General features: G+C 71.9%; 42 protein-coding genes and 1 tRNA gene. 23 read left to right on the forward strand and 20 right to left on the reverse strand.

From position 1 onward, the window contains the following. Window positions 1-201: 201 nt before the first annotated feature. A complete protein-coding gene (locus QCD68_RS08460; RefSeq protein WP_301222695.1) occupies window positions 202-984 on the forward strand; it encodes an ABC transporter ATP-binding protein in 783 nt (260 codons plus the stop codon). Window positions 985-1,123: 139 nt separating this feature from the next. Continuing rightward, on the forward strand, window positions 1,124-1,372 hold the full coding sequence (locus QCD68_RS08465; protein ID WP_071275272.1) for a type B 50S ribosomal protein L31: 249 nt from the start codon (window positions 1,124-1,126) through the stop codon (window positions 1,370-1,372). Window positions 1,373-1,442: 70 nt separating this feature from the next. Here QCD68_RS08465 and QCD68_RS08470 read toward each other — a convergent pair whose 3' ends face one another. From QCD68_RS08470 to treS, 13 genes are all read right to left on the reverse strand, one after another. Further along, window positions 1,443-2,264: an HAD family hydrolase gene (locus tag QCD68_RS08470; RefSeq protein ID WP_301222696.1), complete on the reverse strand. Its 822-nt coding sequence runs from the start codon at window positions 2,262-2,264 to the stop codon at window positions 1,443-1,445. After that, complete coding sequence (locus QCD68_RS08475) at window positions 2,261-4,966, reverse strand: phosphoribosyltransferase domain-containing protein (RefSeq protein WP_301222697.1); 2,706 nt, start codon at window positions 4,964-4,966, stop codon at window positions 2,261-2,263. The genes QCD68_RS08470 and QCD68_RS08475 overlap by 4 nt, the downstream gene beginning before the upstream one ends. Next, window positions 4,963-6,129 (reverse strand): HpcH/HpaI aldolase/citrate lyase family protein, encoded by a 1,167-nt coding sequence (locus tag QCD68_RS08480; protein ID WP_221849507.1) that lies wholly within the window; start codon window positions 6,127-6,129, stop codon window positions 4,963-4,965. Before QCD68_RS08480 ends, QCD68_RS08475 begins: the two co-directional genes overlap by 4 nt. 3 nt (window positions 6,130-6,132) lie before the next feature. Beyond that, window positions 6,133-7,044: a hypothetical protein gene (locus tag QCD68_RS08485; protein WP_301222698.1), complete on the reverse strand. Its 912-nt coding sequence runs from the start codon at window positions 7,042-7,044 to the stop codon at window positions 6,133-6,135. Beyond that, window positions 7,041-7,601, reverse strand: a complete 561-nt coding sequence (locus tag QCD68_RS08490) for a TerD family protein (RefSeq protein WP_111073514.1) — start codon at window positions 7,599-7,601, stop codon at window positions 7,041-7,043. Before QCD68_RS08490 ends, QCD68_RS08485 begins: the two co-directional genes overlap by 4 nt. Next, complete coding sequence (locus QCD68_RS08495; RefSeq protein ID WP_111073513.1) at window positions 7,598-8,170, reverse strand: hypothetical protein; 573 nt, start codon at window positions 8,168-8,170, stop codon at window positions 7,598-7,600. The genes QCD68_RS08490 and QCD68_RS08495 overlap by 4 nt, the downstream gene beginning before the upstream one ends. 18 nt (window positions 8,171-8,188) lie before the next feature. Continuing rightward, window positions 8,189-9,409 carry a toxic anion resistance protein gene (locus QCD68_RS08500; protein ID WP_111073512.1) on the reverse strand — a complete coding sequence of 407 codons (1,221 nt, stop codon included), beginning with the start codon at window positions 9,407-9,409 and terminating at the stop codon, window positions 8,189-8,191. A 96-nt stretch (window positions 9,410-9,505) separates the two neighbouring features. Next, a complete protein-coding gene (locus QCD68_RS08505; protein ID WP_111073511.1) occupies window positions 9,506-10,084 on the reverse strand; it encodes a TerD family protein in 579 nt (192 codons plus the stop codon). Between the two features lie 79 nt (window positions 10,085-10,163). Further along, a complete protein-coding gene (locus QCD68_RS08510; protein ID WP_301222699.1) occupies window positions 10,164-10,745 on the reverse strand; it encodes a TerD family protein in 582 nt (193 codons plus the stop codon). 28 nt (window positions 10,746-10,773) lie between these two features. Then, entirely contained in the window at window positions 10,774-11,361 is a 588-nt protein-coding gene (locus QCD68_RS08515; RefSeq protein ID WP_111073509.1) for a TerD family protein, read from the reverse strand. 43 nt (window positions 11,362-11,404) lie between these two features. After that, complete coding sequence (locus QCD68_RS08520; RefSeq protein ID WP_301222700.1) at window positions 11,405-12,535, reverse strand: DUF475 domain-containing protein; 1,131 nt, start codon at window positions 12,533-12,535, stop codon at window positions 11,405-11,407. A gap of 95 nt (window positions 12,536-12,630) precedes the next feature. Continuing rightward, a complete protein-coding gene (locus tag QCD68_RS08525) occupies window positions 12,631-13,389 on the reverse strand; it encodes a 3'-5' exonuclease (protein ID WP_441005174.1) in 759 nt (252 codons plus the stop codon). 9 nt (window positions 13,390-13,398) lie between these two features. Beyond that, a complete protein-coding gene (treS, locus tag QCD68_RS08530) occupies window positions 13,399-15,153 on the reverse strand; it encodes a maltose alpha-D-glucosyltransferase (protein ID WP_221849514.1) in 1,755 nt (584 codons plus the stop codon). Window positions 15,154-15,272: 119 nt separating this feature from the next. On the opposite strand from treS, the gene QCD68_RS08535 reads away from it, so the two are divergent. Both QCD68_RS08535 and QCD68_RS08540 read left to right on the forward strand, forming a co-directional pair. After that, window positions 15,273-16,223 (forward strand): alpha/beta fold hydrolase, encoded by a 951-nt coding sequence (locus QCD68_RS08535; RefSeq protein ID WP_301222701.1) that lies wholly within the window; start codon window positions 15,273-15,275, stop codon window positions 16,221-16,223. After that, window positions 16,220-17,308 (forward strand): glycosyltransferase family 4 protein, encoded by a 1,089-nt coding sequence (locus QCD68_RS08540; RefSeq protein WP_301222702.1) that lies wholly within the window; start codon window positions 16,220-16,222, stop codon window positions 17,306-17,308. Before QCD68_RS08535 ends, QCD68_RS08540 begins: the two co-directional genes overlap by 4 nt. A gap of 67 nt (window positions 17,309-17,375) precedes the next feature. On the opposite strand, the gene QCD68_RS08545 is transcribed toward QCD68_RS08540, so the two are convergent. Further along, a complete protein-coding gene (locus QCD68_RS08545) occupies window positions 17,376-18,122 on the reverse strand; it encodes a hypothetical protein (RefSeq protein WP_146248047.1) in 747 nt (248 codons plus the stop codon). Window positions 18,123-18,261: 139 nt separating this feature from the next. On the opposite strand from QCD68_RS08545, the gene QCD68_RS08550 reads away from it, so the two are divergent. Next, window positions 18,262-18,477, forward strand: a complete 216-nt coding sequence (locus QCD68_RS08550) for a hypothetical protein (RefSeq protein WP_111073502.1) — start codon at window positions 18,262-18,264, stop codon at window positions 18,475-18,477. A gap of 6 nt (window positions 18,478-18,483) precedes the next feature. On the opposite strand, the gene QCD68_RS08555 is transcribed toward QCD68_RS08550, so the two are convergent. Further along, window positions 18,484-19,122, reverse strand: a complete 639-nt coding sequence (locus QCD68_RS08555; protein WP_111073501.1) for a histidine phosphatase family protein — start codon at window positions 19,120-19,122, stop codon at window positions 18,484-18,486. After that, the gene (locus QCD68_RS08560) at window positions 19,119-20,024 is read right to left on the reverse strand and encodes an NAD-dependent protein deacetylase (protein ID WP_301222703.1); all 906 of its coding nucleotides are present in this window, start codon (window positions 20,022-20,024) and stop codon (window positions 19,119-19,121) included. Before QCD68_RS08560 ends, QCD68_RS08555 begins: the two co-directional genes overlap by 4 nt. A 96-nt stretch (window positions 20,025-20,120) precedes the next feature. Between QCD68_RS08560 and QCD68_RS08565 the strand changes: the two genes are divergently transcribed. After that, window positions 20,121-20,936: a TrmH family RNA methyltransferase gene (locus QCD68_RS08565; RefSeq protein ID WP_111073500.1), complete on the forward strand. Its 816-nt coding sequence runs from the start codon at window positions 20,121-20,123 to the stop codon at window positions 20,934-20,936. Window positions 20,937-20,976: 40 nt separating this feature from the next. Continuing rightward, complete coding sequence (locus QCD68_RS08570) at window positions 20,977-21,339, forward strand: hypothetical protein (protein ID WP_111073499.1); 363 nt, start codon at window positions 20,977-20,979, stop codon at window positions 21,337-21,339. A gap of 86 nt (window positions 21,340-21,425) precedes the next feature. Here QCD68_RS08570 and QCD68_RS08575 read toward each other — a convergent pair whose 3' ends face one another. Continuing rightward, complete coding sequence (locus QCD68_RS08575) at window positions 21,426-21,926, reverse strand: GNAT family N-acetyltransferase (RefSeq protein WP_301222704.1); 501 nt, start codon at window positions 21,924-21,926, stop codon at window positions 21,426-21,428. Between the two features lie 59 nt (window positions 21,927-21,985). On the opposite strand from QCD68_RS08575, the gene QCD68_RS08580 reads away from it, so the two are divergent. The 4 genes from QCD68_RS08580 to QCD68_RS08595 all read left to right on the forward strand — a co-directional run bounded on the left by QCD68_RS08580 (window position 21,986) and on the right by QCD68_RS08595 (window position 25,091). Continuing rightward, entirely contained in the window at window positions 21,986-22,573 is a 588-nt protein-coding gene (locus QCD68_RS08580; RefSeq protein ID WP_301222705.1) for a DUF1349 domain-containing protein, read from the forward strand. A 78-nt stretch (window positions 22,574-22,651) separates the two neighbouring features. Then, the gene (locus QCD68_RS08585; RefSeq protein WP_301222706.1) at window positions 22,652-23,881 is read left to right on the forward strand and encodes an MFS transporter; all 1,230 of its coding nucleotides are present in this window, start codon (window positions 22,652-22,654) and stop codon (window positions 23,879-23,881) included. Between the two features lie 70 nt (window positions 23,882-23,951). Further along, window positions 23,952-24,449, forward strand: a complete 498-nt coding sequence (locus QCD68_RS08590; protein ID WP_301222707.1) for a GNAT family N-acetyltransferase — start codon at window positions 23,952-23,954, stop codon at window positions 24,447-24,449. Between the two features lie 60 nt (window positions 24,450-24,509). Further along, window positions 24,510-25,091 (forward strand): GNAT family N-acetyltransferase, encoded by a 582-nt coding sequence (locus QCD68_RS08595; protein ID WP_301222708.1) that lies wholly within the window; start codon window positions 24,510-24,512, stop codon window positions 25,089-25,091. Here the strand turns inward: QCD68_RS08595 and QCD68_RS08600 are convergent. Next, window positions 25,052-25,471, reverse strand: a complete 420-nt coding sequence (locus tag QCD68_RS08600; RefSeq protein ID WP_301222709.1) for a bleomycin resistance protein — start codon at window positions 25,469-25,471, stop codon at window positions 25,052-25,054. The two genes, QCD68_RS08595 and QCD68_RS08600, sit on opposite strands and share 40 nt — an antisense overlap. A gap of 68 nt (window positions 25,472-25,539) precedes the next feature. Between QCD68_RS08600 and QCD68_RS08605 the strand changes: the two genes are divergently transcribed. Then, window positions 25,540-26,094: a phosphoribosyltransferase family protein gene (locus tag QCD68_RS08605; RefSeq protein WP_301222710.1), complete on the forward strand. Its 555-nt coding sequence runs from the start codon at window positions 25,540-25,542 to the stop codon at window positions 26,092-26,094. A 115-nt stretch (window positions 26,095-26,209) separates the two neighbouring features. After that, on the forward strand, window positions 26,210-27,466 hold the full coding sequence (locus tag QCD68_RS08610) for a D-alanyl-D-alanine carboxypeptidase family protein (protein ID WP_301222711.1): 1,257 nt from the start codon (window positions 26,210-26,212) through the stop codon (window positions 27,464-27,466). A gap of 13 nt (window positions 27,467-27,479) precedes the next feature. Here QCD68_RS08610 and QCD68_RS08615 read toward each other — a convergent pair whose 3' ends face one another. Beyond that, window positions 27,480-28,265 carry an SGNH/GDSL hydrolase family protein gene (locus QCD68_RS08615; RefSeq protein WP_301222712.1) on the reverse strand — a complete coding sequence of 262 codons (786 nt, stop codon included), beginning with the start codon at window positions 28,263-28,265 and terminating at the stop codon, window positions 27,480-27,482. A gap of 24 nt (window positions 28,266-28,289) precedes the next feature. Between QCD68_RS08615 and QCD68_RS08620 the strand changes: the two genes are divergently transcribed. The 7 genes from QCD68_RS08620 (at window position 28,290) to QCD68_RS08650 (ending at window position 36,333) form a co-directional block, all read left to right on the forward strand. Continuing rightward, on the forward strand, window positions 28,290-29,456 hold the full coding sequence (locus tag QCD68_RS08620; RefSeq protein ID WP_301222713.1) for an acyl-CoA dehydrogenase family protein: 1,167 nt from the start codon (window positions 28,290-28,292) through the stop codon (window positions 29,454-29,456). Window positions 29,457-29,515: 59 nt separating this feature from the next. Beyond that, complete coding sequence (dinB, locus tag QCD68_RS08625; protein WP_290157854.1) at window positions 29,516-30,760, forward strand: DNA polymerase IV; 1,245 nt, start codon at window positions 29,516-29,518, stop codon at window positions 30,758-30,760. A gap of 140 nt (window positions 30,761-30,900) precedes the next feature. Continuing rightward, window positions 30,901-32,694 (forward strand): DEAD/DEAH box helicase, encoded by a 1,794-nt coding sequence (locus QCD68_RS08630; RefSeq protein WP_111073701.1) that lies wholly within the window; start codon window positions 30,901-30,903, stop codon window positions 32,692-32,694. A 31-nt stretch (window positions 32,695-32,725) separates the two neighbouring features. Beyond that, the gene (locus QCD68_RS08635; protein WP_290157852.1) at window positions 32,726-32,929 is read left to right on the forward strand and encodes a hypothetical protein; all 204 of its coding nucleotides are present in this window, start codon (window positions 32,726-32,728) and stop codon (window positions 32,927-32,929) included. Between the two features lie 156 nt (window positions 32,930-33,085). Beyond that, window positions 33,086-34,414, forward strand: coding sequence for an NAD(P)/FAD-dependent oxidoreductase (locus QCD68_RS08640; RefSeq protein WP_301222714.1), 1,329 nt, complete (start codon window positions 33,086-33,088; stop codon window positions 34,412-34,414). A 183-nt stretch (window positions 34,415-34,597) separates the two neighbouring features. Further along, a complete protein-coding gene (locus tag QCD68_RS08645) occupies window positions 34,598-35,737 on the forward strand; it encodes a zinc-dependent alcohol dehydrogenase (protein ID WP_301222715.1) in 1,140 nt (379 codons plus the stop codon). Further along, window positions 35,734-36,333: a hypothetical protein gene (locus QCD68_RS08650; protein ID WP_301222716.1), complete on the forward strand. Its 600-nt coding sequence runs from the start codon at window positions 35,734-35,736 to the stop codon at window positions 36,331-36,333. The genes QCD68_RS08645 and QCD68_RS08650 overlap by 4 nt, the downstream gene beginning before the upstream one ends. A gap of 442 nt (window positions 36,334-36,775) precedes the next feature. On the opposite strand, the gene QCD68_RS08655 is transcribed toward QCD68_RS08650, so the two are convergent. After that, window positions 36,776-36,861, reverse strand: a tRNA-Leu gene (locus tag QCD68_RS08655). A 165-nt stretch (window positions 36,862-37,026) separates the two neighbouring features. Between QCD68_RS08655 and QCD68_RS08660 the strand changes: the two genes are divergently transcribed. The 3 genes from QCD68_RS08660 (at window position 37,027) to mshC (ending at window position 40,482) form a co-directional block, all read left to right on the forward strand. Next, entirely contained in the window at window positions 37,027-38,325 is a 1,299-nt protein-coding gene (locus QCD68_RS08660) for a M20/M25/M40 family metallo-hydrolase (RefSeq protein WP_301222717.1), read from the forward strand. A 64-nt stretch (window positions 38,326-38,389) separates the two neighbouring features. Beyond that, window positions 38,390-39,217 carry an undecaprenyl-diphosphate phosphatase gene (locus QCD68_RS08665; protein ID WP_204607821.1) on the forward strand — a complete coding sequence of 276 codons (828 nt, stop codon included), beginning with the start codon at window positions 38,390-38,392 and terminating at the stop codon, window positions 39,215-39,217. Beyond that, a complete protein-coding gene (mshC, locus tag QCD68_RS08670; RefSeq protein ID WP_301222718.1) occupies window positions 39,214-40,482 on the forward strand; it encodes a cysteine--1-D-myo-inosityl 2-amino-2-deoxy-alpha-D-glucopyranoside ligase in 1,269 nt (422 codons plus the stop codon). The genes QCD68_RS08665 and mshC overlap by 4 nt, the downstream gene beginning before the upstream one ends. Window positions 40,483-40,607: the final 125 nt, after the last annotated feature.

A 40,607-nucleotide genomic window follows, 5' to 3' on the forward strand; every position in this document is an offset into this window, starting at 1 on the left:
CGCGTGCACCATCGCCCCCGCTGCCGCGCCGGGTACCAGGCGCGCCCGGCCGGAGTTGATCGTCAGGGCCGCCGCGGGGACGCCGTCGCGGTGGGGCCCCGCCCCCCCCCCCCCCCCCCCGGGCCTCCTGTCCGTCACCCGTCGTCCACCGCACGCGCGGCGCTGACGGGGGAGCGGACCGCGCTCGCGTAGGCTGGCGACATGCCCTCGGTCGTGCGCTTGTCAGACGTCTCCGTGGTCCGTGACGGGTCCACCATCCTCGACGGGATCTCGTGGGAGGTGCAGGACGACGAGCGCTGGGTGGTGCTCGGCGCGAACGGTGCCGGCAAGACCACGCTGCTGCAGGTCGCCGGGGCGCAGACGTTCCCGACCTCCGGTGAGGTCGAGGTCCTCGGGACCGAACTCGGCGGCGCCGACCTGTTCGAGCTCCGCCCCCGGATCGGCTTCGCGTCGACCGCCCTCGCGCGTCGGATCCCGATGACCGAGAAGGTCATCGACGTCGTCCTCACCGCCGCGTACTCGGTCACCGGCCGCTGGAACGAGGAGTACGAGGAACTCGACGTCCGCCGTGCCCAGCGGGTGCTCGAGGAGTGGGGCCTCGGCGCCTTCACCGAGCGCAGCTTCGGCGAGCTCAGCGACGGCGAGCAGAAGCGGGTCCAGATCGCCCGCGCGGTGATGACCGACCCCGAGGTGCTGTTCCTCGACGAGCCTGCCGCGTCGCTCGACCTCGGTGCCCGCGAGAGCCTGGTTCGCACCCTCGGCGGCTACGCGCAGAGCTCGGACTCGCCGGCGATCGTCATCGTCACCCACCACGTCGAGGAGATCCCCGCGGGCTTCACACACGCGCTCGTCCTCGCCGACGGCCACGTGCAGTCCGCCGGCCCGATCTCGGAGGTCCTGACCGCCGAGACGCTCTCCGCCGCGTTCGGCGTCGAGCTCACGGTGTCCCAGGACGCCGGCCGCTGGACCGCGCGCGCCGTCTGATCGGCCGCGGCTGCGCTCCGACGGGCCGCGACACAGCTCCGGACGCTCCCGATCCGGGCCGTCGTCTGGTAACGTGGTCCGCTGGCGTAGGCCACACGACTTCCCATCTTCCGTCATCGCGATCCACCGAGGAATCCCCATGAAGACCGAAACCCACCCCGAGTACCGCGCCATCGTCTTCCGTGACCTGGCTTCCGGTGAGACGTTCCTGACGCGTTCGACCGCGAACAGCGACAAGACCATCGAGCTCGACGGTGCGACCTACCCGGTCATCGACGTCGAGATCTCGTCCGCTTCGCACCCGTTCTACACGGGCAAGCAGCGCATCCTCGACTCGGCCGGCCGCGTCGAGAAGTTCAACCAGCGCTTCAAGGGCTTCAGCAAGTAAGCAGCTCTGCTCCTCCGGGAGTTCGAACGGGCGGTCCTCCTGCGGGAGGGCCGCCCGTTCTGTGTTGCGGTCAGGCCCGGGACGGCACCCCGGCGGCAGCGGCGGCGGCGAGCTGCACGAGCTCTTCGCCCGCCAGGACGCCCTGCGCCTGCGTCACGACGAGGTTCGGCGCCGTCCACCCGACGGCGTGCAGCTCACCGTGCGCCGGGCGGATCGCCACGTCCGCCCAGGCCAGCATCTCCCGGTCGAGCAGTGAGTCCCCGGCGGCGATCGTCCGGGTGGCACCGACCCGCTCGGCGACGGCGGCAAGTGCTCGTTCCTTCCGGATCGGCACCGGCACGGCGTAGAGCTTCCGTCCCTGCACGGACACCCGCCAGCCGAGCTCGGCGAGTTCGGCGGCGAACGCCTCCACGGCACTGTCCGGCAGCTCGGACCGCTCGACGATGGCGTAGACGAAGAGGTCCTCGGCACGGCGGGTGCGGAGGACCGAGCCCTCGGGCAGCGCGCTGGCCAGGCGGTGCTCGACCTCGGGCAGGGGAGCCGACGTTGCCGCCATCTCGTCGCGGAGGGTGGCGGTCCAGGACTCGTCCGGCTCGCCGTCGTGCAGCACGACCGCGCCGTTCGTCGTCACGGCCCATCCGGTCGTCGGCAGCGGCAGCCGGATGCGCTGGAACTGGGCGACCGTGCGGGTGGTCACCGGGACCACGACGGACGTCTCGGCCAGGGCCTCCAGGGCACGCTCCGCACGACGGGTCATGAACGACAGCGGCAGACCCTGGTACACCTCGGTGACGACGAGCGAGGGTGCGGCCTCGTCCGGACCCTCGAGCATGAGCGCGGCGGCGGAGTAGACGACGGTGCGGTCGAGGTCGAACCCGACGAGGGCGCTCATGCGTCCGCGCCGGTCGTCGCAGCGGTGTCGCCGGTATCCGCGGCCGGGTCGGTGCCCGTGTCCGACACCCGGCTGCCGAGCGGGTGGATGAGCCCGACGCAGCTGTAGGACAGGTCGGGTCGGGTCACGACGGGCACACCACGCTCGCGCGCCAGAGCGACCACGTGCGCGATGTCGACGTCCTCCGGGTCCCGGACCAGCACCTGCCACGGGACACGGCGCAGCAGGACACGGGTGGTCTCGCCGACGCCCGGCTTCACCAGGTGCAGGTCGGTGATGCCGTACTCGGCGCCGATGGCCTCGACGGTCCGCATGCCGCGCCAGTCGACCGCACGTGACGCCGGACCACCGTCGGACGCGAGGGCCGCGTCGACCCGGGGCCGGACGGCGGCGAACCGCTCGGCGATGGTGGCGACGAACGAGCGTGAGTGGTCGCGGGCACCGAGCTCGCGGTACTGCTTCGCCCCGTGCAGCGTGCCCTCCGGTGTCCACGCCCGGTTGAACACCGTGCGGGACACGAGCCCGGACACGGTGGAGTTGAGGCAGGCCGACGGCACGAGGTAGTCGTCACGGGTGCCGTGCAACGGGGTGCAGCCGGCCGGGTCGGCGAGGACCGCGAGTTCGTCGCCGAAGCGCACCCCGTCCGAGGCCGCGAACCGGTCGAGTGCGTCCGTCAGCTCGCGCGTGATGGCCCCCTTGCCGGTCCACCCGTCGACGAAGACGACCTGGGACGCGTCGTGGTGTGCCGCGAGCCAGCGGAGTGCGGTCTCGTCGATGCCCACGCCGCGGACGATGCTCGCCGTGTAGTGCTGCAGGCGGACACCGCGCTGCTGCTCGGCCCACCGACGCATCAGGATCCCGACGGGCGTCCCGGCACGGGCGAGGGAGACGAGCACCGCGTTCGGCCGGTCGCGGAGGACCAGGTCCGTGACGATCCCGACCGCCTCGGCGATCCGGTCCGCCGAGCGTCCGAGGGCGTCCCGGTACAGCTCCTCGTAGGACTCCGACGGCACGTACTCGACGGGCAGCGACTCGGCGTAGTTCGCGCCCTCGAGCTGGATGGCACGCTCGCGGTCGGCGGTGTCGGCCTCCAGGGCGGCATCGGCCAGGTCCTGCAGCAGCCAGGTCACCTCGTCCGGCTCGTACGACCCGAAGGACGGACCCGTCAGCGGGCGCGGGGCGGACTCCGGAGCTCCGGCGGGTTCGAGTGCGCTGTCCACGAGGACCACGCGCGACGTGACGGCGGCGAGCACGTCGAGCAGACCGTCGGGCCCCTCGAGGGCGGCCTGCGTGGTGCCCGGCTCGGGGACGACGACGACCGCATCGAAGCCGTGCACGTTGTACGCGTACCGCTCACCCGGGCCGTCCACCGTGACGTCGTGGGAGCGGTGCCGGATGCCGGAGCGGATCGGCCACGCCGGGTCGTCGAAGACGGCGACGGGCGAGCGGGTGCTCGTCGACGAGCGGACGTCCGCGGTGCTCCGGCGGCGGAGTGCGTCCGCGATCGCGAGCGGTGTCGCTATGTGCTCCTCGGCGCCGAGCACCAGGACGCGGTCCGGCACGACGCCGGCCTCGCTCGTCAGCACCCGGGCGAGGTCGGCGGCGATGCCCTCGACGTCGGTCCGCGGGGTGCGGACGCGCGCAGCCGGGGTACCGGTGCGGTCGACGGCGGTCGGCCGTGCGGTGACCACTGTGACCGCCCCGGGACGGGAGGCACGGGGCGGGGCCGGCACGGGCCTCCCGTCCGACGTCGGCTCGCGGCCCGGTGCCAGGTCCGCGGGCGCCGTGGTGAGCGGCGCGGCGACCGCGGCGACGAGTTCGGCTGCGGTGTCGGTGAGGCCGTCGGGCAGCGCGACGCGACCGCGTCCGAGGGCGACGACCGCGACGGGCGCGCCGAGTTCGGTGGCCAGGGCCTCGGTCGCGGCGACGTCCTCGTCGGAGCGGAGGTCGACGAGGGCGGCGACGACCCACTGCCGCTGCGGTGCGACGGCGTGCAGGGCGCGGATCGTGGCGCGGGCCGTGGCCCCGGTGCTCAGTTCGTCGTCGACCAGGACGACCGTGCCGTCGGCCGGCAGCCAGTCGTCCTCGGTCGGCAGCAGGCGGTGCGCAGTCGCGTGCGAGTGCGCCTCGTCGAAGCCGGCGGCCGGCGTCGCCCCGGGCGGGTCGTGGCGTGTCGAGTGCAGGTACCCGGCGCCGAGAGCCTCGGCGACGGTCGCGCCGAGGGCGGTCGCGGTCTCGGCGAACCCGAGGACGAGCACGTCCGGCAGGGTCGGCCGGACCGCGGCGAGGTCGGTGCGGAGCGTGGTGGCGGCCCGGTGCAGGGCGTCGGAGACGTTGCCCGAGTCGGTCGCCGTGTCGGCCTGCTGCTGCAGGTCGAGGACCGCCCGGAGGCGCGTGGCGGCCTCGGCGTCGAGGCGCGCTCCGCCATCGAGGACGTCCGCGACCCGGGCACCCAGCGCCTCGCCGGCGAGAAGCGCGACGGCGGGCACGGTCGGCACGTGCTTCGCGAGGACGGTGGACACGAGCAGGTGCGCGCGGCGGGGGTTCCGGCGGAGTGCGAGCCGGACGAGCGACGCCAGCGGGACACCTGGAGCGGTGGACCCGTCGCCGGCGGTGGACTCGTCCGTCAGCACCACGCCGAGCTCGTCGGGCGTCGGCAGGACGGACCCCGACGGGCCTGCGGTGGGGGTGGTCGTGGTCACGGCTGGCTCCGCTCGAGCAGGTCGACGTAGGTCACGTCCGGGGTGGCCACACCGAACGCCCGGGCCCGGAGCATGGTTCGCTCCGCCCAGGCGTGGTGCGGTTTCATCTCGTTCATCTTGTTGCCGTACCGGGAGGCGGCGACCCCACCCGTCGCGTTGGCGAGCACGTCGGACGCGTCCGAGAACTCCTCGTCGCTCACGACCGACATCGCGTGCACGAGCGGCACGTGGCGCGGGTGGATGACCGTCTTGCCGGTGAGGCCGTTCGCGCGGTCGAGGGTGACCTCGCGGAGCAGCCCGTCGAAGCCCTCCAGGAGCAGCTGCCGGCGGAGCTGGAGGTCCCCGGCCTCCTGGAACGGCGTGGTGCGCAGCTGCGTGCGGAACACCCGGTCGGAGTCCGGGTAGTGCTCCCACACCGGCCCGGCGACGACGAAGCCGTCCCGGGCGCGGCCGAGGACGTTCACGACGTCGCCGATCACGGACGCGAGCACCTGCACGTCGTACACGGTGAGGTGCGAGGGACGCCGGAGACCGTAGACGCTCGACAGGTCGGTCGCCCCGATCCGGACCGCCAGGACGTCGTCCCGCCGCTCCAGCAGCAGGTCGTGGACGTCGGCGAGGGCCTCGGTGCGTGACTCGCGGTGCATGATCGCGGGGGACTCGAGGATCGGCATCACGAGCAGCCGGGCGCCGGCGGCACGGCCTGCGTTCGCGGCGTCGAGCACCTCGAACCACTGCGCCCCGGCACCGTCCGGGTTCTCGAACTTCGGCAGGACGATGCCGGCCAGGACGTCGAGGGCGCGACTGCCGAAGCGGTCGAGCAGCCGGGCGAAGTGCTCGGGCGTCCGGACGCGCAGGAACAGCTGCGGCAGCGTCGCCGGGTCGAGTTCCTCGGTCAGGGTGCGGAGCGCGGTCTCGACGTTCGCCTCGGCCGTGGGGAGGTCGTCGTCGGCGACGGAGTCCTCCAGGCACAGCACGATCGAGCCGGCGCCGAGTTCGGTCTGGCGGCGGACGTCCCGCACCAGGTCCGGCCGGATGCCCGGTGTGTACAGGGTGGCACCGAGGGCCACCGCGCGGAGGTCCTGCGGGCTGTCCCGCGTCACGTCCTCGGGCGGTCGGAGGAACAGGGGTTCCTGATCGGCGATGTTGGCGAAGTGGCGCACGGATCAGACTCCGACGGTCGGGGCGGACAGGACGAACCCGAACGCGGCGAACACGTCGCCGTCGTGGGTCGCCCTGGGGAACGGCTCGGCGCGGAGCTCGAGTTCGCCGTCGATGACGGAGAGCGCCAGGATCGTGGTGGTGTCGGCGTCGCCGGCGTCGACCGCCAGGGTGGTGCCGTCGTGCAGCCCGATGACGAGCCGGTCCGACCCGCGCCCCATCACGAGCGCCCGGCGGAGCTGCCGGACGTGCCGCAGGGCCACCAGGACGTCGGGACCGTCGTAGCCGACCAGGGGCCGGTTGCCGCGGGTCGTCGCGGAGCGCCCGGCGGTCGCACCGTCAGCGGTCGCCGCGCCGACCACGTGGTCGACGGACTCCCACGCGGCACTGGTCGAGCCGGTCACCCGCAGGGCGCCGACGGCGGAGCGGCGGCGGTCGATGCGGACGACCGGGTCCTCGGGGCCGAGGACGCGGACGTCGCGCGGATCGGGTGCCGGGAAGGGGCGGATCCGGGAGGCCCGTTCCGCCAGCCGACGTGCGATGCGGTCGGGACGTGGCTGGGTGGACGCGGTGGACCCGGGACCGGCTGGGCGGGCTGCCCCGCTCGGGGGCGTCGCGGCGGATCGGGGCGGTGACGTCTGCTGGGCCGGCTGCGCTCGCGGTGCCGGCTGTGCCGGCTGTGCCGGCGCGCGGCCGAAGGACAGGCTCAGTCCACCACCGGAACTCGACGGTGCCGACGCGGCCGGGGCCGACGCTGTGGGCGCCGATGCCGCGGGCGGCGCAACGGGGGCAGCGGAGCGGTCGATCGAGAGACCGGACGAGGCGGTGGTGCCGGACGAGGCGGCGGTCGGGCGGGCCTCCTGGCCGGGCGAGGTCGGACGGACGCGACGGCGGAGGAACGGGTGCCCCGTCGTCATCGTGCGCGGCCGATGCCGTGGTCGGCGCGCAGGCCGGTCAGACCCGTGGTGTAGCCCTGACCCACGGCACGGAACTTCCACTCCGAGCGGTGGCGGTACAGCTCACCGAGGATCACCGCATCGATCAGGTGGTTCCGCTCCGACGGCAGCGGGAACGCGACGAGCTCGCGGCCGTCCGGCGCACAGACGCGGACCGACATCGAGCGGACCGAGCCGAGGTCCTTCGGGGACCGCGGGTCGGGGTCCAGGTAGACCGCGAAGACGATCTTGTCGACGGCGTCCGGGATGGATGCGAAGTCGACGTCGATCTCCTCCTGGTCGGACTCGTCCAGGTACCGGACCGACGCGTCGGCGCTCTCGAGCTGGTTGAAGAAGACGAGGTCCTCGTCGGAGAGCACGTGGCCGTCCGGACCGCAGACGATCGCCATCGGGACGAGTTCGGCCGAGGGCCCGCGGCTGGCGATCTGGTCCCAGTGGATGCCGACGACCACCGCGGTGAGACCGGGGTTCTCGGCGGTCAGCGCGGCGTTCGCCCCGGGGACGAGCTGCCCGGTCACGAGTCGGCTCCGCGCAGGCGCAGGCCCTCGTCGCCGTCGCCCAGGCGGTCCCGGAGGAAGCGGCCGTGCGAGGAGAGTTCGGCGATGGCGCCGCTCCTGATCTGTTCGTGCATGTCCTCCACCGTCTCCGCGACGACGTCGAGTTGGCCGGCGAGGGTCGCCGTGGCGGCGCTCTCCGGGGTCCGGTCCGCTGCGGGCAGCGACCGGTAGGTCCGGACGGGCGTGGGCAGGTAGTCGTTCACGATGGCCTGGAAGAGGTACCGCTGCTCGGTGGAGGCGCCGCGTGCGACCACGGTGCCCGCCGCTTCGCGGAGGAGGTCCTCGACGTGGCGGACCCGCGACGACACCACGGTCGGCAGGTCGGCTCCGGCCGCCCGGACGATGGTCCGCAGGTCGTCGAGCCCGGCCGCGGCCGCGGCGTCGTCGGCCGCGCCACCGGAGCCGCGGACGTCGATGCGCGCCGCGGCAGCGGCTGCGGCCGACGCCGGGGTCTCGGCGTCCGGGTCGGGGACCCGGCGTTCCTGACCCTCGTCGTCGCGGCCGAACAGCGCGCGCAGGCGATCACGCACGGCAGTCGACCGCAGACGTCATCGCGTGACCGATCGGGGGTCGTCGTCGGTCTGACGAGCACGCTCGAGGTACGGCTTCGCCCGCTGGATGCCGGACTCGAGCGCCGAGACGGTCGAGGACATGTTCTGCGCCGCCTGCGAGCGGAAGGAGTCGATGGCGTCCATCGTCTGGAACACGTTGTCGAAGGCCTTCTGCAGGGTCTCGACGCTGACGCCGGAGTTCGTCGCCTGCTCGTGGATCCGCGTGGTCTGGTCGCGCAGCATCTCGCTGGTCTGCAGGATCATCGCGTTCGTGGTGCTGTTCACGGCGTCGATCTGGTCGAGCACCATCTTCTGGTTCGCCAGGGCCTGCGCCACGACGACGGCCGTGCGGAGGGCCGCGATCGTCGTCGTCCGGGCACGCTCGACGCCCTTGATGAGCTCGGTGTTGTTCTTCCGGACCAGGTCCATCGCCAGGTAGCCCTGCACCGACACGGCGAGCTGGGTCAGGATGTCCTGGTGCCGCTGGCGCACCGGGAAGAGCACGTCGGACTCGAGCTTCTGCGCCTCGTCCACCCGGCCGCCGTTCCGCAGGCTCTCGATCTTCGTGACCGTCGCCGCGTCGAGCGCCTTGGCGAAGACCGCGTACTCGCTGAGCTGCTGCATGGTCTCCCACAGCTGGACCTTCTCGTCCGCCAGCGTGGCGTTGTCCTTGCGGAGCTCGTCCTGCCCGGCCATCAGCGACTTGATGATCTTGTCGAGCTGGGTCTGCGCGGACTCGTAGCGCTGGAAGTACTTCGCCAGCTTGTTGCCGCCGGGGATCATGCCGAGGATCTTCCGACCGGTGCTGAGGTCGGCCTGGTTCGGCGTGAGGTCCTCGACGGTGGAGCGCAGGTCGCCGAGGGTCGTCGCGACCTTCACCTGCGCGTCGTCACCGGAGCGCTTGGCGCCGGCGACGGACGACTGCGACCGCTCGAGCATCCGCGACGAGAACCCGCCCGACCGCGCGATCTCCGACCCGGCGATGGCGTTGATGCCGTCCACCTTCTCGGTGAACGCGGGCGAGCGAGGGTCGAGGTTCGCGACCTCTTCGACGAACTCCCGAGCCTGGGCCGCGATCTGCGACTGACGGTCGGCGTCCACCGGCACCATGCCCGGAGCGTCGTCCGGGGTGACGACCTCGGCGGCGTCAGCGGCACGCAGGACGAGGGCGTCCTGCGACGGGTCGGTGGGCTCCGGCGGAGCGAGCGGTCCGGGCATCGGTGGTCTCCTGTGACGAGGTGGAACTGCTGAGTGCTGCTGGTGCTGGTGCTGGTGCTGGTGCTGCTGGTGATGCGGTGGCGGTGGCGCCGCCGGTCAGCTGAGGTTGACGCCGAAGTCCGTGGCGACACCCGCGAGACCGGACTGGTAGCCCTGACCCACAGCGCGGAACTTCCACTCGGCCCCGCTGCGGTAGATCTCCGAGAAGATCATCGCGGTCTCCGGGGCGGCGTCCTCGGAGAGGTCGAACCGGACGATCTCGGCGCCGTCCTGGTCGAGCACACGCGAGTACGCGCTGCGGACCTGGCCGAAGTTCTGGCGGCGTGCCTCGCCCTGGTCGATCGAGACGACCACGACGACGCGGTCGACGTCGGCCGGAAGGCTCTGCAGGTCGATGGCGATCTGCTCGTCGTCACCGTCGCCCTGGCCGGTGCGGTTGTCGCCCTTGTGCTCGACGGAGCCGTCGATGCTCTTGGGCTGGTTGTAGAAGATGAAGTCGGCGTCCGAGCGGACCTTGCCGTCGGGGCCGACGAGCAGCGCCGAGGCGTCGAGGTCGAAGGCCTCGCCGGCCGTGGTGCGCGGGTCCCAGCCGAGGCCGACGGTGGCCACGGTGAGCCCTGGGCTCGTCTTCGTGAGGGAGAGGTTGCCGCCCTTGCTGAGGGAGAGTCCGGCCATGATCGGGTCCTTTCGGTTGTGGGGGAGCGTCGTCGGTGACGCTGTGCGCGTCGCGTGCCTCGGGTGTGTCGGGCGATCGTCAGTCGAGGACGACGCCGTAGTCGGTCGCCACGCCGCGGAGGCCGGTCGCGTAGCCCTGGCCGACGGCGCGGAACTTCCACTCGCCGTCGTAGCGGTAGATCTCGGCGAAGATCATGCCGGTCTCCGATGCCGCGTCCTCGGTGAGGTCGAAGCGGACGACCTCGTTGCCGGTCTCGTCGTTGACGACCCGGCAGAACGCGCCACGGACCTGCCCGAAGTTCTGGTGACGGGCATCGGCCTGGTCGATCGTGACGACGATGACGACACGCGAGACGTCGGCGGAGACGATGTCGAGTTCGATGAGGATCTGCTCGTCGTCGCCGTCACCCTCGCCGGTGCGGTTGTCACCCTGATGGACGACCGAGCCGTCCACCGACTGCAGCTGGTTGTAGAAGATGAAGTCGTCGTTGGAACGGACCTTGCCGTTCGCGCCGACCAGCAGCGCCGAGGCGTCGAGGTCGAACTGCTCGCCCGCCGTCGTGCGCGGGTCCCAGCCGAGGCCGATCATGGCCCGGCGGAGCCCCGGATCGGTCTTGGTCAGGGAGAGGTTGTTGCCCTTCGAGAGCGAGAGGGTCGCCATCGATCGTCCTTCCGTCTGTGGGGTCGGCTCAGAGCGCGGCGGCTGCGGGGCCGACGAGGTCCTGGACCGTCCGGCCGTCGGCACGTTCGCCGATCGCCGTGAAGGTCCATCCTGCTCCGGTGCGGGACACCTTCGCCATGACCATCGCGGTGTGCTGGCCGGAGTCGGTCAGCTGGTAGCGGGCGACCTCGGGCGCACCCGCGGTGGAGTCGTCGACCACGCGGCAGAACGCGTTCTGCACGTTGTCGAACGTCTGGCGGCTGTAGCTGCTGATCACGAAGACGATCTGCTGCACGGCACCGTGCACCGCGCTGAGGTCGATGCGGATGACCTCGTCGTCGCCGTCGCCCTCACCGGTGAGGTTGTCGCCGGTGTGCTGCGCGGAGCCGTCCTTGCTGCGGAGCTGGTTGAACCAGACGTAGTCGACGGGCTGGCCGTCGGCGCCGAAGAAGATCGCGGAGGCGTCGAGGTCGACGTCCGCGGACTTCTTGCCGCCGAACAGGCCGCGCTTCGTCGCCACGGCGTCCCACCCGAGACCGAGACGGACGCGCGACAGTGCGCTGCCGTCGGTCTTGGTGAGCGAGAGCGCCTGGCCCTTCTGGAGGCTGAGACCCATTGCGGTGAACCCTTCGTCGGTGGTGCAGTCCTGGTCGCGACCGTCAGGAGGCGACGGCTGCGTGGTCGTCTGCCGGCTCGTGCTCGCCGGCCTTGCGCTTGTTGCGGACCACCGAGGAGATGAAGGCGGCGAGGATGAACACGACGCCGATGAGGCCGGTGACGACCTCGTTCACCTCGGTGGTGATCGTGACGAGCAGGATCGCCGCGAGTGCACCGATCGCCCAGTGCGCACCGTGGTCGAGGTACTCGAACTCGTCCAGCGTGCCCTGTCGGACCAGGAAGACGGTGAGAGAACGCACGAAGAGGGCGCCGATGAGGCCCAGACCGAGGGCGATGATGATCGGGTCGGCCGTGATCGCGAAGGCGCCGATTACCCCGTCGAACGAGAACGACGCGTCGATGACCTCGAGGTAGAGGAACAGCAGGAACGCGGCCTTGCCGGCGACGTTGCCGACGCGGCGCTTGTTGCTGATGCGGTTCGCCTCGGCGACCATCTCGCCCGTGCTCTCGAACGAGTTGCCGTCGTCCTCAGGGTCGTCGACGTCGAACAGCCCGCCGAGGCCGGTGACCAGGAAGTACGTGACGAGTCCGGCGATGCCCGCGATGAGGACCGTCGACTGGTGGTCGCCGGCGGTGGTCCCCGCGACGGCCAGCAGCGCGAGGGCGACGATGACGTTGACCATCGGGAGCTTGCCGATGAAGAGCAGCGGGCGTTCGAGCCAGCGCAGCCAGAGGATGTCGCGCTCCTCGAACATGAAGTCCAGGAAGATCATCAGCAGGAACATGCCACCGAAGGCAGCGATCTGCGGGTGCGCCTCGTGGAGCAGGTACGCGTAGGTACCGGGCTCGTCGATCGGGCCCTTCTCGAGGGCGAGCTGCACGGCCTCGACCGGGTTCAGCGACGCCGTGACGCCGACGATGAGCAGCGGGAAGAGCACGCGCATGCCGAAGACCGCGATGACGATGCCCACGGTGAGGAACATCTTCTGCCAGAACGGGTTCATCCGCTCGAGGATGCGGGCGTTGACGACCGCGTTGTCGAAACTGAGGCTGATCTCGAGCACGCCGAGGATCGCGGTGATGATGACCGCGCTCCATCCGCCGTAGACCAGCGCGATGGCCAGTGCGAGCACGGTGATGGCCAGGGACCACCCGAAGGTCTTCAGGAACACGTGCGCGGATCTCCCCTTGAGCGTGCGGTGCAGACGGTGTCTGCAGTGCGGTCGTCGAGGGGACGGCGCTGTCCGGCCCTCCCCCTCTCGGAATGCTACATGCTCGGGGCCGAGTGCCGACGGGGCCAGGTGCCGTCGGCGGTGAACGACGGATCGCGCTTGCTCCGCATGTACTCCTGGAAGGACGCGGCCTGTTCGGAGCACCACGCGACCTGCTTGCGGTGCAGCTCCTCGGCGCTGATGTCGAGCTCGTCCGGGTACTTGGCGGCGATGGCCTGGGCGACCCGACCGGCGGCGATCGCGTCGGCACCCGCGTCGTGCGCGTCGTCGAGCTGCACGCCGTACAGCTGCGAGGCGACCTCGAGCGTCCGCTTGCCCTTCCGGTACGTGTCGAGTGCCTTGTCCATCACGAGCGGGTCGACCACGTTGCCGATCACGGGGGAGGCGATGCCGTGCCGCTTGGCCTCCCGGTCGAGCAGCGTCAGGTCGTAGGGGGCGTTGTAGATCACCAGCGGGATCCCGCGGGCGAACACGGCCTCCACCGCGGCGACGATCTCGGCCACGACCTCACCGGCGGGTCGGCCTTCGGCCCGGGCGCGTTCGGTCGTGATGCCGTGCACCGCCGCGGCCTGCTCCGGGATCTCGATGCCCGGGTCGGCGAGCCACGCACCCTCGACGATCGAGCGGCCGGTCATGTCGATGAGGCCCACGTGCGCACTGACGATGCGCGCGGTCTCGACGTCGATGCCGGTCGTCTCGAGGTCGAACACCCCGAGTGCGTGCCACCACGGTCGGGTGGTCAGGTCCTGCGGGGGCCGGGTCGCCGTGTCGAGCTCGGCAGCGGGGGAGGTCACGCGGTCAGGCTAGCCAACGGCACCGACAGCCCCGCGAGGCGCGCTCGCGTTCTCGGCACCCTGACCGACGTGCAGCCAGTAGAACGCCTGCGTGCCGAGCGTCAGCGTGACGGTGCCGTCCGCGTCGAAGGACGGGAAGGAGCCGCCGCCGAACAGGTCGACGAGGGGGCGGCCGGCGAACTCGGGCGCGGTGATCGTCACGGACGTCGGGTTGTGGGCGAACGAGAACACGCAGAGCACGTCCTCGGCGCTCGGGCCGAACTGCTGGTCCGAGCCGGAACCCGCCCAGGACCGGACGAACGCCAGCACGCTGTCGTTCGAGGTCTGCTGCACCGCGATCGACCCCATCCCGAACACCGGGTGGGCCTTCCGCACGTGGATCACGTTGCGGATCCAGTGCAACAGGGAGCGGGACTGCGCCAGCTGGGCCTCGACGTTCACCTGGGCGTAGTTGAACACCAGGGACTGCACGACCGGCAGGAACAGCTTGCCCGGGTCGGCGGAGGAGAACCCGGCGTTCCGGTCCGGGGTCCACTGCATCGGCGTGCGCGAGGAGTCGCGGTCCGGCAACCAGATGTTGTCGCCCATCCCGATCTCGTCGCCGTAGTAGAGGAACGGTGAGCCGGGCAGCGAGAAGAGCAGCGCGTGCACGAGTTCGAGCTCGGCGCGGGAGTTGTCGAGCAGCGGCGCGAGACGACGACGGATGCCGATGTTCGAGCGCATCCGCGGGTCGTAGCCGTACCAGCCGTACATCGCCTGCCGGTACTCCTCGCTGACCATCTCGAGCGTGAGCTCGTCGTGGTTGCGGAGGAACACACCCCACGCGGCCGTCTCGGGGACGTCGAGCGTCTCGGACAGGATCGCCTGCAGCTCCTTGGCGTGCTGGGCACGGAGCGAGTAGAAGATGCGCGGCATCACCGGGAAGTCGAAGGCCATGTGGCACTCGGGTTCCTCGTCGGTGCCGAGGAACGCGGCCGTCTCGCGGGGCCACTGGTTCGCCTCGGCGATGAGCACCCGCCCCGGGTACTCGTCGTCCACCATCGCGCGGAGCTTCTTGATCCACTCGTGGGTCTCCGGCTCGCCCTCGCCGTTGCCCTCCTCCGACTGGAACAGGTACGGGATCGCGTCGAGCCGCAGCCCGTCGACACCGAGGTCCAGCCAGTGCCGGACGACGTCGTACACCGCCTCGACGACGGCGGGGTTCTCGTAGTTGAGGTCCGGCTGGTGCGAGAAGAACCGGTGGAAGAAGAACTGCCGACGGACCGGGTCGAAGGTCCAGTTCGACTCCTCGGTGTCGACGAAGATGACGCGGATGTTGGAGTACTCCTCGTCGGTGTCCCGCCAGACGTAGAAGTCGCCGTAGGGGCCGTCCGGGTCCTCGCGCGACTGCTGGAACCACTCGTGCTGGTCGCTCGTGTGGTTGATCACCATGTCGATGACGATGCGCATGTTCCGCTCGTGCGCCTTCGTGACGAGTTCGCGGAACTCGTCGAGGGTGCCGAACTCGGGCAGGATCGCCTTGTAGTCCGAGATGTCGTAGCCGCCGTCGCGCAGCGGGGAGCGGAAGAACGGCGGCAGCCAGAGCGCGTCGACGCCGAGCCACTGCAGGTAGTCCAGGCGGCTGATCAGGCCCTGCAGGTCGCCGGTGCCGTCCCCGTTCGAGTCCACGAACGAGCGGATCATGCACTCGTAGAACACCGAACGCTTGTACCAGAGCGGGTCGAGGGTCAGTCCGGGCTGCTGGATCGGGGCTGTGAAGGACACCGTGCTCCTCGAAGGTCGTCGACGGTCCTCCAGAGCAGGAGGGTCGCCCCGGACACGCTAGCCGCGGGACCTCCGACGCGCACACCGTGGAGCCGGAGAGGTTCCCTAGACTGGCGCGGATGCAACCGCCCGTGCTGTCCCCGTACCAGTCGCTGATGGCGGCCACCCCCGTCGTGCACCGCACGGTCCAGGTCCAGGACCGCACCACGCACTTCTGGGAGTACGGCCCCGCCGAAGCCGAAGCCGAAGCCGAAGCCGAAGCCGAAGCCGAAGCCGGAACCGCCCCGGCGACCGTGCTGGCGGTGCACGGGTTCCGCGGCGACCACCACGGGCTCGAGTCGATCGCAGCACACCTGGTCGCCGGCCACCCGACCGGCGTGCGGGTGGTCGTGCCCGACCTGCCCGGCTTCGGCGTCTCCGACCCGCTGCCGACGTCCGACCTGGACGGCTACGTGCACTGGCTCGAGGGCTTCCGCGACGCGCTCGGCCTCGACCGGGACACCGTGGTCCTCGGTCACTCCTTCGGGTCCATCGTCGTGTCGGCTGCGGTCGCCGCCGGCCTCGACACCCGCCTGCTCGTCCTGGTGAACCCGATCGCCGCGCCCGCACTGCAGGGTCCGCGAGCGATCGGCACCGGCGTCGCCATCGCCTACTACCGCCTCGGCGCCTGGTTGCCGAGGCGGCTCGGGCTCGGTCTGCTGCGGAACCGCGTGATCGTCCGCGCGATGAGCATCGCGATGCTCAAGTCGCGTCGGCCGTCGCTCCGGCGGTGGGTGCACGACCAGCACGACCGGTACTTCTCGGCCTTCGCGAACCGCACCAGCGTCCTGGAGGCGTTCCGGACCTCCGTCACGCACGACGTCGCGCAGTTCGCCGACCGGATCGCGGTGCCGACCCTCCTGGTCGCGGCCGAGCACGACGACATCACGGCCGTCCCGGAGCAGCGTGCCCTGGCGGAGCGGCTGGCCGACGCGGAACTCGTCGTCGTCCCGGGCGTCGGCCACCTGGTGCACTACGAAACGCCGGCCGCGGCTGCGAGCGCGGTCCTCCGACGGATGCAGACGTCGTGACCCGCCTCCGGATCGGCATCGACTGCCGCTACGTCCGCATCGGCCGGCACGACGGCATCAGCCGGTTCACGGCGGGCGTCGCCGCCCACCTGCCCGACCGGCACGACCACGTGCTGCTCGTCTCCGATGAACGACAGCTCGAGTCCCTGCCCGCCGGGATGCCGTGGGAGCTCGTCCCGGCGCCGACCGACGCGGGGGAGCCCCTCGTGGCCCGCCACGTCAACCGCCTGGGCCTGGACGCCGTGTTCTCGCCGATGCAGACGATGGGTTCCCGTGGGCGGCGGTACGCCCTCGTGCTCACGCTGCACGACCTCATCTACTACCGGAACCGCACGCCCCCGCGTGAGTTCTCGTGGCCGCTGCGTCTCGGGTGGCGGGCGTTCCACCTGGCCTGGTGGCCGCAGCGGTTCCTGCTCAACGGTGCCGACGGCGTGGTCACGGTCTCCGAGACGACCGCCGGGCTGATCGCCGAGCACCGTCTGACGGACCGTCCCGTCACGGTGGCGTACAACGCCGCCGACCCGGCCGAGCCCCGCGACACCGATGCACCTCGGCAGAAGTCGCTCGTCTACATGGGCTCGTTCATGCCGTACAAGAACGTCGAGACGCTGGCGGCCGCGCTGCCCCTGCTCGGCCCGGACTGGACGCTGCACTGCATGTCGCGCGTGTCCGACGCCGATCGGGCACGTCTCAGCGGGCTGGCCCCGGCCGGCGCGGTCGTCTTCCACGACGGCGCGAGCGACGAGGAGTACCGCGCGGTGCTCCGGTCGGCGACGGCCCTGGCGACCGCCTCGTACGACGAGGGCTTCGGCATCCCGCTGGTGGAGTCGATGGGCGTCGGCACACCGGTCGTCGTCAGCGACATCCCGATCTTCCGAGAGATCGGAGGCGAGGTCGCCGAGTACTTCGACCCGTCGTCACCGTCCGCCGTCGCGGCTGCGGTCCGCCGACTGGAGGCCCGGTGGGAAGCCGCCTCGCAGGCGTCGGTCGCGCAGGCGGCCCGGTTCCGGTGGCAGGACTCCGCCGAGCAGGTCGTGCGTGCGGTCGAACGTGCGGTCGCCGACCGGGAGGCTCGTCACCGCTGAGCGTGGCCGCGAGCGTCCGACGTCAGCTCCCGCGACGTCAGCTCCCGCGACGTCAGCTCCCGCGACGTCAGGGGTGGACCGTCTGCACCTGGACGCCCGGGAAGACCTCGTCACCCACCTGCTCGGCAGCGGCGGCGACCGCGGCGAACCCGACGCCGAGACCCGCTGACCGCACCGTCACCCGCTGGGCGGCGGGCTCGTCGGACCGTCCGTCCGACCGGGCCTCGAACGTGCAGGCGACCCCGAGCACACCCCCGATCGCGCTGAGCCGCTCGGCCAACCGCAGTCGCCGCTGACTGGACTCCTCGGAGTCGGAGACCCCGACCTGCCGGGTCCCGAAGTCCACCTCGGCCCAGATCCGGACGCCCGAGCCCGAGCTGTCGGCGGCTGCGCTGCTGACGGCGGAGACGAGGGCCCGACGGTCCTCCGCACCGAGTTCCGGGTCGGCGCGGACGAGGGCGGTCACGTCGTAGCCTGCGAACGAGGTCTTCTCGGTCCGGGCCCGTTCGACCGCGCTGACGCCCGGCAGGGCCGACGCCGCCGCCACGAACCGGGCACGGTCGCCCTCCGGCTGCGGGAACACCCCGCCCACGCCGCGCTGGACCCCGGACAGGATGACGCCGAGGACGACGACGAGCACCACGGCGACCACGACGACGCCGAGGACGACCGCCGTGCCGGCGCGGACCCGTTCGGGCCGGGACAGGGCACGCATCGAGGCGGTGTCCGGACCGAACGCGGCGTCGAGGTCGTCGTCGTCATCCCACGGATCACGGCCGCGGGGACCGTCGGTGTGTCGTCCACCAGCGCTCACAGCGTCACCTCGCAGCGGCCGGACCGTTGCTCGGACCGCACCGTCCACCGGAGCGTAGTCCGCGCCCTGGTCGGGCGCTCTCGGTCACGCTACGGTGGAGACGGACGGGGGCACGGGCCTCCCGTCGGACGGGGGAGCCATGCTCATCACACTCATCGCCGTCGGTGTCGTCATCGTGGCGGTCGCCGTCGGCATGGCGGTAGCCGACCGCCGCCGAGCACGTCTGCTGCGCGACCTGCCGGACGCCGGGGTGCAGCACGGCACCGGGGCGTCGGACCACGACCTGCGGGTCGCCGAGGCGCAGGCCGCGCGGACCGCGGGCGGGACCGGATACACCGGCGGCTCCGGGATCTGAGCCGGGTCAGCCGCGGCGTTCGAGCGGGTTCTGGTACTCGAACGCGTACCGGCCCGGCGCGTCCGAGACGTCCTCGATCGGGTCGTCGGAACGGACCAGCTCGGCACGGAAGCGTTCCGGGTCCCACCGGAACGAGTGCACTGAACCGTTCCTGATGGGGACGGTTGAGCGTTCGATCGTGCCCGGCGCCGCGGCGTCGACCACGGTCCGGATGACCGCGCCGTGGGTCGCGACGACCACGGCACCGGCGTCGAAGCGGACGGCGATCTCGGCGAGCGTCTCGGTCACCCGGTCGAGCAGGGCTGCCCGTGACTCGCGGCCCGGCACCGCGTCGTGCGGCCAACGGGCCTCGATCTCGGGGTGCGTGAGCCCCTCGGCGTCGCCGTAGGAGCGTTCCCGGAGCCCGTCGTACGTCGACGGCTCGGCGAGCCCGAGGTGCGTGGCGATGATCGTGCCGGTCTCGGACGCGCGGGACAGGGGCGACGAGACGACGGCGTCGAAGCGACGGCGGGCGAGCAGCACGGCGGTCTCGGCGGCCTGTCGTCGACCGGTGTCGTTGAGCGGCACGTCCGTCGACCCCTGGATGCGTCGTTGCCGGTTCCAGTCGGTCTCGCCGTGGCGGACCAGGTAGAGGAGCGTCGTCACCCGTCGATCATCGCAGACGAGGTGAGCCGCGCCGCGAGTTCGACCAGCGTCTCCGTCGTGCCCGCGTCGATCTTCACCGCGGCCCGGCGGTCGCTGCGGGTCGCACCACGGTTCACGATGACGACCGGGTGCTTCCGCCGGGTGGCGTGGTCGAGCAGGCGGACGCCGGAGTTCACCGTCAGCGATGAGCCGACCACGAGCAGGGCGTCGGCGTCGGCCACGATCGACACGGCCTCGCGGAACTTCTCGGCGGGGACGAACTCGCCGAAGAACACCACGTCCGGCTTCAGCACGCCGCCGCACACCGTGCAGTCCGGCACCCGGAAGCGCTCGACGTCGGTGATCTCGACGTCGCCGTCGGGCTGCAGCTGCACGGAGCCGGGCTCGTCGATCCACGGGTTCTCGCGGTCCAGGACGGCAGCCAGGTCGGCGCGGGAGAACACCTGCCCGCAGGTCAGGCACACGGCACGGTCCATCGAGCCGTGGATCTCGACCACCCGACGGGAGCCGGCACGCAGGTGCAGGCCGTCGACGTTCTGGGTGACGATCCCGCTGACGACCCCCGCGGACTCGAGCGCGGCGAGCGCCCGGTGTCCGTCGTTCGGCCGCGCGGCGGCGAAGGTCCGCCAGCCGAGGTGCGAGCCGGCCCAGTAGCGCTGGCGTTTGGCGGGGTCGGCCAGGAACTCCTGGAACGTCATCGGCTTCCGGACGACGCGGCCCTCGCCGCGGTAGTCGGGGATGCCGGAGTCGGTGCTGACGCCGGCGCCGGTCAGGACGGCGATCCGCTTGCCGCGGAGGACCGCGACCGCCCGGTCGACGTCGGTGACGGTCTCGTCGGTCGCCGCCCCGTCGGTCCCCGCATCGGGCGCACCGCTGGTCGTTGTGCCGTCGCTCGTCGCCATCGTGTCCACGGTACCCTCAACCGCCGAGCGTCCCCGGTCCTTCCCCGGGCCGACGTCCGCGACCCGACCACGATCCTCCCGACCGGAACGAGCACCGTGCACCCCGTCCGCATCGACTCCCTCGACGACCCGCGCCTGGACGACTTCGCCCGGCTCACCGACGTGGCGCTCCGCCGCGTGACGGAGCCCGAGGGCGGCCTGTACATCGCCGAGTCGAACACCGTCATCGAGCGTGCCGTCCGTGCCGGGCACGTGCCGCGGAGCGTGCTGGTGCAGGAGAAGTGGCTGGACAGCGTGCTCCCGCTGGTCGATGAGCACGACGGCCCGGTCTTCGTCGGGTCGGACGCGCTGCTCGAGCAGCTCACCGGGTTCCGGATGCACCGCGGCGCGATCGCGGCCATGCACCGACCCGAGTTGCCCACCGTCGCCGACGTCGTGCGCGACGCCCGGCTCGTCGTCGTCCTCGAGGACATCGTCGACCACACGAACGTCGGTGCCGTCTTCCGCAGCGTCGCCGGCCTCGGTGCGGACGCCGTCCTGGTGAGCCCGCGCTGCGCCGACCCGCTCTACCGACGGAGCGTCCGCGTGAGCATGGGGACCGTGCTGCAGGTGCCGTGGACGCGCATCGGGGAGTGGCCGGCCGCGGGGGAGGACCTCCGTGCGCAGGGCTTCCACGTCGCCGCGATGGCGCTCACCGACCGCTCCGTCGACCTGGAGGAGTTCGTCGCCGACGTGCCCGAACGGGTCGCCCTGGTGATGGGCACCGAGGGGCAGGGCCTGACCCCGGCCGCGGTCGCTGCTGCCGACACCACCGTCCGGATCCCGATGCACCACGGCGTCGACTCGCTCAACGTGGCCGCGGCGAGCGCCGTCGGGCTCTGGGCGGTCGCGCACGCGCAGCGGGCACGCTGAGCTGCTGCCCGGTCGACCGCGCCTGAAATAGGCTGGTCGGATGCTCTCCCGACGCGACGCCGCCGTCCGACTCGACATCACGCTCGAGATGGCGACCCACCACGGGATCCCCACGCGCCTCAGCGAGGCCGAGCTCACGGCGATCGAGCAGGACCCGCCCGCGTGGCTGGTGCAGTCCCGCGCGAACCGGACGGGTGCGAAGAAGGTCTGGGTGCGCCTGGACTGTGTGGTGTGTGGGTACTCGGAAGAGGCTCGGCCGAAGAAGTGGTGGCCGGACTGGGACCACCTGATGTGCGATTACCACGCGCCGTACCAGGCACCCGAGCCGACGGCGGGCTTCGTGCGGCACGAGGTCGAGGGTGTCGGCAGCCGGTTCGTGGCGCTCGTGGACGAGAAGGCGTAGACCGCGGGCTGATCGTTCGGCAACGGCGCCGATCCCTGACGGACCGGCGGCCGAGTGCGCCGGCGGCCGAGTGCGCCAGCGACGCGTCAGGTCAGGGTGGCGGCCATCTGCACGCGCCGTCCGTGGCGGTCGAGGCCGAGGCGCTGCTCGGTCTCGACGAGCGAGCGGTGGAAGGCCGTGACGGGCTCCTCCTCGACGAAGCCGGCGGATCGGTAGAAGGGGGCGTTCCACGGGACGTCTGCGTACGTCCGGAGGGTGAGGCGTTCGTACCCGAGCAGCCGGGCGCGGTCCGCCGAGGCCGTGACGAGTCTCCGACCCAACCCCCGGCGGGCGTGTTCCGGACGTACCGAGAGCTGTTCGAGGTGGCACAGGCCGTCCACCTCGACGACGTGCGCGAACCCGACGACGACCCCGTCGTCGAGCGTGACGACGAGCACGAAGCCGGGCTGCGCCAGACGCTCGGTACCGCGCGCGGCGGGCGGCCAGGACCCGGGGTGGAGCCGTTCCACGAGCAGCCGGTCGGCGTCGTCCTCGATGGCCTCGATCGTGGCGGCGTCGGTCGGACGGGCGGAGCGGATCGACGGCACACGTCGATCGTACGGAGCCCGAGCCCGGTCGTCCTCGCCGAGGCCGTACATTCAGTGGCATGAGCGACATCGACTGGAACGCGGGCACCTGGACGACCGCCCCCGCACACGTGCAGGTGTCCGACGACGGGATGCGTGTCACAGCGGTCGAGGAGAGCGACGCCTGGCGGATCACCTCGTACGGCTTCGTGCACGACACCGAGCACGCCCTCCTCGCGCCGTTCGCCCAGGACACCGCGATGGAGGTGTCGTTCCACCTGGACTTCTCCGCCCAGTTCGACCAGGCCGGCATCTTCGTCAAGGTCGACGACAGCACCTGGACCAAGGCCGGCGTCGAACGCAGCGACGACCAGGACAGCCTCGGCGCCGTCGTCACCCGCGGTGTCTCCGACTGGTCGCTCGCGCCCGTGCCGGACTGGCACGGACGCCTGGTCACGATCCGCGCCAGCCGCTCCGGCGATGCCCTGACCGTCCGGGCCCGGGTCGACGACGAGCCGTGGCGTCTGGTCCGCGTGGCACCCCTGGACCCCGACGCCGAGGTCGATGCCGGGCCGATGTGCTGCGCGCCGTCACGCGACGACCTGACCGTGCACTTCACCGCCTGGCGGACCGGTCTGGCCGACGCCAGCCTGCACCCGGAGGACTGACCTCGTGCCGCTGCGCTGACGGCCGAACCGGTCGAGGGAGCGGTCCGGCCTGTCTCCGGTACTCGGTACCGTGACCGCGTGCATCTGAGCTGGGGTCGGGCGGTACCGTCGCGATGGCGCGCGCTGCCGCCTGCGGTCTGGCTGCTCGTCGCTGCCCGGACCGTGAACCGCCTCGGGGCCTTCACGCTGCCCTTCCTCGCCGTCGTGTTGGTCGACGACTTCTCCGTCCAGGTGCAGACTGCCGGAGCGATCGTCGCCCTCTTCGGGGTGGCGACGATCCCCTCGCGACTGATCGGTGGCTTCCTCAGCGACCGGATCGGCCACCGCTCCACCATCGCGTGGGGCCTCACCCTCACCGCGGTGTTCCAACTCCTGCTCGCGGCGGCACCCGGCGTCGTGACCGCTGCGGCCGCAGCGGTGCTCATCGGCCTGTCGTTCGAGATCTACGAACCGCCGTCCCAGGCACTCGTCGCCGACGTCGTCGAGGGCGACCGCGACCAGGTCGCCGCCTACGGGTTGTACTCGGCAGCACTCGCCGTCGCCGGGGTGCTCGCCGGCGTCCTCGCGGCGACCGTCGGTGGTGTCGACCTCCGACTGCTGTTCGTGGTCGACGCGGTGACCTGCCTGGTGTGCGCGACCCTCGTCCTCGTCGGGTTGCAGCCGCGTCGCGGGGGACAGGAGCCGGAGGATCGTGCGTCGACCCCGGCTGCGGTGGTGCGGAGTCCGTGGCGGGACCCGATGCTCGTCGGGATGCTCGTCACCGGCACGGGCTTCGCCGTGCTGTACCTGCAGCTCGACGTCGCACTTCCCCTCACACTGCGTGCCGACGGGATCCGGCCGTCGCTGGTCGGCGTGCTCTTCGCCGTCTCGGCCCTCGTCATCGTCCTCGGGCAGCCGCTGGTGGTGCGGGGGCCGCTCACCCGGTGGAGCCACTTCGCGGCGCTGGCGATCGGTTTCCTGCTGCTCGGCGCCGGTTTCGTCCTCAACGGTGTCGCCGCCGACCTGCCCGGCCTGATCGCTGCGACGGTCGTGTGGAGCCTCGGTGACCTGGTGCTCCTCGGGCACGCCACCGCACTCGTCGCGGCGATCGCTCCCGCGACGTCGCGCGCTCGGTACATGTCGGTCTTCGGCATCAGCTGGGGCATCGCCGCCGCGGTCGGGCCACTCGTCGGCACCCAGCTGATCGCACACCTGCACGTCAATGGCACCTGGTGGGTCCTCGGCCTGCTCTGCGTCCCGCTCGCCGCGGCGCAACCCGTCCTCGCGGCGGCTGCGCGGCGATCCGGTCGGGTCTTCGCGCGTTCCTGACCGACGACCGCGATCGCGACGGGCTGCCCGGTCATGGGCATCGAGGGGCCGCAGTTGCTACGGTCTCGAGATGGCACGACTCGACGGCGACGCAGGACCCGTGACACGGCCCGCCACGGTCGAGGACGCCGAGAGCATCGCCCGTGTGCACGCGACCTCATGGCGCGAGACGTACGGTCGGCTGGTCGAGGATCCGGACACGAACCCCTGGTTCGACGTCGACCGACGAGTCGGCATGTGGCGGACGTACCTGGAAGACCGGGTCTTCTCCACCACCGTGGCCGAGGATCCGACCGGAGTGATCGGGTTCGCGGCCGCCCAACGCGCAGTCGAGCCCGACGCGGTCCGCCCAGAGGAACTCGCCATGCTCTACGTGCTCGAACGGGCGCAGGGAACGGGAGCCGGTCAAGCGCTCCTCGACGGGGTGCTCGGCGGACGTCCTGCGTCGCTGTGGGTGGCGGCGGACAATCCTCGAGCCCATGCGTTCTACCGCCGGAACAGGTTCACCACCGACGGCGCCACCTCGAGCTTCGGGCCACTCGGCGCCACCGTGCGACTCGTCCGGTGAGCTGACGGTCCCGGAGATCAGGGCCGCAGACGCGCACCGGCTGTGCCAGTCTGCTGAGCGATGACCATCACGAACGCACCCTGGCACCACCCGCAGCCGGACCAGTCCGACGTGCACCTCGACGTCGTGCCGGAGGCAGTGCTGCACGCCCTCGCGGCCGGTGAGACCGACTCCACGACTCGCCGGACCATGTCGCCCTACCTCACCGGGCCGGAGTGCGCGTCGCTGTGGCGCAGGAGGAGTGAGCAGATCCGCGAGCGCCCGGGCGACGCACCTTGGGTCACACGGTTGATCGTCGACCCTGCAGTCGCCCTTCCGGTCGGCCTCGCCGGCTTCCACGGCCCGCCGGATGCGGACTGCATGGTCGAGGTCGGGTACCGCGTGGATCCGGCCCATCGCCGCAGGGGGTATGCGAGACGGGCACTCGAGACGCTCCTGGCGGTCGCGCAGGACCACCCCGACGTGCGGACGGTGCGGGCCACCATCAGCCCGGACAACGCCGCCTCACTCGCCGTGATCGCCGCGTACGGGTTCGTCGAGAACGGCGAGCAGTGGGACGAGGAAGACGGCCTGGAGATCGTCTTCGAGGTCTCGGTCGACGGTCAGCGCCGCCCCACGGAGGACTGGAACCGCACCAGGTAGCCGTCCGGGTCCTGCACGAGGAACTGCTCGACCCCGGCCTCCTCGCCGCCGACCGGGTACCACTTCGTCTCCGGCTCCATGAAGAGCGGCCAGTCGGCGTCCCGCAGCACTGCGACGAGCGCTCCGCTGTCGGGCACGCTGACCTGGAAGTTCACGCCACGGCCCAGGGGAGCGTCGAGCGGACCCGTCACCCAGTTGCGGCCGACCCCGGCCTGCTCGAGCATCAGGTGCGCCGAGCCGAGCACGACGTAGGCGAAGCGTTCCTCGGGCCTGGCGTAGCTGATGGTGAAGCCGCAGAGACCGCACCAGAACGCCAGGCTGCGGTCGAGGTCGGCGACGAGGAGCTCCGGGACGAGTGCGGGTTCGAGGGCGTCGGTCACGGCACCATCGTGGCATCGAGCGAGGCAGCACCCGTGTGTCCCGAGCGTCGGGGCCCTAGCGTCGGGGTGTGCCCACCCACGACGCCGTCGACCGCGGCCACGACCTGGTCCTCGAGCACTTCCGCTGGATCGACGGTGCAGCCGACACCTGGACCATGCTCCGCTCGGCCGACGCGCTGGCCGGGGTCGTCGCGGGGCTCGCCGCACTGGTCGAGGACGCTCGCCCGGACGTCGTGGTCGGCATCGAGTCCCGCGGTTTCGTGCTCGCGCCGGCCGTCGCCCTGACGCTCGGAGTGGGCTTCGCCCCGGTCCGGAAGGACGGCGCGCTGTTCCCCGGACCGCTGGTCGAGCGGACGACGGACCGCGACTACCGCGGGAACCGACGGACCCTGTCGGCGCGCCGAGACCTGTTCGCTGCCGGGCAACGGGTCGTCCTGGTCGACGACTGGATCGAGACCGGCAGCCAGGCGCTCGCGGTCGCGGACCTGGTCGCCGATGCAGGAGCGGACCTCGTCGGCGTCGCGGTGGTCGTCGACGAAGCGGGCCCCGGAGCGCGCGCAGCACTCCCGATGCTGCGGAGCCTCGTCCGGTCGTCCGAGCTCGACGCGGGTCGCCGCAGCTGACCCCGTCGGCGCTCCTCCGGCGCCGGACGGCAGTGCCGGGAGGCCCGCCCCGGCCCCGCGACGAGCCGCACCGGTCCCAGGGGCCCAGCCCGCGCCTCCAGTACGATCCGGTCTCGTGCCGAACGTCGTCCGCCGCCCCCGCTCCGCGATCCGGAGGCCCGTGACGGCTGCCGTCATCGCGGTGCTCCTGCTCGTCGTCGCGTTCCTGGTGGCCGCCGCGGTCGTGCCGTTCGCCCCGGCGACGGCCAGCACCGCGACGTACCGTCCGCCGACCGCGAGTGCCGCCGACGTCCGGTTCCCCGACTACGGCGCGACCGCAGTCGAGGCGGACGGGTTCCCGGAGAGCCTGACGACGAGCGGCGACCGGAAGGCCCGTTCGATCGCGAGCATCTCGAAGGTCGTGACGGCCCTGGTGGTGCTCGAGGAGAAGCCGCTGCAGCCGGGGGAGCAGGGGCCGGACGTGCGGTTCACGCCCCAGATGGAGGCGCTCTACCGCCAGTACGCGGCGCAGAACGGCGAGGTCGCACCGCTGCCGACGGACCTGCGCCTGTCGGAGTACCGGGCGTTCCAGGTGATGCTGATGAAGTCGGCGAACAACTACGCCGGCTCCCTGGCGCTCTGGGCCTTCGGTTCGATGGACGGCTACCGCAAGGCCGCGGCGACCTGGCTCGACGCCCACGGCCTCGACGACACCACGATCATGGAGCCGACGGGTCTCGACCCCCGGAACACGAGCACGGCGACGGACCTGGTCGACCTCGGCAAGCTCGCCCTGGCGGACCCGCTGGTGAAGCAGGTCGTCGGGACGGCGAAGGCGACGGTGCCGGGCGTCGGCGACATCGAGAACTCGAACAAGCTGCTCGGCATGGACGGTGTCGAGGGCATCAAGACCGGCACCCTCGACGAGGCCGGCGCCTGCCTGCTCTTCGCGGCGACCTACCAGCGTGGTGGCCGCACGGTGACCGTGATCGGGGCGATGCTCGGCGGGGTCGACCACGACTCGTTGGACGCTGACGTCCGGAAGCTGCTGCACTCGGTGGCGGACGACTTCCACACCATCACGCTGACGAACGCCGGGCAGACCTTCGGCACGTACCAGGCGCCCTGGCAGGAGGAGGTCGACGCGACCGCCAGCCGAGCGGCGTCGCTGCTGGTCTGGGGGCCCACGGACGTGACGGCGAAGACGTCGCTCGAGCCGCTGACGTTCGGTTCGGCGGGGGAGCGCGTCGGATCGGTGCGGTTCACGGTGTCGCACCACGACCCGGTGACGGTGCCGCTGCGCCTCGACCGGTCCATCGAGGACCCGGGCGTGTGGTGGCGGTGGTCGAACCCGTTCCGCGGCGTGGAGCTCGACCGGGCGCTCGTCGGCTGAGACGGCCGGGCGCTCAGCCCCGCGGCGCGACCGGCTGCAGCGACGTCCGCTTCGCCGTGATGCCGTCGCCCGACGACGTCCCCCGGACGCGCCGGACGACCCACGGCACGAGGTACTCCTTGGCCCAGCCGAGGTCCTCGACCCGCGCCTCCCGCCAGGGGCGCGCGGCGAGCGGCTCCGGGACCGCCGCGCCGAGTTCGTGGGCGACGCCGAGGGTGTCGAGCACGGCGGCCGCGACCGTGGCGTGCCCGAGCGGGGAGTGGTGCAGCCGGTCGGCGGCCCACATCCGCGGGTCCCGGAGCACCCGGAGCGCCCAGAGGTTCGTGACGAGCGCCCCGTGCTTCAGCGCGATGGCCTGCAGGTGCTCGTTGTAGATCGCCGTCTTGCCGCGCACCATGCCGAGCACCGGCGTCATGCCGACGTCCGGTCCGGTGAACAGCACCACGGTCGCGCCGTCCCGCCGGAGGGTCTCGATCATCCGGTCGTACCGTTCGGCCAGGGCGTCCGGGTCGGAGCCCGGCCGGATGATGTCGTTGCCGCCCGCGGACACCGTGATCAGGTCCGGGCCCAGGGCGACGGCGGCTTCGGCCTGCTCGTCGATGATCTGCCCGAGCAGCCGGCCGCGGACGGCGAGGTTGGCGTAGCCGAAGTCCTCGTCCGTACGGTCCGCCAGGGTCTCGGCGACCCGGTCGGCCCACCCGCGGTGACCCCCGACCGACTGGGGGTCCGGATCACCGATCCCCTCGGTGAACGAGTCACCGATCGCGACGTACCGGGTCCAGGGATGCTCGTCTGACACGACACGCGACCGTACTCTCGTCCCATGACCGAGTCCACTCCCGGCAAGCGACGTCCCTGGACCGTGCCGGACGACCTCCTGGCACGCATCGCCGCGCGCGCTCCCGGCTACGACGCCGACAACGCCTTCCTCGCCGAGGACCTCGACAAGCTCCGGCAGGCCGGGTACCTCCGCATCGGGGTGCCGATCCGGGACGGAGGCTCGGGGCTGGGTCTCCGCGAGACCGCTGCGGTCCAGCGGACCCTCGCCACCGCGGCACCGGCGACGGCGCTCGGGCTGGGGATGCACCAGGTGTGGGTGCAGGCGGCCCGCAGCGTGTCCGCCCGGGGTGGGACGTTCCTCCAGACCGTGACCGACGCGGCGGCGGCGGACCGGCTGCTCGCCTTCGGGGTCAGCGAGCCGGGGAACGACGCGGTGCTCTTCGACTCGCTCACCACCGCCGAGCCGGACGGTGCCGGCGGGTACCGGTTCACCGGCACGAAGGTGTCGACCTCGCTCGCACCCGCGTGGGACCTGCTGAGCGTCTTCGGGAAGGACACCTCCGGGCCGGAGCCGCGACTCGTGCACGGGTTCGCGGTCCGCAGCGACGGCGGGGTGCGCCACCTGGACGACTGGGACACCCTCGGCATGCGGGCGACGCAGAGTCGGACGACGATCCTGGACCGGCTGCACGTGCCGGCGGAGCGGATCGTCCGCGTGCTGCCGGTCGGCCCGGTGGCGGACCCGCTCGTGTTCGGGATCTTCGCGGCCTTCGAGCTGCTCGTGGCGTCGGTGTACGTGGGGATCGCATCGCGGGCGCTGACCCTGGCCGTCGAGCGCGTCTCCGGCCGCGTCGCGATGGACGGGACGCCCCGCTCGGCCGACCCGGACGTCCGGCGGGCGGTCGCCGCGATGCGGAGTGCGACCGACGCGATCGCACTGCAGGTCGACGCGCTGGCCCGGGACGTCGACGAACTCGTCGACCACGACCGGTGGTTCCCGCTGCTCGTCGGCACGAAGACCCGCGCGGTGGACACGGCGCAGCACGTCGTGGACGAGGCGCTGCGGATCGTCGGCGGCTCGGCATTCCGCGCGTCGGACGAACTGGCGCGTCTCTCGCGGGACGTCCGGGCCGGGCAGTACCACCCGTCGACGCGGGACTCGGCGATGCGGACCATCGCGGCGGCGGAGTTCGGACCGCTGCCGCGCTGACCCGGGCTCGGTGTGGCCTGGCCGGCACCGGTGTCGCTGGTCCGTGCGAGCATGACCCGGTGAGCAAGCAGGACGGACGGAACCGACTCGTCACCGACGCGCCCGTCGACGACGCCACGGCGACGGTCCTGCACGTCGACATGGACGCCTTCTTCGCCTCCGTGGAACTGCTCGACCGCCCGGACCTCGTCGGCCTGCCGGTGATCGTCGGGCACGACTCCGACCGCTCGGTCGTCACCGCCGCCACGTACGAGGCCCGCAAGTACGGCATCAACTCCGCGATGCCGATGGCCGTCGCGAAACGCCGCTGCCCCGCCGCCGTCATCGTCGAGCCGCACTTCGAGAAGTACAGCGCCCGTTCGGCCCAGGTCATGCGGATCTTCGACCGGTTCACCCCGCGGGTCGAACGACTCGGCATCGACGAGGCGTTCCTCGACGTCGCCGGCGCCCTCCGGCTGTACGGCACGCCGTGGCAGATCGGCACCGAGATCCGCCGGACCGTGTTCGCCGAGACCGGTCTGCACTGCTCGGTCGGCGCCGCATCGACGAAGTTCGTCGCGAAGCTCGCCTCCAGCCGCGCCAAGCCCGACGGCCTGCTCGTCGTCCCGCACGCGTACACCATCGAGTTCCTGCACCCGCAGCCCGTCTCGGCGCTCTGGGGCGTCGGCGGCAAGACGCAGGAGACCCTCGAACGCCGGGGCATCCACACCATCCGCGACCTCGCCACCACACCGCTGCCCTCGCTCGTCGCCCTGCTCGGCCCCGCCGGCGGCCAGCGGCTCCACGACCTGGCCTGGGGCCGAGACCCGCGCACGGTCGAGGCCGGGGTCGGCGAGAAGTCGATCGGGCACGAGGTGACATTCGGCCGCGACCTCACCGAACGCGACGACGTCGCCCGCGAACTGCTGCGCCTGGCCGAGAAAGTGGCCGTCCGACTGCGCCGAGCCGAGGTGCAGGCCCGCACCGTGGCGCTCAAGGTCCGCTACACCGACTTCAGCACGCTGACCCGGTCCCGCACCCTCGCCGAACCCAGCGACGTCGCCAAGCGCCTCCACCGCGAAGCCGTCGAGCTCTACGACGTCCTGCACCGACCGGGCAACCGCATCCGACTGATCGGTGTCCGCGGGGAGAACCTCGTGCCCGCGGCAGCGAGCAACGCCCTCTGGGACGACGACGCGCCGTGGCGGGAGACCGAGACCACCGTCGACGCGGTCACCGCGCGCTTCGGCGCCGGCGTGCTGCGCCCGGCATCGCTCGTCCGCGCGACGCCCGAGCAGCGTGCCCCGCACGCCCGGCAGGACTGAGCGTGCCGGTACACTCGGGTGGAGTGAGCGCAGCGGAGAACATCGAGCACCAGGAACCCGCCGAACTCCCGATCGACGGGCTGTCCGACGCACCGGGCGGAGCGGCCCGTGACGGATCGGCACCGACCGAACCGGCGGCCATCGCCGAGGTCGCGGGCAACGCGGCCGCCGAGCACCTGTCCCCGGCGTTCCCGGAACGAGCCGCCTGGGGCACCGCCTCGAAGCTCCGCGCCTGGCAGGTCGAAGCACTGACGAAGTACTTCGAGAAGGAACCGCGCGACTTCCTCGCCGCGGCCACCCCTGGCGCCGGCAAGACCACGTTCGCGCTGCGCCTGGCGACCGAGCTCCTCGCCCGCGGCACCGTCGACCGGCTGGTCGTCGTCGCCCCGACCGAGCACCTCAAGCGGCAGTGGGCCGACGCCGCCGACCGCGTGAACATCCGGCTCGACCCGATGTTCAAGAACGGTGACGGCATGTTCGGCCGGCACTACCAGGGCGTCGCGATCACGTACGCCCAGGTCGGCATGAACCCCGAGGTGCACGAGCGCATCACCGCCGGGGGCAAGACCCTGGTCGTCCTCGACGAGGTGCACCACGGCGGCGACGCCCTGACCTGGGGTGAGGGCATCCGGCTGGCGTTCTCGAAGGCCACCCGGCGGCTCTCGCTCTCCGGCACCCCGTTCCGCTCCGACACCGCACCGATCCCGTTCGTGCAGTACGCCCCGGACGAGCAGGGCATCCGCACCTCGATCTCCGACTACAACTACGGCTACGGCCGGGCGCTGAAGGACGGCGTCGTCCGGCCCGTGCTGTTCATGGCCTACGCCGGACAGATGCGCTGGAAGACCCGGATGGGCGACGAGATGTCGGCCTCCCTCGGCGACCCCGTCACGAAGGACATCACCGCGCAGGCCTGGCGTACCGCACTGTCGCCCGAGGGCGAGTGGATGCCCGCCGTGCTGTCGGCGGCCGACAAGCGCCTCACCGAGGTCCGCCGTGGTGTGCCCGACGCCGGCGGCCTGGTGATCGCGACCGACACCACCACCGCCCGGGCGTACGCGCGCATCCTGCAGCGGATCACGGGGGAGCGGCCGACCGTCGTGCTCTCCGACGAGGCCGCCGGCTCCAGCCGCATCCAGTCCTTCGCCGAGGACACCTCGCGCTGGATGGTCGCCGTCCGGATGGTGTCCGAAGGCGTCGACGTGCCCCGGCTCTGCGTCGGGGTCTACGCGACGAGCGCCAGCACGCCGCTGTTCTTCGCCCAGGTGATCGGCCGCTTCGTCCGGGCCCGCCGCCGTGGGGAGACCGCGTCGGTGTTCCTGCCGAGCGTCCCCGGCCTGATGGCCCTCGCCGCCACCCTCGAGCTGGAGCGCGACCACGCCCTCGACCGTCCGAAGGACGCCGAGGACGGCATGTACAACCCCGAAGACGCCATGGTCGCCGAGGCCAACAAGGAGGACCGCGCGTCCGAGAGCCTGCTCGACATGCAGCCGTTCGAGGCGCTCGACTCGCAGGCCTCCTTCGACCGGGTGCTCTACGACGGCGGCGAGTTCGGGACCGGCGGCGAGGTCGGTTCCCTCGAGGAGCTCGACTTCATCGGCATCCCGGGCCTGCTGGAACCCGACCAGGTGCGCGACCTGCTCCGTGCACGCCAGGCGACCCAGGCGAAGCGTTCCAAGGGCCGGGTGCTCAAGGACGGCATGCCCAAGGCCCCCGAGCCCGAGAGCCGTCCGATGTACCTGACGATCAAGGAGCAGCGGTCGGAACTGCAGCGCCTGGTGTCGATCTGGTCCCGGCACGCCAACGAACCGCACGGGTCGATCCACGCCGAACTCCGGCGGATGAGCGGTGGCCCGGCCGTGGCGCAGGCGAGCATCGAGCAGATCCAGAAGCGCATCGACATCCTGCGCGGCCGGATCGGCAACCGCCGGTGAGCCCGGTGTGCCCGGTGAGCCGGGTCCGACCGTGATCGAGCCCGTCGACGACGACCGCACCTGGTACGTCAAGCGCGACGCGGACTCCTCGCCCGAGGCGATCATCGACCGGTTCGGCGGTGGCTACCGGCTGCGTCGGTTCTCGCTGCACGAGTCCCGTCGGACGCAGTACGGCGTGTACACCGGACGCGAGATCGCCGAGACCGCGTGGTGGCGCCTCCGCGACGGCAGGTGACGGTCGGCGGCGGCAGGTGACGGTCGGCGGCGGCAGGTGACGGTCGACGGCGGCAAGTGACGGTCGACGGCGGGAAGTGACCAGGTTCCGCTCCGGATCGCCCGGACAGGTGCGGCGCTGATGACGGGGACGGGCAGGATCGGGTAGACCGGAGGAATGGCAGACTCCATCCCTCACGTCCTCGTCCTCGGCGGCGGCTCGGCCGGCTACACCGCCGTCAAGCAGCTGCAGAAGCACGCCGCAACGGTGCCCATGCGCATCACCCTCGTGGACCAGAACACGTACTACACGTACCTGCCGTTCCTGCCCGAGGTCGCCGGCGGTCACATCGCCCCCAAGGACGTCACCGTCGAACTCCGACGCGCGCTCCGCAAGACCCGGGTCATCCAGGGCAAGGTGACCGGGATCTCCTCGGCCGACAAGACCGTCGCGGTCGCCACGGCCGGCGGCGACGACCGCACCCTCGGCTACGACCACCTCATCGTGGCGCTCGGCTCGGTCACCCGCACGTTCCCGACCCCCGGCCTCGACGAGGTCGGCGTCGGCTTCAAGACCGTCGAGGAAGCCGCGTACGTCCGCGCGAAGCTCCTCGACAACATCGCGAAGGCCGCCGCCACCCGTGACGAGGACGAGCGTCGTCGTCTCCTCACCAGCATCTTCATCGGCGGCGGCTACACCGGCGTCGAAGCGATCGGTGAGCTGTTCGACGTCTCCCAGGCCGCGATCGCCACGTACCCGTCGCTCGCCGGCGAGCAGCCCCGCTGGGTGCTCATCGACGCGCTCGACCGCGTCGCGCCCGAGGTCGGCCCGGAGCTGTCGAAGTGGACCCTCGAGTCCCTCCGCGCCCGCGGCATCGACGTCCGCCTGAAGACCACCATGCCGAGCTGCGAGGGCGGCGTCGTCAAGCTGTCCGACGGCGACGAGTTCGCCACCGGTCTGCTCGTCTGGACCGCCGGCGTCAAGCCGAACCCGCTCCTCGACGCCACCGACCTGCCGCGCGGACCGAAGGGCCACCTCGCTGCGAACGCGAAGCTGCAGGTCGAGGCCGAGGACACCCACGAGGTCGTCGAGGGTGTCTGGGGCCTCGGTGACGTCGCGCAGGTCCCCGACCTGACCGCCGAGAAGCAGCCGGCGTACTACCCGCCGAACGCCCAGAACGCCGTCCGTCAGGCCGTCGTCGTCGCCGACAACATCGTGGCGACGATCATCGGTAAGCCGCTCACGGAGTACCGCCACCCGTCCATCGGCACGGTCGCCTCGTACGGTGTCGCCAAGGGCGCGGCGAACATCAAGGGCATCAAGATGACGAACCTGCTGGCCTGGCTCGCCCACCGCGCGTACCACGTGTACGCGATGCCGACGCTGAACCGCAAGGCGCGCATCGTCATCGGCTGGGTCACCGGCGCGGTTTCCGGCCGCGACGCAACCTCCCTCATCAAGGAGACCGACCCGCGTCGCACCTTCGTCGACGCGGCGAAGAGCTAGCGCGCGCGTCCCGACGCGACTGCCTGCAGACGGGAGGCCCGGTACCAGCTGGTACCGGGCCTCCCGTCCGTCGTGGCACCGGTCCGGCACCGGCCTGCCGGCGCGACTGGACACCGAACGCGGCCCTGGACCGCCTCCCACCCGCCCGGCGTCACCGTGGACGCCACGAGTGAGAGGAGCGCCATGCGTGCCATGACCTACCGCGGGCCGTACCGGGTCCGCGTCGAGGACAAGCCCGACCCCCGAATCGAGCACCCGAACGACGCCGTCATCCGCGTCGAGCGGGCGGCGATCTGCGGGTCCGACCTGCACCTGTACCACGGCATGATGCCGGACACCCGCGTCGGCCACACCTTCGGCCACGAGTTCATCGGCGTCGTCGAAGAGATCGGATCGTCGGTCGAGACACTGAGCGTGGGGGACCGCGTGATGGTCCCGTTCCACATCTCCTGCGGGACGTGCTGGTTCTGCGCCCGCGGACTCTTCACGAACTGCCACAACGTGAACCCGAACGCCACCGCTGTCGGCGGCATCTTCGGCTACTCGCACACCACCGGCGGCTACGACGGCGGTCAGGCGGAGCGCGTCCGAGTCCCGTTCGCCGACGTCGGGCCGCAGGTGATCCCCGACTGGTTGGACCCGGAGGACGCGCTGCTGATGACGGACGCCCTGGGCACCGGGTACTTCGGGGCGCAGCTCGCCTCGATCCGCGAGGGCGACACCGTCGTGGTGCTCGGCGCTGGGCCGGTGGGGCTGTTCGCGGCGAAGTCGGCCTGGTTCATGGGAGCCGGACGGGTGATCGTCGTCGACCAGCTCGAGTACCGCCTGCAGAAGGCCCGCGAGTTCGCGCACGCCGAGACCATCAACTACGCCGAGGTCGACGACGTCGTGCTCGAGATGAAGAAGCAGACCGACTTCCTCGGCGCGGACAGCGTCATCGACGCGGTCGGTGCCGAGGCGGACGGCAACTTCCTCATGCACGTCTCCAGCGCGAAGCTGAAGATGCAGGGCGGGTCCCCGGTCGCGCTGAACTGGGCGATCGACGGCGTCCGCAAGGGCGGCACCGTCTCGGCGATGGGTGCGTACGGGCCGATCCCGAGCCTGGTGAAGTTCGGCGACGCGATGAACAAGGGCGTCACGATCCACATGAACCAGGCGCCGGTGAAGCGCCAGTGGCCGCGGCTGCTGGAGCACATCCAGGCCGGGCACCTGAAGCCGAGTGACGTCATCACGCACCGGATCCCGCTCGAGCACATCGGTGAGGCCTACCACCTGTTCTCGTCGAAGCTCGACGGGTGCATCAAGCCGGTGATCGTGCCGTGAGCAGGAAGGACCAGGAGATGACCGACCACATGCCGTACGTCGCCGACCGGGCGAAGGACGTGCCGAGCGCCGACGAGCTGCGGGCGCGGATCCCCGGGTGGGGGAGTGACCTGGACCTCGCCGACCGGCCGAGCGTGCCCAAGCTGTCGCGCGAGGCGGGCTCGGCCACCGGGGCGCACTGGGTCCGCCCGGAGACGCAGCCGGGTGCGGAGGGCCGCGAACGCTCGATCGAGCACGCCTACGTCACGCCGGTGTTCGGCACCGCACAGCCGCTGTCCGGACTCGCCGGGGTCGTCAAGCGCTACGCCTACCGGCGGTTCAGCGAGGGGCGCCTGGCGCACTGGATGCTGCTCGTCGTCGGCGACCGGCTCGACGTGGCCACGCACCGGGTGACGGACGCGCTGCGCGGGCGGCCGGACCGGATCGTCATGGAGACCGGCATCGCGGCGGAGCGGGCGGACAGCCCGGTCGGCGCGCGCGTCGGCTCGTCGCGCCGGGACTGGCGGCACGGGGTGCTCGACCCCGTCGTGACGATGTGGCCGTACCTGCTGATCGGTGGCGTCGCGGTGTGGGTGGTGCGTCGCGCGCGACGCTGACGCTCGGCGGGCCGCGGTGGCCGGTTCCGCGCCTGGCGACACCGTTCAGGTGGTGCGCCGCGCGCGGTGTCGCTGGGCGCGAACGACGGGAGGCGCGTGGCGGGCGCGCGCCGGGCCTCCCGTCCGGCGTCGGGCCGCGGCGCGGTTCGCGCCTGGCGACATCGCTCGCGTGGCGTGGCGCGTGCGGTGTCGCTGAGCGCGAACGACGGGAGGCGCGTGGCGGGTGCGCGCCGGGCCTCCCGTCCGCCGCGGGCCGAGGCGGGTTTCGCGGCTGGCGACACGGCTCGGGTGGCGTGGCGCGTGCCGTGTCGCTGGGCGCGAACGACCGGAGGAGCGCGACCCCCCGGGCGCACAAAAACGAACGGCCCTCCCGAAGGAGGGCCGTTCGCCGCTTGTCTCAACACAAGTGTTCGAGCATCTGCTCCGAGGAGCCGGTGCTGCGTGTCCGAGAGGGGACTTGAACCCCTACGCCCTAATACGGGCACTAGCACCTCAAGCTAGCGCGTCTACCAATTCCGCCACCCGGACTGGGTGTGACACCGAGCAACTGGTGCTGGCATCAGGCCGTTCAGCCGGGTTTCCCCGGCGTTCCTGCCGAGAGAAGACACTAGCACGGGTCTGAACGCCCGTTGAACACTGCTGCGCATCCCGGGCGCGGCGAGGGAGCGCGGCTGTCGCCGGTAGCGTTGCACCATGACGTCCGAGCTGGAACGCACCGCGGCGACCGCGCGGGACCTCATCCGGATCGACACCACGAACTGGGGTGAGGGGAAGTCCCGCGGCGAGACCGAAGCGGCGCACTACGTCGAGTCGGCGCTGCAGGGCCTCGGGCTCACGACCCAGCTGTTCGAGTCCGAGCCCGACCGTGTCAGCGTCATCGCACGGGTGCCGGGTCGTGACCGCAGCAAGCCGGGGCTCGTCGTGCACGGGCACCTCGACGTCGTCCCCGCCGACCCGGAGAACTGGTCGGTCGACCCGTTCGGCGGTGAGGTGCGCGACGGTTCCCTCTGGGGCCGCGGCGCCGTCGACATGAAGAACATGGACGCGATGATGCTGACCGCGCTGTCGGACGTCATCGAGCAGCAGGGTGCTCCCGAGCGGGACCTGGTGATCGCGTACTTCGCCGACGAGGAAGCCGGCGGGGTCCTCGGCGCGCACCACGTCGTGGACACCCACCCCGAGGTCTTCGACGGGGCTACGGCGGCGATCAGCGAGGTCGGCGGCTACTCGATCACCGTCGGCGACCGCCGCGCGTACCTGCTCCAGACCGGCGAGAAGGCCCTGATGTGGGTGAAGCTCACCGCGCGGGGCACGGCAGCGCACGGGTCCCACGTCATCAGGGACAACGCGGTCACGAAGATCGCCGCCGCCGTCGCACGGATCGGCAGCGAGGAGTGGCCGGTCCGATTGTCCGACACGACGACCGCGATGGTCGCCGAGGTCGCCCGGTTCCTGGGCGTCGACCCGGTCGCCACCGGCCCGGACGAGGTCGCCCTCGCCACCGGTTCCGCCGCCCGGTTCATCCACGCGGCCCTGCACACGACGACGAACCCGACCGTGCTGACCGCCGGGTACAAGCACAACGTGATCCCGGACCAGGCGACGGCCCTGGTCGACATCCGCTGCCTTCCGGGCGACGAGGACGCCGTCCTGGCCCGGGTGCGCGAACTGGCCGGCGACGACGTCGAGGTGACGATGACCCACCAGGACGTCGGGCTCGAGCAGGACTTCGGCGGCCCGCTCGTCGACGCCGTGCGGGACGTCCTCGAGCGCCACGACCCGGGCGCCCCGGTCCTGCCGTACCTGCTGTCCGGTGGGACCGACAACAAGGCGCTCTCGCGGCTCGGCATCGCCGGGTACGGCTTCGTGCCGCTGCAGCTGCCGGCCGGCGTCGACTTCCCGGCGATGTTCCACGGGGTCGACGAGCGAGTCCCGCTCGAGTCGTTGGCGTTCGGCCGCCGCGTCCTCGGAGACCTGTTCGCGACCTACTGATACCGTGCATGGTCGTCGTCGGTGACGGCACAACCGAGTCCAGCACCGGCGAAAGGCCGCACACGTGCACATCTTCGAGGCGATCTTCCTCGGCTTCGTCCAGGGGCTGACGGAGTTCCTGCCGGTCTCCTCCAGCGCCCACCTGCGCATCGTCGGGCTGTTCCTGCCCGACGCGCAGGACCCCGGCGCGGCCTTCACCGCGGTGACGCAGCTCGGCACCGAGACGGCCGTGCTCATCTACTTCTGGAAGGACATCGTCCGGATCGTCCGGAAGTGGTTCGGCGCGCTGGCTGGCAAGGTCCCGCGCAACGACCCGGACGTCCGCGTCGGCTGGCTCGTGATCATCGGCACGATCCCGATCGGCGTCGTCGGGCTGCTCCTGCAGGACACCATCGAGACCACCTTCCGGTCGCTGTGGATCGTCGCGATCGTGCTCATCGTCTTCGGCGTCGTCCTGGGCGTGCTGGACCGCGTCGGCCGCAAGGTCCGTCCGATCGAGCAGATGACCTTCGGCGGCGGCATCCTCATCGGCCTCGCCCAGGTCCTGGCCCTCGTGCCGGGCGTCTCCCGCTCCGGCGCCACCGTGTCGATGGGGCTCGCCCTCGGCTACACGCGGCCGGCGGCGGCGCGGTTCGCCTTCCTCCTGGCCATCCCCGCGGTGTTCCTGTCCGGCCTGTACGAGGCCGCCACGAGCCTCGGGGACACCGGCGCACCGTTCGGCCTCGCCGACACCCTCATCGCGACCGTGGTGGCGTTCGTCGTCGGCTTCGTCGTCATCGCCGCGTTCATGAACTACATCAGCAAGCGGAGCTTCATGCCGTTCGTCGTCTACCGGATCCTGCTCGGGATCGTCCTCATCGTGCTCCTGTCGCTCGGGGTGGTGCAGGCATGAGGGCCTGGTCCACACCGTCCGTCCCGGAGGTCCCGGGCACCGGGCCCCGCCCGGTCGTCCACGACACCGCCACCGGCAAGCCCGTCGACCCGACCCAGGGCGCCGAGCGCGCGGCGCTGTACGTCTGCGGCATCACGCCGTACGACGCCACACACCTGGGCCACGCGGCCACCTACCTGGCCTTCGACACGCTCGGCCGGGTCTGGCGCGACGCCGGCCTGCAGGTGCAGTACGCCCAGAACACGACCGACGTCGACGACCCGCTGCTCGAGCGCGCCACCCGCGACGGCGTCGACTGGCAGGAGCTCGCCGCCTCACAGATCGACCTGTTCCGCCGCGACATGGAGGCGCTGCGCGTCCTGCCGCCGGACGACTACGTGGCCGTCACGGACGAGGTCGACCGCGTCGCCGAGGCCGTCGCCTACCTCGAGGAGACCGGGTACGCGTACACCGTCCCGACTCCCGACTCCGACGGCGAGGACCTGTACTTCGACGTGCAGCGGGCGAACGACGTCTGGACCCTCGGTGACGAGAGCCGCCTGGACCGCGACACCATGCTCGCCCTCTCCGCCGAACGCGGGGGCGACCCCGACCGTCTCGGCAAGCGCGACCCGCTCGACCCGCTGCTGTGGCGCGCGGAGCGTCAGGGCGAGCCGAGCTGGGACACCGAGATCGGCCCCGGACGCCCCGGTTGGCACATCGAGTGCAGCGTGATCGCCGGTGACCGTCTCGGTCTGCCGATCAGCGTGCAGGGCGGCGGCAGCGACCTGGTCTTCCCGCACCACGAGATGAGCGCCGGTCACGCCGCGGCCCTCGCCCAGCAGCCGCTCGCGAACGCCTACGTGCACACCGGCATGGTCGCGTACCAGGGCACGAAGATCTCGAAGTCGCTCGGCAACCTGGTCACCGTCCGAGGTCTCCTCGACGACGGCGCCGACCCGCGGGCGATCCGCCTGGCGCTGCTGTCCCACCGGTACTCGGACGACTGGGAGTGGTTCGACGGCGACCTCGAGGACGCCGAGCGCCGTCTCGCGTCGTGGGATGCCTGGGCCGTCCGGACTGAGAACGAGCGGGCTGACGACGATCAGGCCGACGGCGAGCAGTCCGCCGCCGACGTGCTCGGACGCCTCCGGGCCCGCGTCGCGGACGACCTCGACACGCCCGGTGCCGTCGCGGTCGTCGACACCGCGATCGCGGCCGGCACGGCCGCCACGCCAGAGCTCGTCGACCTGGTCGACGCGCTCCTCGGCATCCGCATCGGCTGACGCACACCCGTCACCGGCGCACCGCTGAGGGGGCGGGGGGGGGGGGGGGGCGGGGGGGGGGGGGGCGGCGGGCCCCGCGGGGGGGGGGGGGGGGGGGGGGGGGGGCGCCCCCCCGCCGCCCCCCC

The sequence above is a fragment of the Curtobacterium sp. PsM8 genome (genome assembly GCF_030433875.1).
Lineage (GTDB): Bacteria > Actinomycetota > Actinomycetes > Actinomycetales > Microbacteriaceae > Curtobacterium.

What these genes read in the sequence shown, in the direction of transcription:
- QCD68_RS08460 (WP_301222695.1), top strand. Translation starts at nt 202, where the DNA reads ATGCCCTCGGTCGTGCGCTTGTCAGACGTCTCCGTGGTCCGTGACGGG.
- QCD68_RS08465 (WP_071275272.1), top strand. Translation starts at nt 1,124, where the DNA reads ATGAAGACCGAAACCCACCCCGAGTACCGCGCCATCGTCTTCCGTGAC.
- QCD68_RS08470 (WP_301222696.1), bottom strand. Translation starts at nt 2,264, where the DNA reads ATGAGCGCCCTCGTCGGGTTCGACCTCGACCGCACCGTCGTCTACTCC.
- QCD68_RS08485 (WP_301222698.1), bottom strand. Translation starts at nt 7,044, where the DNA reads ATGACGACGGGGCACCCGTTCCTCCGCCGTCGCGTCCGTCCGACCTCG.
- QCD68_RS08500 (WP_111073512.1), bottom strand. Translation starts at nt 9,409, where the DNA reads ATGCCCGGACCGCTCGCTCCGCCGGAGCCCACCGACCCGTCGCAGGAC.
- QCD68_RS08505 (WP_111073511.1), bottom strand. Translation starts at nt 10,084, where the DNA reads ATGGCCGGACTCTCCCTCAGCAAGGGCGGCAACCTCTCCCTCACGAAG.
- QCD68_RS08510 (WP_301222699.1), bottom strand. Translation starts at nt 10,745, where the DNA reads ATGGCGACCCTCTCGCTCTCGAAGGGCAACAACCTCTCCCTGACCAAG.
- QCD68_RS08515 (WP_111073509.1), bottom strand. Translation starts at nt 11,361, where the DNA reads ATGGGTCTCAGCCTCCAGAAGGGCCAGGCGCTCTCGCTCACCAAGACC.
- QCD68_RS08535 (WP_301222701.1), top strand. Translation starts at nt 15,273, where the DNA reads ATGCAACCGCCCGTGCTGTCCCCGTACCAGTCGCTGATGGCGGCCACC.
- QCD68_RS08550 (WP_111073502.1), top strand. Translation starts at nt 18,262, where the DNA reads ATGCTCATCACACTCATCGCCGTCGGTGTCGTCATCGTGGCGGTCGCC.
- QCD68_RS08560 (WP_301222703.1), bottom strand. Translation starts at nt 20,024, where the DNA reads ATGGCGACGAGCGACGGCACAACGACCAGCGGTGCGCCCGATGCGGGG.
- QCD68_RS08570 (WP_111073499.1), top strand. Translation starts at nt 20,977, where the DNA reads ATGCTCTCCCGACGCGACGCCGCCGTCCGACTCGACATCACGCTCGAG.
- QCD68_RS08580 (WP_301222705.1), top strand. Translation starts at nt 21,986, where the DNA reads ATGAGCGACATCGACTGGAACGCGGGCACCTGGACGACCGCCCCCGCA.
- QCD68_RS08590 (WP_301222707.1), top strand. Translation starts at nt 23,952, where the DNA reads ATGGCACGACTCGACGGCGACGCAGGACCCGTGACACGGCCCGCCACG.
- QCD68_RS08595 (WP_301222708.1), top strand. Translation starts at nt 24,510, where the DNA reads ATGACCATCACGAACGCACCCTGGCACCACCCGCAGCCGGACCAGTCC.
- QCD68_RS08620 (WP_301222713.1), top strand. Translation starts at nt 28,290, where the DNA reads ATGACCGAGTCCACTCCCGGCAAGCGACGTCCCTGGACCGTGCCGGAC.
- QCD68_RS08640 (WP_301222714.1), top strand. Translation starts at nt 33,086, where the DNA reads ATGGCAGACTCCATCCCTCACGTCCTCGTCCTCGGCGGCGGCTCGGCC.
- QCD68_RS08645 (WP_301222715.1), top strand. Translation starts at nt 34,598, where the DNA reads ATGCGTGCCATGACCTACCGCGGGCCGTACCGGGTCCGCGTCGAGGAC.
- QCD68_RS08660 (WP_301222717.1), top strand. Translation starts at nt 37,027, where the DNA reads ATGACGTCCGAGCTGGAACGCACCGCGGCGACCGCGCGGGACCTCATC.
- mshC (WP_301222718.1), top strand. Translation starts at nt 39,214, where the DNA reads ATGAGGGCCTGGTCCACACCGTCCGTCCCGGAGGTCCCGGGCACCGGG.